Origin of the sequence: Plantibacter lichenum (assembly GCF_050587525.1) — a bacterium.
Lineage (GTDB): Bacteria > Actinomycetota > Actinomycetes > Actinomycetales > Microbacteriaceae > Plantibacter.
In genome coordinates, this window is the sequence record NZ_JBOBFT010000008.1 from 1 (window position 1) to 57,671 (window position 57,671).

Sequence of the window (57,671 nt, forward strand, 5' to 3'; positions counted from 1 at the left end):
CGAGTCCGAACAGACCACGCCGGGAGAGGCCCCGCGTCGGAGCCGGTGCGGCGGGCGTGGCGGGGGCTGCGCCCGCGTGGGCTGCGACGTCGGGCTGAGCCGCGATGCCGTCAGCGCTGGACGCGGATGCCGGGGTTGCGGCAGACGTGCCACCCGTGGACTGGGGCTGTTCGCCTGGCTGCTCGCTCATCGTGTCCATGCTCTCGCACTTTCGCTGAAGGACTGTTGTGGATCGACCGACCATGGCCCGGAAGGCGGGCCGCGCACGGAGGGAGGTCGGAGAAGGAAGGCCGGACAGTCCTCGCGAACGCGTCAGGACGGCCCAGGAGAAGGAGCGAACCGCGAACGGGCGGGGTGGACGATGCGTCCGACCCCGCCCGGTGCGCGGAACCGTTACTGCTTGGCGACGCCGAGGACGGTGTGCGTCAGCTTCGAGAGCGGCTCGGCCAGTGCGTTGACCTGGTCGGACAGCTCCTTGCGCTGCGCCTCCGTCACGGTGTCGTACGAGACGAACGAGGACTCGAGGCTGCCGTACTTGGCGAGCAGGGCCTGGAGGGAGGCGAACTCGGTGGAGATCTGCTTCACGAGCTTCTCACCCTCTGCGCCCTTGCCCGACGCGATGTCCTGCACGTTGCCGAAAGCGACCTCTGCGCCCTGCACGTTCGCGGCGAAGTCGTAGAGGTCGGTGTGCGACCACCAGTCCTCTTCACCCGTGATCTTGCCCTTCGCGACCTCGTCGAGGAGACCGATCGCGCCATTGCTGATGTCGCCGAGGCTCACGCTGAAGTCCTTCTTCGACACGAGGTCGAAGAGGGTCTGGGTGTCGGTGACGAGGCCGTCGGCGTAGGTCTTGCGCTCGTCAGGCGTGGAGGGAGCCCAGTCGAGGGTCGCGCTCGTGCCGTCCGAGTTGAGGGCCCCGGCAGCCGGCGGCCACAGATCCTTCTCGATGCGGTGGAAGCCGGTCCACGAGAGGCCCTCGGCGACGGCGTCGACCTCGCGGTAGTCGATCTTCGGGTCGAGGTCGCCGAACGCCTCGGCGGTGGGCTCGATGCGCTCGTAGGAGACGCGGGTCGTCGCGAAGAGCTGGCGTGCGGTCTCGTCGTCGCCGGCGGCGTAGGCGTCGGTGAAGGCCTTGACCTGCGGGATGAGCTCGGCGACCTGCGACTTCACGTAGGCGACGTAGTTCGTGACGGCCTGCTTCGTGAGCGCCTTGTCGTCGGCGGAAACCTCGGGGGCCTTGCCCGTGACGGTGAACTCGGCGAGGCCGATCGGTGCACCGACGAGCTGGAACTTGCACGCCGTGTAGTAGGTGCCCGGCTGGAGCTGTGCGACGTAGGAGACGGTCTGACCGGGGGTCACGTTCTCCTTCTCCCCGACGATGCGGAGCTTGTCCTCTGCGAGGATCTCGAACTCGTTGACGTCGGTGCCCGTGTTGGTGATCGTGAACGTCACGGCTCCGGCCGAGGTCGTCTTCGCCGACACGGCGCAGCTGTCGTCCGCGATGTCGACGGTGAGTGCTTCGCCGCCGGCGTTGTTGGGGACGCAGCCGGTCAGCGCGAGGGCGAGGACCCCGGCGCCGGCGAGGCCGGTCAGTAGACGTTTCTGCATGGATGCTCCTGTTGTGGGTGGGGTGGGTGTCTGAGGGGTCATCGGTCCGCTGCCGCTGGTTCCGTGCTGTTCGGAACCGATGCCGCTGCGGTGCTCGGGCGCTTCCTGCGGATGGTGCGGAGGAAGCATGCGAGCGTGATGACGAGGTACGCGACCCAGGCGATGAACTGCGCCCAGGTGGGTGCCGGTGTGAAGTTGAAGACGCCGCCCAGCACGGTGCCGTACCAGCTCGTGGGCGGGACGATGTGGCTGATGTCGAATGCGGCGTGGTTGTGGCCCGGAATGACGCCGGCCTCCTGGAGGTCGCCGACGCCGTAGGCGAGGACGCCTGCAGCGACGACGATGAGGAAGAGCCCGGTCCAGGTGAAGAAGGTGCCGAGGTTGATCCGTACGAAGCCCCGGTAGATCAGGTACGAGATCACGACGGAGGTCAGGATGCCGAGGAACGCGCCGATCGTGCCGAGGGTCGCGTTCGCACCGGAATTGACGCTCGCCCAGATGAAGAGGGCCGTCTCGATGCCTTCGCGCCCGACGCTGACGAAGCCGAGGAGGACGATGCCGATGGCGCTGCCGGCGACGGCCACGTCGAGTCGTGACTGGAGGTCGTGCTTCAGCTCGCGGGCGTTGCGGCCCATCCAGAAGATCATCCAGGTGACGAGGACGACGGCGAGGATGGAGAGCGAGCCTCCGAGGATCTCCTGCGCTTGGAAGCTCAGGCCGTAGGGGCCCCAAGTGAGGATCGCACCGGTGCCGAGGGACACGAGGACGGCGACCGCGATGCCGATCCAGAGCCGGGGCAGGACGTCGCGTCGGCCGAGCTTGTTGAGGTAGGCGATGAGGATGCCGACGATGAGGCCGGCTTCGAGTCCTTCGCGGAGGCCGATGAGGTAGTTAGCGAGCAAGTGGATGACCTTCGGGCGTGTTCGAGTGCCGGTCGCCATGGGGTGGCCGTCGCTGCGGGGAGGTGGCTGCTCGCTGCGGGATCGCATCGCGAGCGGAATACGGCTGAAGTTGGTAAGGCTTGCCTTATCGACTCGACACTACCCGGTGGTTCCAATGGTGTCCAGTTAGAATCGGCGCATGACCGACCCCGTACAGCCAGCCCAGCCGAGCGACCAGCCTGCGGCCCCGCCGGCGCCCCGGTACGGCGAGTACGCGGGGCTCGCTCCGGACGGTGTCGGTGCCCAGTCCGATCCGGACGCGTCGCCGGAGGGCACCTGGTCCTCGCAGCGCCGGGCCGATGACGAACCGCGCGAGACGACGGTCGGATCCCGCGTCACGGGCATCGTGCTGTCGCTCATCGTCGGCGTCGTCTACGGCTGCATCGGCACCGTCGCGCACGGCTGGACTCCTGTCGTCCTCGGTGTCTCCGTTCCCCTCGGCCTCATCCTCGGCGTCCTCGGCATCGCCGGACTCCTGACGGGGCTCCGCATCGTGCTCGGCGACCGCCTCGCCGTCGCGGCCGCCGCACTCGGCATGCTCATCGTCATCGGGCTCTTCACCCTCCCCAGCTCCGGCGGTTCCGTGCTCATCCCCCAGGGGATCACAGGGCTCATCTGGACGATCGCGCCGTCGCTCGTCGCCGTGCTCGTGCTCGCCTGGCCGAAGCTGCCGGTGCGCCCGGAAGCCCCGCGACCCACGACACCGGTGGGCGACGGAGCGGAGTTCGCGCCCTCCGACCGGGCGTAGACTTGATCGACCAGAGTTCGTGAAGGGACCTCGAGACCAGTGACCTATGTGATCGCCCTGCCGTGCGTGGACGTCAAGGACCGCGCGTGCATCGACGAATGTCCCGTCGACTGCATCTACGAGGGTGAACGCTCGCTCTACATCCACCCCGACGAATGCGTCGACTGCGGTGCGTGCGAGCCGGTCTGCCCCGTCGAAGCCATCTACTACGAGGACGACCTCCCCGAGGAATGGGCCGACTACTACAAGGCCAACGTGGAGTTCTTCGACGAGATCGGATCGCCCGGCGGCGCGGCCAAGGTCGGCGTGATCAAGTCCGATCACCCCGTCATCTCCGCGCTCCCGCCCCAGGTCAACGGCTGACGCGTGGCGCTGCAGTCGCTGCCCGACTACCCGTGGGACCTCATGGTCCCGTTCGCCGAGCAGGCTCGTCGCCACGAGGGCGGCATCGTCGACCTGTCGATCGGCTCGCCGGTCGACGAGACGCCCGCGATCATTCGTGAAGCACTCGCCGAGGCGACCGACGCGCACGCGTACCCGGCGACGATCGGCACCCCGGCGCTCCGCGCCGCCATCGTCGATTGGTTCGAGCGTCGTCGAGGAGTCAGCGGGCTGACCCCTGAGTCGGTGCTGCCGACGATCGGGTCGAAGGAACTCGTCGCGCTGCTCGCGTTCCTGTTGGGACTGGGGGAGGGCGACACCGTCGTGCACCCCGTCGCGGCGTATCCGACCTATGCCGTCGGCGCCGCGATCGCCGGCGCGACCGCGTTCCCGTCCGACGACCCCGCCGAATGGCCGGAGTCGACCAGGCTCGTCTGGCTCAACAGTCCGGGCAACCCCGACGGCCGCGTCCTCTCCGTGGAGGCGCTGCGCCGAGCGGTCGAACGCGCCCGTGAACTCGGTGCCGTGATCGTGGGCGACGAATGCTACGCGGAGCTCGGTTGGGACGCCGAATGGGTCCACACGGCTGTTCCGTCCGTCCTGGACCCGCGCGTGACCGACGGCGACCATACGGGCGTGCTGTCGATCTACTCCTTGAGTAAACAGTCGAACCTCGCGGGCTACCGTGCGGCGTTCGCGGCCGGCGACGCAGGTCTCGTGCAGCGACTCGTCACCGTGCGCAAGCACGCCGGGCTCATGCTGCCCGCGCCGCTGCAGGCCGCCATGGTCGTCGCCCTCGGCGATGACGCGCACGTCGTCGAACAGAAGGAGCGGTACCGCAGGCGCCGCGACGTCCTCGTGCCGGCCGTGGTCGAAGCGGGTTTCCGCATCGACCGCAGCGAAGCGGGACTCTACCTCTGGATCACCGAAGGACGACCCGCGTGGGAGACGATCGAACGGCTCGCGAGCATCGGCATCCTCGCCGGCCCCGGCCTGTTCTACGGCGACGCCTACCCCGAGCACGTCCGTCTCTCGCTCACAGCGACCGACGAACGGATCACCGCAGCGGCCGATCGGCTCCGCAGCCTCGCAGAGGTTCGAGGTTAGCTCCAACCGAGTTCCCCGATTGCTGTGGGAAACAGCAGTTGGTGCTGGAGCGGTTTAGGCTGTAAGCGGCAGCGCCGTCGCACACGATGGCACATACCGAGTTCCTATCGCACAAAGATATGAGGAGGCGCCGTGGGCGACGTCGAGAACCAGGCTTCCACCGAGACGCAGAAAGTCACCCTGAGTCATCCGGGGGGCACAGCCGATTTCCCGATCCAGAGCAGCACCCAGGGCGCATCCAGCATCGACATCTCCTCGTTGACGAGGCAGACCGGTCTCACGACCGTCGACTACGGATTCGTCAACACGGCGGCCACCAAGTCCGCCATCACCTACATCGACGGCGACCAGGGCATCCTGCGATACCGCGGGTACCCCATCGAACAGCTCGCGAAGGGCTCGACGTTCCTTGAGGTCGCCTGGCTGCTCATCTACGGTGAGCTGCCCACGGCCGATGAGCTCGGCGGGTTCGATGAGAAGATCCGTCGCCACACGCTGCTCCACGAGGACCTGAAGCGCTTCTTCTCCGCGCTGCCGCACACGGCCCACCCGATGGCGGTCCTGTCGAGCGCGCTGCAGGCCATGTCCACGTACTACGAGTCCGATGCGAACACGCACGACCCGGAGCACGTCGAGCTGACCACGGTGCGCCTCCTTGCGAAGCTCCCCGTCATCGCTGCGTACGCGCACAAGAAGTCGGTCGGGCAGGCGTTCCTCTACCCGGACAACTCGCTGAGCTTCGTCGACAACTTCCTGAAGCTGAACTTCGGCAACCTCGCGGAGCCGTACGAGATCGACCCCGTCCTCTCGAAGGCGCTCGACCTGCTGCTCATCCTGCACGCCGACCACGAGCAGAACGCTTCGACGTCCACGGTCCGCCTCGTGGGTTCCACGGGCGCCAACCTGTACGCGTCGGTCTCCGCGGGCATCAATGCCCTCTCCGGCCCGCTCCACGGCGGCGCCAACGAGGCCGTTCTGCAGATGCTCGGCCGCATCCAGGAGTCGGGTGAGGGCGTCCAGCGCTTCGTCGACCGCGTCAAGAATAAGGAAGACGGTGTGAAGCTCATGGGCTTCGGTCACCGCGTCTACAAGAACTACGACCCGCGCGCCAAGCTCGTCAAGGAGAGCGCCGGTGAGGTCCTCGCCGCACTCGGCGTGAAGGATCCGCTGCTCGATCTGGCGCAGGAGCTCGAGCAGATCGCGCTCGAAGACGACTACTTCAAGGAGCGCAGGCTCTACCCGAACGTCGACTTCTACACGGGCGTCATCTACAAGGCGATGGGCTTCCCCACCCGTATGTTCACGGTGCTGTTCGCGATCGGTCGCCTGCCCGGCTGGATCGCGCACTGGCGTGAGATGAACCTCGACCCGCAGACGAAGATCGGACGCCCGCAGCAGCTGTACACGGGCTCCGCTGAACGTCAGTTCCCCACGCGCTAGTCGTCCGGAACGACAGAACGGCCCGCAGTCCTCGGACTGCGGGCCGTTCTGTGTTCGTGCGCTTCGACAGGCTCAGCGACCGGACAGGCTCAGCGACCGGACGGGCTCAGCGACCGGACGGGCTCAGCGACCGGACGGGCTCAGCGACCGGACGGGCTCAGCGACCGGAGGCGCTCAGTGCCCGGAGCTCCCGGTCCCTGAGCTTGTCGAAGGGTGTCCTGGTCGGCGTATCGCTCAGGCGTGCAGCGCGGCGTTGAGCTCCACACCGCTGCCGGAGCGGGGGAGGACCTCGACCGCGCCCGTGAGCGAGTTGCGGCGGAACAGCAGGTTCGCGACCCCGGACAGGTCGACGGCCTTGACGGTCTGCGGTCCGCCCTCGGCGCGTGCCGCGGTGCCCGCGAGGACGACCTTCGTGCCAGCCGTGACATACAGCCCGGCCTCGACGACGGTGTCGTCGCCGATCGAGATGCCGATGCCGGAGTTCGCGCCGAGCAGCGCGCGCTTGCCGATCGAGACCCGCTGCGTGCCGCCACCGGACAGGGTGCCCATGATGGAGGCGCCGCCGCCGATGTCGCTGCCGTCGTCGACGACGACGCCCTGCGAGATCCGGCCCTCGACCATCGAGGCCCCGAGGGTGCCGGCGTTGAAGTTGACGAAGCCCTCGTGCATCACGGTGGTCCCGGGCGCGAGGTGCGCACCGAGGCGGACGCGCGACGCGTCGGCGATCCGCACCTTGTCCGGCGTCACGTAGTCGAGCAGGCGCGGGAACTTGTCGATGCCGGTCGCGTGGATGCCGTGACGAAGAAGCGACGGGCGCAGTCGGTCGAAGTCGGCGGGGAGCACGGGGCCGGCGTTCGTCCAGACGACATTCGGCAGGTGCGCGAAGATCCCGTCGAGGTTGATCGTGTTCGGCGCCACGAGGAGGTGGCTGAGGAGGTGGAGGCGCAGGTACGCGTCCGAGGTGGTGGCCGGGCCGGCTTCGAGGTCGATCTCGACGGTCACGATGTCGACGCGCACGCCACGGCGGGCATCGTCGGTCGCGAGCGCCTCGAGTTCGGCGGGGGCGATCCAGCGGTCGCGACCGGCGGGGATCGATCCCAGGCGGGGCTCGGGATACCAGGTGTCGAGCACGGTGCCGTCGCTTGCGACGGTGGCGAGCCCGTAGCCCCAGGCATGCGTCGGACGAGTGGTTTCGGAGGGCGCAGCGGTCATGCTCCCAGGGTAGCGGCCAATACACTTGAGCCATGCCAGACGAACGCCCCGTGCTCGACCTGACCGCATCGTCCGTGGAACTCACGAGAGCGCTGTGCGACATCGAATCGGTGTCCGGCAACGAGACGCCGCTCGCCGATGCGATCGAAGCGGCGCTCGCAGGGTTCGACCACCTCGAGATCGTCCGCGACGGCGACACGGTCGTGGCCTCGACCAAGCTGGGACGTGGGCAGCGCGTCATCATCGCCGGTCACATCGACACGGTCCCGGTGAACGACAACCTCCCGAGCCGTTACGAGGAGTTCGACGGCGCAGAGCACCTCTGGGGCCGCGGGACCGTCGACATGAAGTCCGGTGTGGCCGTGCAGCTGAAGCTCGCGGCGGAGCTCGTGGCACCCGTGATCGATGTGACCTGGATGTGGTACGACGGCGAAGAGGTCTCCTCCGACAAGAACGGCCTCGGTCGGCTCGCGCGGAACAGCCCCGAACTCTTCGACGGCGATTTCGCGATCCTCGGAGAACCGAGCAACTCGGCCGTCGAAGGCGGCTGCAACGGCACACTCCGCGTCGAGGTCCGTGCGCATGGCACCCGCGCCCACTCCGCTCGAGCGTGGGTCGGCGTCAACGCGATCCACGGCATCGCGCCGGCCCTCGCGACCCTCGCCGCGTACGAACCACGATCGGTCGAGGTCGACGGCCTCGTCTACCGTGAGGGCCTGAACGCCGTCGGGATCACGGGCGGCGTCGCCGGCAACGTCATCCCCGACGAGGTCATGGTGCACGTCAACTACCGCTTCGCGCCCAGCCGCACCGGCGAGGAGGCGATCGCCCATGTCCGCGAGCTGTTCGACGGTTTCGACGTCACCGTCGTCGACCTCGCCGAGGGCGCTCGCCCAGGCCTGGACGCCCCGATCGCGAGGGACTTCCTCGCAGCGGTCGGCGGCGAGGCGAAACCCAAGTACGGCTGGACCGACGTCGCCCGCTTCTCCGCACTCGGCGTTCCAGCGGTCAACTACGGCCCCGGCGATCCGATCAAGGCGCACGCCGACGATGAACGCGTCGCGACCGCGCAGATCGTCGAATGCGAGCGCGGACTGCGCGCCTGGTTGAGCGGCTCGGGGGAGTAGGGCGCGTGGGGGCCGACCGGCCGCGGACGACGCCAGGCGTCGAGGACGATCGAGTGATCGAACCGCCGCGCGCCTCCGTGGCTCGTCACTGGCTGCGGCTCCCGTGGTGGGGCCGCGTCGTCATCGTCTACGGGCTCGCCCGCCTCGTGACCACGGCGATGTTCCTCGCCGCCAGCTTCATGCAGGGCACCGGATCCCGGTTCGGCGCATTCCCCGACCTCGGCACGCTCGCGGTCGGGTGGGACGGCCAGTGGTACTGGTGGATCGCGAGCTACGGCTATCCGGCAACACTGCCGCTCGATGCCACGGGCCACGTTGCGGAGAGCGCGTGGGCGTTCATGCCCGTCTACTCGGCGGTCGCGAAAGCGTTGTCCGTTGTGACATTCCTCCCGTGGCCGGCAGCCGCAGTGCTCGTCTCCGTCCTCTGCGGACTCGGCACCGCACTCCTCTTCTACCGGCTGATGCGCATGCGCTTCCATGGCAGTACGGCGATGTTCGCGGTCCTCCTCCTCTGCATCGCACCGCTCAGCCCGCTGTTCCAGGTCGCGTACGCCGAGTCGATGTTCATGCTGCTGCTCACGCTCGCGCTGCTCCTGCTGCTGCGCCGCCGCTACGCGTGGCTCCTCCTCGTCGTCCCGGTCATGGCGTTCACACGTCCGGGCGTTCTCGCATTCGCCCTCCTCATGGGGTGCCACTTCATCCTCCGCATCGTGCGTCGCAAACAGGATCCGTTCCCGGCCTCCCAGATCCTGCTGGTGCTCGCCGTCGGGTTCGTCGCGACCGTCAGCGGCTTCGCATGGATGGTCATCGCGGGCGTCGCCACGGGCCAGCCCGACGCCTACCTGCAGACGGAACTCGCCTGGCGCGCCGCGTTCATCGGCTTCGGGCCGCTCGTCCCGTTCACGGCGTGGTTCCAGAGCGGTGCGTTCTGGTTCGGGAAGCCCGCGGGGTACATCATCGTCGCTCTGTTGCTCGTGGCAACGATTGCCGCGTTGTTCTCTCCGCCCGTCAAGCGACTCGGCAGCGACCTCCGCTTCTGGATCGCGAGCTACCTGCTCTACCTCTTCGCGGTGTTCTTTCCGCAGACGAGCGTGTTCCGGCTCCTCGTCCCGATCTTCCCGGCGCTCGGGGCGATCGCGGTGCCCCGGAATCGCGCCTATCGCGTGAGTGTCGTGGTCGTGAGCCTCGCTCTGCAATGGGTCTGGATCTACGTGATGTACGGGCTCGCGAACGCGTACTGGACCATCCCGTGATCTGCCGCGCCGCGTCATCGATTATTGTCCGGCACTCCGATGCAGGATAATGGGGAACAGTCACAATATGAGAGGGGACTCGCATGGCAGCAATGAAGCCACGCACCGGAGACGGGCCAATGGAGGCCGTGAAGGAGGGTCGGCTCATCATCGTGCGAGTGCCGCTTGAGGGCGGCGGACGTCTCGTGGTGTCGGTCAACGACGCCGAGGCGAAAGAGCTCCACGATGCACTCGCAGGTGTGGTGGCCGGAAGCTGATTCAGCTCCCGCCACATCACTGACCGGTGTGGCCTGCGCTTCGGCGCGGGCCACACACCGGCTGCACCACCCTCTCCTGGCACGTTTCGTTGTGCCCGAGCGCGCGGCTTCTCGAGTCGTGGGGCGCGCTCGCCAACGGAACGCGCTGAACAGCGGTCGTCACGGCCGCTGATTCGTCGTGCGCGCGTGGCCCTGTCATCGGCGTGCCGGCCCACTTGCGTGCCTGCCAGCCTGCGTGCCGAACCGCCCGCGTGTCGAATGACCCCAGGGCAGGGTTCGCCGCCGCGGAGCGACCCGTGGCTGGTTAGACGCCGAGCTTCGTGATCTGCAGCAGACCGTCGCCCACCGCTGAGACCGCGCTGACGACGGCATCGGATGCGGAGATCTCCTGCACGAGCGTGCGGAACAGGACGGTCGTGTCATCGCGCTGCGCAGGATCGGCGACGCGCCCCTTCCAGAGCGCGTGGGGGACGAGAACCGTTCCACCCGGGCGCGCGAGGCGCAGCCCGTGCTCGACGTACTCGATGACCGATGCGGCATCCGCGTCGACGAAGACGAGATCGTAGGAGTTCTCGTTCATCCGCGGCAGCACGTCGAGCGCGCGGCCTGTGATGAGGCGGATGCGGTTGGGCGCGATGCCGGCGTCCGAGAACGCGTTCTTCGCGTGCTGTTGATGGACGACCTCGGTGTCGATCGACGTGAGGATGGCGTTCGTCGCGCCGCGGAGCAGCCACAGGCCGGAGACGCCGGTACCCGTGCCGATCTCGACGATGTGCTCGGCGGCGGTCGCCGCAGCGACGACGGCCGACTGGGCGCCGACGGCCGCGGAAATCGGCTCGACGCCGAGTTCGTGGGCATGGGCGCGCGCGGATGCGATGACGTCGTTCTCCACGACGATGTCGCCCACGTACTTCCAGTTGAGATCTTGTTCAGACACGGTGCATTCCTCCGTCTCACAGCGTAGGTGCTGGAAGGTTCGTTCCTGGCGAGGCTCGCGCTGTAGTCTGATCTCGTGTTCGGTCTGACCTTCGACAAACTCCTCATCATCGGGGTCATTGCCGTGTTCCTGCTGGGCCCCGATCGGCTGCCGCACTATGCAGCGCAACTCGGGCGTCTCGTGCGGACCGTCCGTGACATGGCGACGGGCGCCAAGGACCGGATGCGCGAGGAGATGGGTCCCGAGTTCGACGACGTCGACTGGAAGAAACTCGACCCCCGCCAGTACGACCCGCGTCGCATCATCCGCGAAGCTCTGCTCGACGACTCGCCGTCCCAGGCGGTCGCGGCAGCCGCGGCGACCCCGACGGCCGCGATCGGCGAAGCGCCTGCAGACGATGCCGCTCTCGCCGTTCCCGCAGTCGTCGGCGCGCCGTCCGTCACGCAGTCGTCGGCGGACCGGCAGAAGCGCATCGCAGCTGGCGAGACCGTGGTGCCGCCGTTCGACGCAGAGGCGACCTAGCCCGTTCGTCCGCCCCGCTCGCCCACCGGGTTGCAGAATTCAGGACGATTTTCAGAATTCAGGACGATCGAGCGGTGTGTCGCCCCGGATCGTCCTGAATTGTGCGGAACTTCCTGAATTGTGAAAACAGCTCAGTGGGGGTCGGTCGTCATGTCTCCCACGGCGGGGGTTCCCTCCGCGAGGGCGTAGCGCTGCATGATCGTGCCCTTCCCGGAGACGACGACGGGCTCGAGGAGCGTGAGGTTCGTCGGGACCGCGCCGCCCGCGAAGACCTTCTTGCCGTCGCCGAGCAGGATCGGATGCACCCAGAGGTTGAGCCGATCGAACAACCGCTCGGACAGGAGCGTCTGCACGAAGTCGAGGCTGCCGATGACGTGCACGTGCTCATGCCGGTCGCGCAACGCGCGGACCTCGGACACGACGTCCGTGCCGAGCTGTGTCGACCCGGTCCAGTCGAGCGTGAGCTCCTGACGCGAGGCGACGTACTTCGGAATGCTGTTGAACAGGCGCGCGATGCCGCCGTCAGGGCCCTCCTCCTCGATGTTCGGCCAGTACGCGGCGAAGATGTCGTAGGTTCGGCGCCCGAGGAGGAGCGCGTCCATCCCCACCATCCCCTCGGCGACCTGCTCTCCGGCAACTGGATCGATGAGCGGCGCCTGCCAGCCGCCGTAGGTGAAGCCGCCGCTCGGATCCTCGTCCGGTCCGCCTGGCGCCTGGGCGACGCCGTCGAGCGTCGAGAAGAGGTCGATGTGGATCAGTCCCATGTCGTGCTCCGTCCGTTTCGCCCGTCGTCAGCCCGGCGGCGGGATCAGTCCGAGCCTGCCACCGCCTCCCGTGCGGGGCAACCGTCATCTCGGGCTCGCCCAGCTACACTGCGTTCATGGACGCGATGGAGCGGACGCCTGGGTCGATCCCGGCACGCACGAAGATCCCCGCCGGGACCATGGCGCGGTATGCCATCGGCTCGATCGGCACGGGAGGGTTCGCCACGCTGCCGGGGCTCGTGCTCGTCTACTACCTGACGGACACGCTCGGGGTTTCGGCACTGCTCGCGGGTCTCGTGGTCACGATCGCGAAGATCTGGGACGTCCTCATCGACCCGGTCATCGGGGCCAGGAGCGATCGCAGCCTCGCGCACACCGGTTCGCGGCGACGATTCATGCTCATGGGCGCCATCGCACTGCCCGTGTTCTTCGTGCTGACTTTCCTCGTCCCCGTCGGCACGCCGGCCATCGCTGCTGCGATCTGGGTGATGGTCGCATTCGTCCTGTGCGCGACGGCGTTCAGCCTGTTCCAGGTGCCATACATCGCGCTGCCTGCGGAACTCGTGCAGGACTACGATGCGCGGACGCGGCTCCTCACCTGGCGCGTCGTGGTCCTCACCTTCGCGATCCTGCTGTTCGGTGCAGGCGGACCGATCCTCCGCAGCGCGGGTTCGGACGCCCACCAGGGCTATGCGATCATGGCGGTCGTCGCGGGCGCCGTCATCGGCGGCGGCATGATCATCTCCGCGACCGTTGCGCCGAAGGGCGCGCCGACCTCGCCGTCTGACATGCAGCCCACGAAGGCAGGGATCGCCGATCACTACCGCACGGGCATCGCGGTCCTCCGCCGCAGCCAGCCGTTCCGTGCGCTCCTCCTCACCTTCCTGCTGCAGGGACTCGCGACGGGGGTCATGCTCGCGACCGCGAACTACGTCGCCACCTGGGTCCTGCACTCCGAGGACGCGGTCACCCTCCTGTTCCTCGCGCTCATCGCACCGGCGTTCGTGTTCGCGCCCGTGTGGGGCGCGGTCGCCCGTCGCATCGGCAAGGAGCGCGGGTTCTTCATCGCGAGCACCGTCTTCGCCGTCGCCGCGCTCTCGCTCACAGGCCTGCTGTGGGCGCCAGGTCCCTGGCTCTACGTCTCGGTCGCTGTCGCCGGCGCGTGCTACGCGGGAATGCAATCGCTCCCGATGGCGATGCTGCCGGACGTCATCACGCACGATGCCGCCACGCACGGAACGGGATCGGCAGGATCGTTCGGCGGCGTGTGGACGGCGGGGGAGACGACCGGCATGGCGCTCGGAGCGACCCTGCTCACGGTGGTGCTGGCGCTCACCGGATACCTCGTCCGGACCGCCGGGGTGGACGTCGTGCAGCCTCCCGAAGCGGTGTCGGGCATCGTCCTCTCCTTCAGCGTCCTGCCGGCCGCCCTCGTCCTCATCAGCCTCGTGAGCCTCTCGAGGTACCGTCTGCGAAAGGACGACATCGATGTTCGAACGCCTACCGTCTGAGGTCCTCGCCGAATTGGCGACCCTGCGAGAGCGCGACGCGCCGACCCACGGCGGGCACGTGCTGTCCTACGTGTACGACCCGGGTGTCGCGGAGCTCGACGAATTGGCGGCCTCGGCGATGCTCGCGGTGCAGTCGGTCAACGGTCTCGACCCGACGACGTTCCCCTCGGTCGCCGCGATGGAGCGGGACATCGTCTGGTTCGTGCGGGCGATGCTGCACGGGAGAGCGGTGGACGGGGACGACGTCCCGAGTGACGGCACGGGCCCGGACACCGAGGTCGTCGGGTCGGTGACGAGCGGCGGCACGGAGAGCTGCCTGCTCGCGGTGAAGACCGCACGCGACGTGTGGCGAGCGGCGGGCGGGACCGGGACCCCCGTGCTCCTCGCCCCCTCGACCGTGCACGCCGCCTTCCACAAGGCCGCATGGGCCTTCGGCCTCGAACTCGACCTCGTGCCGGTCGATGCGGCGACGGGAACCCTCACCGCAGACGCGCTCGTCTCGCGACTGTCTGACCGGGTCGCGCTCGTGGTGTGCTCCGCGCCCGGCTATCCGTTCGCGGCGCTCGATCCGATCGAGGAGGTCGCCGCCGCGTGCGCGGAACGCGGGATCGCCCTGCACGTCGACGCGTGCATCGGCGGCTTCGCGCTGCCCTGGTGGGATGTGTCTCGCGCGGACGGCGACGACCGAACCCTGCCCGCCTGGGACTTCCGCGTCCGTGGCGTGACGAGCATCTCGGCCGACGTCCACAAGTACGGGTACTCGCCGAAAGGCGCCTCCGTGCTCCTGCAGCGAGGCCGCGATCGGCAGCGGCACCAGTACTTCGCGCTCTCGAACTGGCCGGGGTACCCCGTGGTCAATCCGACGCTGCTCGGCTCAAAATCGGCGGGCGCGCTCGCCGCGGCGTGGGCGATCGTCCAGGCCCTCGGCGACACGGGCTACGCGACGCTCGTCGGTGCCGCGCACCGGGCCACGGACGCCCTCGAGGAGCTCGTCTCCGGCATCGACGGGCTCCGGGTGCTCGGGGATCCGACCGGGCCGCTGTTCGCCGTCTGCGCGGACGAGGACGTGCCGCCGGACCGCCGGGTCGATCCGCATCACTGGGCCGATCGCGTCAAACGGTCCGGCTGGCTCATCCAATCGCAGCCGGGTCTCATCCAGGGCGACGGCACACGATTGCCGCACACGACCCACCTCACGGTCACGCCCGTGACGGAGCAGGTGCTCGAGCCGCTCGGCGCCGCGCTCATCGCGGCGGCCGACGAGGTGCGCGGCGTTCCACGGATCGAACCGGAGGCGGTGCTCGCAGGCTTGAGCGCTTCGCTCGGCGGTGCACCACTGCCCGAAGCGCTCGATAGCGCGACGTCGTGGCTGCTGCTCGAACGGCTGGGGGTCGGCGCCGGTGGTGCGATGCCGTCCGAGATGGCGCCGCTGCTCGCCCTCATCGAAGCCGTGCCGTCGAACATCGCCGAACGGCTGCTCATCGAGCTCATCGCGAGGCTCGTCGAACCCTGAAGTCGAGCCGTGATGCGGCGGCGCGGCGGTGGCCCAGGACGCGACTCAGCGGGTGGTGACGCCGAGCTTCAGGCCGGCGAGGCCGCGTCTCCGGGTGGCGAGTCGGTCCGCGACGCGCTGGATCGCCATGGCCGCGGGGTCCTCCGGATGGCCGAGCACCACGGGGAGGCCGTCGTCGCCGCCCGTGCGGAGGCCGATGCTGAGCGGAACGCTCGCGAGGAGCGGGACGGGAAGCTCCTGGCCGACGGACAGCCGGTCGGCGACCTCCTGGCCGCCGCCCTCTCCGAACAGCGAGAGCACCGAGCCGTCGGGCTGGGCCATCCCCGCCATGTTCTCGATGACGCCGTAGACGCTCTGACCGGTCTGCCGAGCGACGATGCCGCTGCGCTCCGCGACCTCGGCGGCAGCGGGCTGCGGGGTCGTGACGACGATGACCTCCGCACCCGGGAGCAGCTGACCCACCGAGATCGCGACGTCGCCCGTCCCCGGGGGCAGATCGAGGAGGAGCACGTCGAGATCGCCGAAGTACACGTCCGTGAGGAACTGCTGGATCGTGCGATGCAGCATCGGCCCGCGCCAGGCGACGGCGCCGGACGCCCCGCCCTCGGACTGGTCGAGGAACATGCCGATCGAGATGACCTTCACGTCGTGGGCGACGGGCGGGAGGATCATGTCGTCGACCTGCGTCGGCTTGGTCGTGACGCCCTTCACGGTGAGGCCCAAGAGGCCGGGGATGGAGAAGCCGTGCACGTCGGCGTCGACGAGTCCGACGCGGAGGCCCTTCGCGGCGAGTGCGACCGCGAGGTTCGCGGTGATCGTCGATTTGCCGACGCCGCCCTTGCCGCTCGTGATCGCGTAGACGCGGGTGAGCGAGTCCCCACCGAACTGCACAGTCCTCGCCGCTCTGCCGCCGCGGAGCCGCTCCGTGAGCGCCTGGCGTTCGGCGACGGACATCACCTGGACGTCGATGTCCGCGCCGGTCACGCCGGATGTGGATAGCGTCGCTTCGCGGACATCACGTTCGATCGTCGTCGCGGCGGGACAACCGACGATCGTCAGTTTGATGACGACCGAGGCGATGCCGTCGGCGGAGACGGTGACATCGCCGACCATGTCGAGCTCGGTGATGGGTCGGCGGATCTCCGGATCCACGACGCGCCCGAGCGACACCCGGACCGCGTCGGCAGCCGCGGACGCAGTCGGTTCAGCCACGCCGATCCTCCGCCCCAGCCTCCTCGGCCTTGTCGCGTTCGAGTTCTTCGAGGAGGGAGCGCAGTTCCGCGCGGATGAAGTCCTTCGACGCCATGTCCTTGAGTGAGAGGCGCAGGGCGACGACCTCGCGGGCGAGGTACTCGGTGTCGGCCAGGTTGCGCTCGGCGCGCTGACGGTCCTGCTCGATCTGCACGCGGTCGCGGTCGTCCTGACGGTTCTGCGCGAGCAGGATCAGGGGAGCGGCGTAGGAGGCCTGCAAGGAGAGCACGAGGGTCAGGGCGATGAAGCCGAGGTCGACGGAGTCGAACCGCAGGGACTCGGGGCCGAGACTGTTCCACGCCATCCACGCGATGACGAACATCGTGAGGCCGAAGAGGAACCAGGGCGTGCCCATCGCACGGGCGATCCACTCGGTGAACCGACCGAAGCGGTCGTCGGAGCCGCGGGAACGACCGGAGCGCGCCCCGCCGCGGAGGCCCTTGGGGGCGTCGAGCCGGACTTCTGCGCGGTTACCTCGTGCCATGACCTGTCCTCCTCTGCGGTGAATGCGCTACCTGTTCGTCGTTCTCGTCGATACTTCGCCAGTCGTCGGGGAGCAGATAGTCGAGCACATCGTCAATCGTCACCACCCCGAGGAGTCGGTGCGCCTCGTCGACGACGGGCACCTGGACGAGGTTGTAGCTCGCGAGGATGCGGGAGACCTCGGCGGCCGAGGTGTCGACGCGCGCGGGGTCGAGACTCTGGTCGAGGAGCGTGCCGAGGCGTTCATGGGGCGGGTACCTGAGCATCCGCTGGAAGTGCACCATGCCGAGGAACCGGCCCGTGGGGGACTCGTAGGGCGGCAAGGTGATGCAGACGCCGGCCGCGAGGGCCGGGGCGAGCTCCGACCGGCGGATGGACGCGAGCGCCTCCGCGACGGTGGCATCGGCCGACAGGATGATGGGCTCGGTCGTCATGAGCCCACCGGCGGTCTCCGGGTCGAAGCGCAGCAGCATCCGGACGTCTTCCGCCTCCTCCGGCTCCATGAGCTCGAGGAGGTGCTCGCCACGGTCCTCGGGAAGCTGTGCGATGAGGTCTGCTGCGTCGTCCGGCTGCATCTGGTCGAGGACGTCCGCCGCCCGGTCGTCGTCGAGGCGCGCGAGGATGTTGACCTGATCGCTCTCCGGCATCTCCTCGAGGGCATCGGCGAGGCGGTCGTCGGAGAGTTCCTCGGCGACCTCGATCATCCGGTCCTGGGGGAGGTCGAGGAGGGTGCTGGCGAGGTCGGCCGGCTTCAGGTCCGCGTAGGTCGCGATGAGCTGTTCGGCGGACTGCGCCTCACCGGCCTCCTGCTCCTCTCTGATCTCGCTCCACGAGGCGAATGTCGTGCTGCCCTTGGCGAAGAGGGACGCGCTCGTCTTGGGGCGGCGGACGAACAGCTGCTCGACCTCCCACTCGCCCGGGCCCTTCTCCGCGATCGCGACGTCCTCGATCGAGGCCTCGCCGGAACCGTTGCGGAACACGACGCGACGACCGAAGAGCTCCGCGATCACACGGACCTCGCCGCCGCGTTGTTCGAAGCGGCGCACGTTGATGAGGCCGGTCGTGATGATCTGGCCGCTGCCGATGCTCGTGACCCGGCCGATCGAGACGAAGACCCTGCGTTTCCCGGGGATCTCGACGATGAGACCCACCACCCGAGGGGGTTTCGCAGTGCGATAGACGACCAACACGTCACGCACCTTGCCCACACGGTCGCCCGCGGGGTCGAAGACGGTGCACCCGGCGAGCCTGGCGACGAACACTCTGGTGGCACTCACGGTTCCAATCTACCCGCCGGGGGACCGGTCGGTTCACGGAACCGGGCTCCGCAGCAGCCGATCCCGCTCACAGCGCAGGACGGCGCCGGGATGAGAGGATTGACGCATGAGTGATCCACGGATGTTCAGGAAGCGGAACGCGCCGAGCTTCGCCGCGATCCCCCGCGGCGAGACGGTCGCGAGCTTCGGCACCTACGAGGAGGCGCAGCTCGCCGTCGCATCGCTCGCGCACGCGGACTTCCCGGTGAGGGAGGTGTCGATCATCGGATCCGACCTCAAGAGCGTCGAGCGCGTCACTGGGAAGCTGAGCTATGGCCGCGCGGCCGGTGCGGGAGCCGTCAGCGGAGCCTGGCTCGGGCTCTTCCTCGGTCTCGTCCTCATCATCTTCAACCCTGCGACGAGCCTCGTCCTGCTGGGTGCAGCCGTCCTCATGGGCGCCGCATTCGGCATGCTGTTCGGCATCGTGTCCTATTCGGTCACACGTCGTCGCCGGGACTACACCTCGGCGACCCTCGTCGTCGCGACGAGCTACGACGTCATCGTCGGTTCGGAGCTCGCGAACCGGGCGCGGAACCTCCTGGAGAACCCGCAGGCGGGCGCCCCGCAGCAATAGGGGCCAGCGCTCCGGCACGAACGACGAAACGGCGATGCACCGGGTGCATCGCCGTTTCGCGTCGTTCAGGGGTGGAGCTCGTCGGGCCGGTCGGCTCAGCGGGCCAGCCAGGCTTCGACCTCGTCGGCCGTGCGGGGGATGCCCGCGGAGAGGTTCTCCGCGCCGTCGGCGGTTACGAGGATGTCGTCCTCGATGCGGACGCCGATGCCGCGGTACTCGGCCGGGACCGTGAGGTCGTCCGGCTGGAAGTACAGGCCGGGCTCGATCGTGAAGACCATGCCGGGCTCCACGATGCCGTCGTAGTACATCTCGCGGCGTGCCTGCGCGCAGTCGTGCACGTCGATGCCGAGGTGGTGGCTCGTGCCGTGCACCATGTACCGGCGGTGCTGTTGGTTGTCGGCTTCGAGCGCTTCCTCCGCCGTGACGGGGAGGAGGCCCCACTCCGCTGTGCGCTTGGCGATGACGGCCATCGCGGTCGCGTGGACCTCGCGGAAGCGGATGCCGGGCTTCACGATCGCGAAGGCGGCGTCGGCCGCCTCACGGACCGCTTCGTAGACGCGGCGCTGCACGTCGGTGAAGGTACCGGAGACCGGGATCGTCCGCGTGATGTCCGCCGTGTAGTAGCTGTCGAGCTCCACGCCGGCGTCGATGAGGATGAGGTCGCCGGGGACGACGGGCCCGTCGTTGCGCGTCCAGTGCAGGATGCACGCGTGCGGGCCGGACGCGGCGATCGTCTCGTAGCCGACGCCGTTGCCGTCGGCACGGGCGCGACCGTAGAAGACGCCCTCGACGAGGCGCTCGCCGCGGGGGTGCGCCGCGATGCGCGGGAGATCGGCCACGACGTCGTCGAAGCCGCGAGCGGTGGCGTCGACGGCGAGGCGCATCTGTGCGATCTCGTAGTCGTCCTTCACGAGTCGCATCGCGGAGACGAAGCTCGTGAGTTCGTCGTCGCGGTCGAGGACGAGGTCGTCGCCTCCGGCGCTGAAGGCGTCGAGGTGGGCGGTGCCGACGCCGAGGTCGGCCGCGACCTGCGCGAGCGAGGGGCGTGCGCCGATCCAGAACTCGCCGATCGCGGCGTTCGTGTAGAACTCGTCCGTGTCGCGGCCCGCGCGCTCGCGGAAGTGGAGGACGACGTCGTGTCCGGTCTCGGTCGGCTCGAAGACGAGGACGCTGTCGGGCTCCGACTCGGAGCCCCAGCCGGTGAGGTAGGAGAACGCGGAGTGTGCACGGTAGAGGTAATCGGTGTCGTTCGAGCGCTGGCTCATGCCGCCGGCCGGCAGCACGAGGCGCTTGCCGGGGAACGCCGCCGAGAGCCTGTCGCGTCGTGCGGCCGTGAGCGGCGCGATGTCGCGCGCCGGTGGCAGCGGCTCATCACGATCGGCCCAGCCCGTGCCGATGAAGGCTTTGAAGCCTTCCGACCAGGCTGCTGCGCGGTTCGAGGTCGCTTCGGCCTGGACGGGGTTCGTCGCCTGAGCGGGAGTCTCGGCCGGGATGGTGGCCTGGTCCGGGTCTGCTGCGGTTGATGTCGCTGTGGAGTCTGCGTTGTTCGCCATGGCTCCATTGTCTCACCAGTGGCTGGGCGTGGATCAGGGGTGCGTCAGGGGTGCTTCAGGGCGCGGTGCGCGACTGCAGGGTGGCGACGATCGGTCGGTGGTCGCTGCCCGCCTGGTCGTAGTCGGTCAGGACCCGGAGTTTCGAGGTCGTCCACTCGTTCGTCGACATGACGTGGTCGATGGGCGAGCCGACCTGCGTGGGGACCGAGGTGGGCCAGGTGCCGAGTCCTGCGGTGCCGGTTGCCACGGCGGCGTCGTGGCACGTGCCGAAGTCGCCCGTGCCGGTGCGGAGCTTCCACATGTTGTCGACCGTGGCGTTGAAGTCGCCCGCGAGGATCGTGTTGCCTGCGCCCGTCTCGGCCGTGCCGTTCGTGTCGTCCGCGCACAGGCCGGAGAGCCACTGCAGATCGGACCGCCAAGCGTCCATCTCTGCCGGGAGCGGTGCGACGGCGTGCACGGCGACGATCGTCGGACCCTTGCCGTGCTCGGGCACCGCGACGACGCTCGGGAGCACGGAGGTGTTCGCGTTCTCGCCCGGCACGTCGGGGGAGGTGACCGAGTACGCGCCGAGCCCAGTGCTGATCAGCAGGCTCGTGGAGCGTGCTTTCAACTCCGTGCCGAAGGAGACGGTGTGGGAGATCATCGGCCGAGCCGCAGCGGCCATGGCGGTGGCGACCGCGTCGGCCGTCTCAGCGGTCGTCTCCGGCAGGGCGATGACGTTCGCGCCGTACTTCACGGCGACGGCCGCGATCGTGCTCGCGTCGACCGAGTCCCCGAGCGTGTTCCAGGAGAGGACCGTGATCTCGGACGAGGAGTCGTCCTGGCCCGTCGTCGGGGTGCCGTCAGGGGTGATGCCGCGCTGCACGACCACGATCGCCGATGCGACGGCGAAGAGGATGAGGAGACCGGCCATCGTGCCGGCGAACGCGCGCAGTGGCTTGGCGAGTGCGAAGAGGAGGAAGACGATGGCGAGCACGACCGCGACGACGATCGCGAGGCCCCGCAGCGAGACGACCTGAGCAACGCCGAGCGTCTGTTCCAGACCGAAGAATTGGGGCCAGGCTGCCACGGCGAGCACGATCGCGATGACGATCGTGACGAGGGCACCCAGTGTTTTCCACATCCTCGTCAGCGTAGGTCGGGGCCCTGGGAGTACGCCGCGCGGTTCACCGGAGACTAGTGTGGATGCGTGGTGAATGCTCGTGGAATCCAGGGTCCGGCGGATCTGCACACCCATTCGAGCGTGTCCGACGGGACCGAGACGCCCACGCAGCTCATGCGGGCTGCAGCGGCCGCCGGGCTCGGCACGATCGCCATCACCGACCACGACTCCACGGCGGGATGGGCGGAAGCCGGCGCGGAGGCGCAGCGACAGGGCCTCACCCTCCTCCCCGGCATGGAACTCAGCACCAAGTACGAGTGGCGGAGCGTGCACCTGCTCGCCTACCTCGTCGACCCACTGAACGGCGAGCTGGTCAAGGAGACCGCGAAGATTCGCGAATCACGCCTGCGCCGAGCCGAGGGCATCGTCGCCCGCATCGGCTCCGACTACCCGCTGTCCTGGGCCGACGTCCTCGCGCAGACCTCCGAGGGGACGACGGTCGGACGCCCGCACATCGCCGACGCACTCGTGGCCCTCGGCATCGTGAAGACGCGCGGCGAGGCGTTCGACGGCATCCTCCACCCGCGGAGCGGCTATTACGCGCCGCACTACGCTCCCGATCCGCTCACGGCCGTACGCATGGTCCGCGCGGCCGGAGGCGTCCCCGTCATCGCGCATCCCGTCCCTGCTGGACGCGACCGGATGCTGCCGGAGGCGTACTTCAAGACGCTCACCGACGCGGGACTCTTCGGTCTCGAGATCGACCACCGCGAGAACACCGAGGAGGGCAAGCTCGTCGTCCGCAGGATCGCTGCGGAGCTCGGCCTCGCCGTCACGGGGTCGAGCGACTACCACGGCACGGGCAAGCCCAACCGGCTGGGCGAGAACACGACTGCCATCGAGGTCGTCGAGCGCATCGTCGCCGAGGCGACGGGCTCCAGCCCCGTCGTGCCGAACGGCGCCGCGACGCTCTGAGCCGGTTGTCGTCCGCCCGAGCCGTTCGACACGGTTCGATCGTGATTTCCGTGATCGCGGCTGCTCTGGGAGCGGCCGCCCTGATCGCGACTGCTCTGAGATCGGTCGCCGCGCACACGCCATCCCGCCGACGACGAAGCGCGCCCCGGAGTACCGGAGGCGCGCTTCGTGCGGTTCGGCCCTGAGGGGCCGCTGGATCAGACGGTCGGGGTCGGGGGTGCCGAGCGACGCGTACGGTTGCGGCGGCGCGGTGCACTGTTGCCGTCGCGGTGCTGTGCGCCCTGGCCGTCGTGCGTGCCGGTCGCGGGCTCGGAGCGCTCGACGGCGTCCGTGGAGGCGGGCTGTCCCTGGCCGCGCGTGCGGGTGCGACCGCGGGCCGCGCCCGAGCGTGAGGACTGACGGTCGGAGCCGCCGGTCGAACCGGAGCCTCCGCCCGAACCGGACTCGCGGCGAGGGGCGGCCTCGACGGGCTTCGCCGACTTCAGGCGGCCCTTCGTCCCCTCTGGGATGTCGAGGTCGCTGAACAGGTGCGGGCTCGACGAGTACGTCTCGGTCGGTTCCGGCTGACCAAACTCGAGCGCCTTGTTGATGAGCGCCCACTTGTGCAGGTCGTCCCAGTCGACGAAGGTGACGGCGATACCGGTCTTGCCTGCGCGGCCCGTTCGACCGACGCGGTGCAGGTAGGTCTTCTCGTCCTCGGGGATCGTGTGGTTGATGACGTGGGTCACGTCGTCGACGTCGATGCCACGGGCCGCGACGTCGGTCGCGATGAGGACGTCCTTCTTGCCGGCCTTGAACGAGGCCATGGCGCGCTCGCGCTGCTCCTGGTTGAGGTCGCCGTGCACGGCCGCTGCGTTGAAGCCGCGGTCGGCCAGCTCTTCGACGAGCTTGGCGGCCGCGCGCTTCGTGCGCGTGAAGACGACGGTCTTGCCGCGGCCCTCGGCCTGGAGGATGCGGGCGATGACCTCGTCCTTGTCGAGCGAGTGCGCCCGGTAGATGAGGTGCTTGATGTTCGCCTGCGTGAGGCCCTCATCCGGATCCGACGCGCGGATGTGGATGGGCTTCGACATGAAGCGACGAGCGAGGGCGACGATCGGACCGGGCATCGTCGCCGAGAACAGCATCGTGTGTCGGCCGGCCGGCGTCTTCGAGAAGAGCTTCTCGATGTCGGCGAGGAAGCCGAGGTCGAGCATCTTGTCGGCCTCGTCGAGGACCATCTCCTCGATGCTCGACAGGTCCAGCAGACGCTGGTTGTTGAGGTCGATGAGGCGGCCAGGGGTGCCGACGACGATCTGTGCGCCGGCCTTGAGCTGTTCGATCTGGCCCTCGTACGCCTTGCCGCCGTAGATGGAGACGAGCGTGGTGGAGCGGTTCGAGATGAGGATCTCGATGTCTTCGGAGACCTGGACGGCGAGTTCGCGCGTGGGGACGACGACGAGCGTCTTCACTCCGGGAGCGGGGTCGAGGCCCAGTCGCTGCACGATCGGGATGCCGAAACCGAAGGTCTTGCCGGTGCCGGTCTTGGCCTGGCCGATGATGTCCTGGCCGGAGAGTCCGAGGGGGATGGTCTGTTCCTGAATGGGGAACGGTTCGAGAATGCCTTTGGCGGCGAGGGCGTCGACGATGTCCTGGTCGACCCCGAGATCACGGAAAGTCACGTATGTACCTGTCAGTGCGATTGTGGTTCTACACCTTCGATTGCACACAGGTGTAGGGTCCCGATCCAGCGCCGGGACGGGTCAAGTCTACCCGGGAGGCCCTGAACGACCGCCAGACACCCGCAGGGTGGCCGGACCGGCGGGTGCGAACGGGCGAGGGGAAGTGCAACTAGGCTGAGCGGGTGGTTGTTTTGTTTGGGCGCCGTCGGCGTCGTCCCGGCACGGATGTGCCCCGGTTGCGCTCACGCGGCGAGACCGTGTCGACGACGAAGGTCGACCTCCACGAGCTCGCCCCGAGCACCGACGAGTTCCTCGGCCAGGTCGCGCAGCTGCAGCTCGGCTTCTTCCTCACGCTCGGCCTCGCGGTCGAGCACGCGCCGACCGAGGCGGATCGCGAGATCCTCGCCGCGTCGGCAGCGCTCACGCTGACGAAGCACCGCGAGCTCATCGCGCAACTCCGCCGTCGCCACGACGACCCGGAACCGCTCCTCCAACCGTACGCGGCGCAGCGAGACGATTTCCAGCGCATCCTCCGCGGCGAGAGCTGGGACGAGCTCCTGCTCGGCGTCTACGTGACGCGCGGGTTCCTCGACGAGTTCTTCGTGGAGGTCGCGAGCGGCCTCGATGGCGCCGATGCCCGCGAGCTGGCCGCGATCGTCGCACCGGCTCCGGGGGAGGACCCCATCGCCGGCATCCTGCACCGCGTGATCGCGGCGGAACCGAAGCGCAGTTCCTCGCTCGCGATGTGGGGACGCCGTCTCCTCGGCGACACGATGCTCGTCGCGCGTTCGGCGCTCTCCACCGAGAGCAAGTCGCTTCCGGACGACTCGCGCGTCGAGCCCGTCTACACGGAGCTCATCGCCAACCACACGAGGCGGATGGACGCGCTCGGCCTCACCGCCTGAGCACTGGGGACTCGCCACCTGAGCCCTGCGGACTCACCGCCTGAGCACTGCGACAACGACGAACGGCCGATCAGTAATCTGATCGGCCGTTCGTGTCGTGCTGGGTGAGGCGACGTCAGACGACGACGGGCGCCTTCTGGAGCCGTTCGAGCAACTCGGCGTCCTTGGCCGTGCGGACTCGTCCGAGGACGAGGTCGGCCGCGACCGCGGTGAGCGCGGACGCCACGAAGGTGATGACCCAGATCCAGGCGCCGTCCCACGGCATGCCGGCCCACGTGAGGGCGACCCACACGATTGCGGCGGCCGCCGTGGCGATGGCGGGGATCAGCGCTGCACCGTGCTGGTCGCGCTGCGGGAGCAGGTATCTGGCGGCGAGACCGATGATGGCCGCGCCGAGCACCACGAACAGGAGTTCCATGGGGACTAGCCCACGAATCCGACGCGGCGCGACTCCTCGCTACCGATCTCCACGTAGCCGATGCCGGCGGTGGGGATGATGTACTTGTTCCCCTTGCTGTCCGTGAGGGACAGGACTTTCGCGTCAGACTCGAGCGCAGCAGCGACGGCCTTCTCGATCTCGGACGCCGGTTGGGACGTCTCGAATCCGATTTCGCGGGGGCTGTTCAGGATTCCGATGCGAATTTCCACCTTGAGTGCCTTTCGGTTGCGTAGCCCCAGACTACGGGAGTTCGCCGGGTGTCCGGAGCCGTTCGGCGGTAGCTGTGAGCGAACAGGCCGGCACCGCCGCGGCGGCCCGTCGATGTCTGCGGCCTCGGGTAACGTGCGATGCATGACGAACCAGGACGCCGAGCACCGGTCCGGCGCCACGAGGCTGGACGAATCACCTGCCGCTGCTGGAGCCGCTGCTGCCGGAAGCGGTGTCGTGCTCGACCCGAGTCAGCGGGCCGTCCTGGACCTCCCGGACGGCATGTCGGCGGCGGTCCTCGGCGTCCCAGGCTCCGGGAAGACCCAGACGCTCGTGGAAGCGGTCGCGGAACGCATCCACGGCCGCGGCTACGGCACGGACGAAGTGCTCGTCATCGCGGCGTCCCGCACCTCGTCGCAGGTCCTCCGCGACCGGTTGGAGCGCCGCGTGGCGCAGGCCACCCCCGGCGCGCTCGCCCGCACCGCCGTGTCCGTCGCCATGGAGGTCATCGCCGCGTCCGGCGCCTTCGTCGGTGGCGCGCGGCCACGCCTCCTCACGGGCGGTGAGCAGGACCAGACCATCGCCGACCGACTCCTCGGCGATGAGGAGGCCGGGGTCGACCTCTGGCCTGCCGAGCTCGGACCGGAGGTGCGCATCCTCCGCGGCTTCCGCACGGAACTCCGCAACCTCATGGAGCGGGGAGTCGAGCACGGCGTCGACCCGGACCGCCTCGAACGGCTCGGCCGCGAGCACGACCGCCAGGAGTGGATCGCCGCAGCCGGATTCATCCGCGGGTACCTCGCCGACGACTGGCGGGGGCACCTCACCCCGGCGTCCGCGCTCGCCGAAGCCGTGCGCATCCTCGAGGAGCCGCAACGACCGGACGACGCGTTCGCGGGTCTCCGCGTCGTGTTCGTCGACGACGCCCAGGAGGCGACGCACGGCGTGCTGCAGCTGCTCCGGGCGCTCGCGGCACGCGGGATCACGGTCATCGCGTTCGGCGACCCGGACATCACGACCGGCGCGTTCCACGGAGCCAGGGCCGACGCGCTCGGCCGTTTCGGACAGGCGCTCGGCGTTCCGGTGTCCACGCTCGCGCTCGAACACGCGCACCGCGGTGACGCCTCATTGCGCACGGTCGTCGACGACATCACCCGGCGCATCGGCACTGCTGGGGCCGGTCGCCACCGTCGGGTGGAGGCGGTCTCCGGATCGTCGGAAGCGGACGCGTCGTCGACCGGATCGACGGAGACGGACGCGGGCGGCTCGGCCGCGCTCGCCCGACCCGCCGGGCCGTCCGCCGCGACCGTCCTCGTCGGCTCGGCCGCCGAGCAGATCGCGGTGATCGCCAGGTTCCTCCGCGAACGGCACGTGCTGCACGGGGTCCCCTGGACGGAGATGGCCGTCGCCGTGCGCAACGGTGGGCTCGTCCCCGCACTCGAACGTGGTCTCGCCGCCCTCGAAGTCCCCACGAGCGCGTCGACGCGCGGTGAACCGCTCCGCGACCAGCGGGTGGTCCGCGCCGTGCTGCTCGCCTTGCAGGCCGCGCTCGGGCGTCTCGAATTCGACGCGGAGACCGTCATCGAACTCCTGCAGGGCGCGCTCGGCGGCATGGACGCCATCGGTGTCCGCCGACTCCGCGCGGCCCTCCGCCACGAGGAGCTCGCTCAGGGCCTCGACCGCAACGCCGACGAGCTCCTCGTCGAAGCGTTCGCGGTGCCGGCGTCGCTCGCGCTCCTCGAGACGCCGGCGGCCGCGAAGGCCCACGCCATCGCCGCGAGCGTCGCCACGGCCGCCGAGGAGGCGGCCGCCGGCGCCTCGGTCGAAGAACTCATCTGGGGCCTGTGGTCGCGGAGCAGGCTCGAACGCGTGTGGGTGCAGCAGTCGAAGGGCGTCGGGCAGACGGCGGAGGAGGCCAACCGCAATCTCGACGCGATCACGCAGCTCGCGGACTCGGCGCGGACGTTCGTCGAGACCGAGCCGGACACGCCGGCATCGGTGTTCCTCGACCGACTCCTCGAACAGGAGGTCGCCGACGACTCGCTCGCACCGCGCGGCCTGCGTCAGGCCGTCGTCATCGGCACCCCGGCGAGCATGATCGGGCTCGAAGCGGACACGATCGTGGTCGCCGGCCTCCAGGACGGCGTCTGGCCGAACCTCCGCGTCCGCGACACCCTGCTCGGGGCGACCGAGCTCGTCGACGTCCTCGAAGGCGTCTCCACTGCCACGACCGACGCGAGGCGGGCCGTCCTCCACGACGAGTTGCGGCTCTTCGCCCAGGCGGCCTCCCGGGCGTCGTCGGCGCTCCTCATGGTGGCGGTCGACGACGAGGACGAGCAGCCGAGCCCGTTCTTCAGCATCCTTCCTGCCCCGGACGCGCACCGCGCCGCGCTGCCGCCGCTCTCTCTGCGCGGCCTCGTCGGCACGCTCCGTCGCACGCTGACCGACGGCCGCCGGAGCATCACCGCCGAGGACCGCGAGATCGCCTCCGCCGCGCTCGCGATCCTCGCGGACGAGGGGGTGCCAGGGGCCGACTCGGCATCCTGGTACGGCATCGCGGCGCCGAGCACCGACGCGCCGCTCCGAGACCTCGCCGACGGCGACCTGCCGATCTCGCCGTCCCGGATGGAGGCCTTCGAGGAATGCCCGCTCAAGTGGGTCATCGATCAGCTCGGCGGCGGCTCGAACAACGCGGCCTCCGGACTCGGGACGATCATCCACAAGGCGTTGGAGGACGCCGAGTCCTCCGATGAAGCGTCCCTGTGGGCAGCGGTCGACGCCCGCTGGGGCGAGCTGCGCTTCGAAGCGGGGTGGGACGGCGTCGCCACGAAGGCGAAGGCGCGCGAGATGGTCGCGAGCCTCGCAGACTACCTCCAGGACGCCGAGCGCAACGGTGTCACGGCGATCGGCCGTGAGAGCCGGTTCTCGCTCCCTATCCCACTCGGTGGAGGACTCGAGGGCTCGGCCGTCCTGAGCGGTTCCGTGGACCGGGTCGAACGCCGACGCGGCGCGGACGGCGGCCCCGACCGCGTCGTCATCGCTGACCTCAAGACCGGTACGAGTGCTCCGACGGCAGACAAGGACGTCGCCGATCTCGCCCAGCTCGGCGCGTACCAGCTCGCGCTCGCGGAGGGAGTCATCCCCGGAACCGAGGACCTCATCCCGGCGGGGGCGAAGCTCATCGTCGTCGCGAAACGGACGAAGACGAAGCCGTTCCACGAACCGTCGCAGCCGCCGCTCGACGACGAGGAGCTCGAAGCGTTCCGGGATCGGGTCCGCCGCGATGCGATCGGCATGGCGAGCGCCGTGTTCGACGCCCACATCGGCACCCACTGCTACGGCGCCTACTCGTTCGGCGAGTGCGCCATCCACGTCGTGAAAGCGGTCAGTTCATGAGCACCTACTCCGCCGTCGCCCTCGCAGAAGCGCTCGAGCTCCCTCGCCCCACCGATCAGCAGATCGCGGTCATCGAAGCGCCGTTGGCGCCCGTGCTCGTCGTCGCTGGCGCCGGCAGCGGGAAGACCGAGACCATGGCATCGCGCGTCGTGTGGCTCCTCGCCAACCGCGAAGTGAGCGTGGGCGAGATCCTCGGCCTCACCTTCACGCGCAAGGCGGCGGGGGAGTTGGGGCAGCGGATCGGGAAACGCATCGACAAGCTGCGCTCCGTCGGCATCCTCGAGACCGAGGACGATGAACTGTTCGACCGCCCGAACGTCTCCACCTACAACTCCTTCGCGAACGCGCTCTTCCGCGACAACGCGCTGCTCGTCGGACGCGAACCGGAATCCGTCCTGCTCTCCGAGGCATCGGCCTGGCGCCTCGCGCGCCGCATCGTCGTCAGGCACGGCGACGTTCGTCTGGCGTCGCTCGGCAAACGCGTCGACACGGTCACGGAACTGGTCCTCGAGCTGAGCCACGAACTCGCAGAAATAGAAGGGACGACGGGAGAGGTCGTTGACTTCGCCGAGCGCTTCAGCCGCCTGGCGAACCTCCCGACCGGGACCACCAGGAAGGCCGCGAACTACCGAAGCGTGGACGACGCCGTGGCGGTCGTCGCCGCGTTGCCCGTGCTCATCGAGCTGGCAGAGCGGTACGCGGACGAGAAACGCCGACAGGGGCTCGTGGAGTTCTCCGACCAGGTCGCGCTCGCGCTCAAAGCGTGCGAGCGCTCGCCTCGCGTCGTCCAAGCGCAGCGCCAGCGGTACCGAGCCGTGCTCCTCGACGAGTACCAGGACACCTCCGTCGTGCAGACGAGGCTCCTGTCCACGCTCTTCGCGGACCACGCGGTGATGGCCGTCGGGGATCCGCACCAATCCATTTACGGCTGGCGCGGGGCGAGCGCGGCGAACCTCGCCCGGTTCTCCCTCGACTTCGGCCGCACCGTGGAGTCGACCCAGTTCAACCTGTCGACGAGTTGGCGGAACGACCGGGCCATCCTGGAAGCGGCGAACGTGCTCGTCCGGCCGCTGCAGGCCACCGGCGTCGAGGCGAGCGGCATCACCGTCCTCGACCTGGAGCCGAAACCGGGCGCCGGCCCGGGCCGAGTCTCCTCGGCGTACCTCGAGACGCGTGACGACGAAGCAGCAGCAGTCGCCGACTGGTTCGCCGATCGGCTCCTCGCGAAGCGCGGGGGCGACCCGATGAGCACCGCCGCGATCCTCTTCCGGGCCCGCCGCCCGATGGCCGCATTCGCGCAGGCCCTCGAAGCACGCGGCGTCCCGCACCACATCCTCGGCCTCGGCGGTCTGCTCTCCACCCCGGAGGTCGTCGATGTCGTCGCCGCGCTCCGCGTCATCCACGATCCCGGAGCGGGATCCTCGCTCATCCGTCTGCTCTCAGGTCCCCGATGGCGGATCGGCGTGCGAGACCTCGGCACCCTCACTGAGGTCGCCAGATACCTGCAGGCCGTCGACTGGCGGACCGGTCGGCACGATGCCGAGCTCGCGGCACGACTCCGGGAGTCGGTCGCAGACGACGACGGTCGCTCGATCATCGACGCGCTCGACTTCCTCGCGATGGAACGTGTCCCCGCGCGGCTCATCGAGCAGTTCAGCGAGGCAGCGGTCACGAGGCTCAAGGAGGCTGGGTCCGTGCTCGCGGGGCTCCGCAGGCGGGCGGGGAGCGGCCTGCCGGACCTCGTGCGAGCGATCGAACGAGAACTGCGCCTCGACATCGAGGTCATGGCGAACGAGTCCGGCGGCTCGACCGCGCGAGCCGAGGCCAATCTGCACGCCTTCCACGACCAGCTGACGGCGTTCCTGGCGAGCGATGAGGACGCGACGCTCGGCAGTTTCCTGTCCTGGATCGACCAAGCGCTGAAACGCGACAACATGGCGCCTGCCGTTGAACCGCCGGACCACGGCGCGGTGCAACTCCTCACGATCCACGGATCGAAGGGGCTCGAATGGGACCACGTTGCCGTTCCACGACTCGTGACAGGCGAGCTCCCCGCCGCCCCACGGGACGGCCTCGGCTGGGTGTCCCTCGGCAAACTGCCGTACGACTTCCGTGGTGACGCCGCCGAACTGCCGCGCCTGGCCTGGCAGGGCACCCGGACCCAGCAGGAGTTCGACCATCTGCTGCCTGATTTCAAGGCGGCGCTCCGTGACCGATCGCTCGACGAGGAACGTCGGCTGGCGTACGTCGCGGTCACCCGTGCACGCTTCGAACTCCTGCTCACCGGTTCGTTCTGGTCCACGGGGAAGACGCCGAGGAAGCCCAGCCAGTACCTCGTGGAGCTCGCAGAGGCCGGCCTCATCGACGCGCTCCCCGAGGCCTCGGAGGTCGAGGAGAATCCGCTCGACGAAGCGACGAGCGTGCTGCAGTGGCCGATGGATCCGCTCGGTCCGCGCCGCCCGCTCGTCGAACAGGCCGCCGCGGCGTTCGACCGAGCGAGGGTGGCGCTCCACCAGGGCACGGCCAGGACCGACCTCGGCCCGCTCGATCGCGATCTCGCCCTCCTGCTCGAGGAGCAGCGCCGCATCCAACAGGCGCAGCCGCTCACCGAGCTCCCCACACGTGTGCAGGCTTCCCGCTTCAAGGAGTTCGTGACGGATCCGGAGGGCATGCTCGAACGCCTGCGCCGCCCGGTTCCGCAGAAGCCGTTCCGCCAGACGAGGCTCGGCACGCGCTTCCACTCATGGGTCGAGGAGCACTACGGCCTGCACGGTCTGCAGGAGCTCACCGAGCCGCTGCCGGGGGAGGAGAGCATCGATCCAGCCGATCATGCGGAGGGGACGCCGTTCGAGGACGTCGCCGCCACCTTCCTCGCCTCGGAGTGGGCCGGCCTCCGCCCCGTGGAGGTCGAGACCGAGATCCACGTGCCGCTCGGCGATACCGGACAGGTCATCATCTGCAAGCTCGACGCCGTGTTCGAGCGCGATGGACGCTTCGAGATCGTCGACTGGAAGACGGGTGCCGTGCCGGACACGGATGAGGCACGCCGGAACGCGTACTACCAGCTGGCGCTCTACCGGTTGGCGTATTCGCACCACCGCGGGATCGACCCGGACCGCATCGACGCCGTGCTGTACTACGTGTCGCACGACGTCCGGCTGCGTCCCGAGCGGCTCTATTCGGAGGAGGAACTCCTCGCCGACTGGGTCGGGTCGATGGGCTTGGTGGCATCTGACGCGTCCTCGGAGGTGCCCCAGAGGTCGAACTGACCGGTTGCTTCGGCGTCGGAGCCGCGCGCACCGGTGCGGTTCTGCTCGTCCGAATCGTCGTCGTCGAACGGGCTGCGACCGGACCTCGAGTCGTCCTTGCCAAGCGCGCGTTCGAGTTCGGAGCGGTCGTAGGTGTCCGTCTGCATGGCGATGCCGGCGCTGGATGACGCGATGGGCGTCTGGTCGAGCATGGTCTCGACCTCGCCGACGCCGAGCACGGGGCCGGTCACGCCGGAGAGCGGGTCGCTGACGTCCCCGAGGACGTTGTCTACGAGGCCGTCGAGCATGGACACCGCGTCGTCGACGATCTCCGAGTCGTGGATGTCGTGGCCGTGGAGCAGCCATCTGGCGATTTCGAGTTCGGCGTAGAGGCGCGCGCGGACCGTGACGAGGCTGTCGGGGTTGCGGCTGCACGCGGACGCGTAGACGGCGAGCGTGCGCTCACCGATCTCGCCGAGGCTCGCGATCCAGTGCAGGTCGAGGGCCGGGTCGCCGACGCGCAGCGAACCCCACTCGATGACGCCGGACACGTGCGGGCGATCGCCGTCGCGTGCGATCAGGATGCGATCGGCTGCGAGTGCGCCGTGAATGACCGTCGGCTGGAACTGCCAGAGCGCGTGGTCGTCGATGGCCGCCTGCCAGCGTTCGCGGACGGCTGTCGGCAGGAGACGAGTCTCCGATGCGCGGGAGACGATGCGCTTCGCGTCGGCCCGGAGCTCGTCTGCGCCGAGGACGGGAAGGCCCGCCTCGGAGACGAAGGACGTGGGGAGCGAATGGATGGCGGCGATGGCCCGGCCGACCGAATCGTCGAGCGCTTCGTCGTGGCCGAGGGCCGCGGCATCGAGCGGGTGACCGGAGACGAAGGCGAACACCACGGCGCGGGTGCCGTCGAGCGGGGTCTGGCCGATGTAGGCGGGTGCGTCGAACGGGAGCCGGCTGCGGATGCCGTGCGAGAGCGAGCGGAGCGCGATGAGGTCGGCGCCCTGCTCCGTCTCGGCCTGCTGCGAGGTGGGCACGCGGATGATGAGCTCGCGTCCGTCCGCGGCGCGGAGGCGCGCTGAATCGAAGCTCCCGTCCCCTCCGGCGGTGTGCAGCGCCGAGTGCGAGAGGTCGAGGCCCGCCACAGCCGAGGTGGCCAACGCGGCTAGAGTGAGATGGGATCTGGCCATGACATCCAGGGTACGTGGCCGTCCCGGTGAGTCTCTGCTCGCCACGCCCTCGGAGAGGTTGTCCATGACGATTCAGGTTCGCGCGCTCGCCAGTCTTCCTCTGGCGAGGGGCGGGCTCGACCGGCACGGCGAGGTCCGTTCCGAGCCGGACCTGCTCGACCGTCTCCGGCACGACCCGAACGTCCGGGTGATGGTGCTGAGCGATCGACGCGCCCTCGTCGCCGGTGGCCGACTCGACCTCGTGACGAGCGCCGGGCTTCCGGAGCCGGAGCTCCTCGTCTACCTCGGCCGCACGATCGACGACGAGCCCGGCCTCGCCGCGGGGACGGGCATCCTCCTGTGGGTGCTCGACTCCGCATCCGCTGAGCAGGTCGCCGTCGGCGACGACCGCTGGCTCGATCTCCGTCGCAGCGGACATCTGCTGCCGGACCGCGACGTCGGCATGTTCGCGACGGCGCTCGCGATCTCCGGTTGGCACCGCTCCGACCGCTTCTGCCCCAAATGCGGTTCCGAGACCACGATCCGGAATGCCGGGTGGGGACGCCACTGCCCCGTCGACAACAGCGAGCTGTTCCCACGCATGGACCCGGCGGTCATCGTCGCGGTCGTCGACCGCGACGGCAGGCTCCTGCTCGGCTCGAACGCCATGTGGGAGCACAACCGTTTCTCGCTGCTCGCCGGGTACGTCGATGCCGGTGAGTCGCTCGAACAGGCCGTCGTCCGCGAGGTCTTCGAGGAGTCCGGGATGCTCGTCGAATCGCCCGTCTACCTCGGCTCGCAGCCGTGGCCGTTCCCTCGATCGCTCATGCTCGGGTTCGTCGCCCAGCTCGCCGAGACGCAGGACGCCGAGCTGCTCGTGCCCGACGGCGAGGAGATCCTCGACCTGCGCTGGTTCACGAAGGACGAGTTGGAGAACCCCGACAGCGGTGTGATCCTGCCCGGTCCGTCCTCGATCGCGCGTGCGGTCATCGACGACTGGTTGTCCGGGACCTGGGACCGATGAGCTCTCCCGCAGAACTCCTCGCCGGACTCGATCCGGACCAGGCGGTCGCCGCTGAGGCCCTCCGGGGCCCCGTGTGCATGCTGGCCGGCGCAGGAACGGGCAAGACCCGGGCGATCACGCATCGCATCGCCTACGGTGTCGCCACCGGGACCTATACGGCGTCGCGCGTCATGGCGCTCACCTTCACGAGCCGTGCCGCGGCGGAACTCCGTGGCCGCTTGCGCGGGCTGGGCGCGGAAGGCGTGTCCGCGCGGACCTTCCATGCTTCGGCGCTCTCGCAGCTGAACTTCTTCTGGCCGCAGGTCGTCGGAGGCCAGGTCCCCGGCCTCGTCGAGAGCAAGGGTCGAGTGCTCGGCCACGCGGCCGAACGACTGAAGCTCCGCGTCGACACGGCTACGCTTCGCGACGTCGCGGCGGAGATCGAGTGGCGCAAGGTCTCCGGCCTCACCCTCGACCAGTACGCGGCCGCCGGCCGCCCGGCGGTCCAACAGCTCGACATGTCCCAGCTCGTGGACCTCCAGCGCACCTACGAACAGCTGAAGGACGAACGTCGACGCATCGACTTCGAGGACGTCCTGCTCGCGTGCGCAGGCATGATCGAGGCCGAGCCGTCGGTGGCGATGCAGGTCCACGAGCAGTACCGCTTCTTCGTCGTCGACGAGTACCAGGACGTCTCGCCGCTCCAGCACCGCCTCCTCGAATTGTGGCTGGGCGGCAGGCGCGACGTGTGCGTCGTCGGCGACGCGAGCCAGACGATCTACTCCTTCGCGGGCGCCAAAGCGGACTACCTGCTCGACTTCCCCAACCGGTACAGCGATGCCACGGTCGTGCGCCTCGAACGCAACTACCGGTCCTCTGCGCCCGTCGTCGGCGCGGCGAACGCGCTCATGCGGGGTCGCCCCGGCGCACTGCAGCTGTCCGCCGTCAGATCCGAAGTCGGCGCCCCGGGCTCCATTGCAGCCGCGACCGATGAACCGGCCGTAGAGCTCCGCTCCTACCCGAACGAGCTCTCGGAGGCGCGCGGCGTCGCATCGCTCATCCTCGATCAGATCGCCGCCGGTGTGCAGCCGTCAGAGATCGCCATCCTGTACCGCATCAACGTGCAGGCCGCAGCGCTCGAGACGGCGCTCACGGAAGCGGGTGTGAGCTACGTCATGCACGGTTCCAAGCGGTTCTTCGAACTCCCGGAGGTGCGTCAAGCGCTTCTGCAGCTGCGTGCCGCATCGGTGTCGATCAGCGGGGAGCCGCTCTTCAAATCGGTGAGCGACGTCCTGCGGTCCCTCGGGTGGAGCCAGGACCCGCCGGAAGCCGGCGGCGCCGTGCGCGACCGGTGGGAGTCCCTCAACGCGATCATGGGGCTCGTCGACCAGGCGGCGCCCGATACGACGTTCCGCGCGTTCACTGACGAGCTGCTCATCCGCCAGGCCGCTCAGCACGAGCCGACCGTCGAGGCGGTCACCCTCGCGACCCTGCACTCGGCGAAGGGCCTCGAATGGGACGCCGTGCACCTCATCGGCCTGTCCGAGGGGTATCTCCCGATCTCCTACGCGAAGACCTTCGATCAGGCTGACGAGGAGCGGCGACTGCTCTACGTCGGCATCACACGGTCGCGGTCCCGGCTGAGCCTGTCGTGGTCGGAGTCGCAGTCGCGGGGTGGTCGTCGAGATCCGTCTCGGTTCCTGGCAGAGATCGGCATGCGCACCGCGAGTGCGGCCGGACGCCGTTCAGCGTGACGACGCCCGTTCCCGCATCGATCACCACCTGACTCGATCTGAGGGCGTGCGCCGATGCGCCTGATGCGTCGAGGAGGATGCGGGCCACGCGGGTGGCGCACTCCGCGCTGACGAGCGCCGTCTCGATGGGGGAGGTGCGGGCCAGGAGTTGTGAAGCGATCGCCGGCCAGGCGGGGTCGGCATCGACGTGCGCGCGATCGAGGCAGTAGAGGCACGGCGACGAGCCGGGCACGACGAACGGGCCGATGCGGGCCACCCGGTCGCCGAAGACGATGGGCAGGTGGGGCACGTCGTCGCGCAGCCAGCGCGCGTACCGGCCGGGCCGGATGACGTACTGCGCCGACAGGACGGCGACGTCGACGACTTCGTCTCGGCGGTCGACGAGGTCGACGTGCGGTCCGAGCAGGGTGCGGAGCCGCCCTGCTGTCGGCCCGTCGCCGTCGACGACGACGCGGGCTCGCCGGGGGAGTGCGCACGCGTTCGGCGCAGCATCGGATCGTTCCGGCGCGGATTCGATGACGGGACCGAGCGCCGCGATGACCGAAGCGGCCTGAGCGGCCGTCGTGCCGACCATCCCGGCCAAACGATCGGACAGGCGGGAGTCGACGCCGCTCTGCAGTGCGGCGACGATCCGCTCCGTCGCGGTGTCGACCCCCTCGAGGACGACGAGCGCTTCGTCAACGCCGAACTGGAGGGTCCTGGGCGTGCGCCAGACGAGCGGGACGCTTGAGGGGATCCGTTTGATCATCACCCGATCTTCGCGTGATCGGCCGATGCGGCGTGCGGACTCTCCACAGGCGGCTCCGCCGGACGACCATCGTCAGCGCGGACGGGCCCGCATACACGAGTGCGCCGCCCTGCCGAAGCCGGGCGGCGCACCGAATCGTGTGGTGCCGTGCTCAGACGGGCGGGCCGTCCGTGCCGGTCCGGCCGTCATCCCGCTTCGGATCGTCGGTGGGATCCGATGCGGAACTCGACTCGGAGCCCGAACCGGAATCCGCGTCGGACGCAGCACCTGTGGCGGAGTCGACCTCTGCGGCGCCGTCCGCGGCATCGGCTTCCCCGCGGAGGAGATCCTCCAGCGCGAGGTCCATCTCGTCCTGGGCGGGCTGTTCGCCGCGCGAGACGGCTTCCATGCGTGCGACGAGGGCGTCCGGTGCGTCGACGTCGTCGCCTGTGGGGACGAGGTCGGGGTGCGACCAGAGGGTGTCGCGTTGCTCGGCGCCCACCGCGTCGGTCACGCGCTGCCACATGGCCGCAGCCTCACGGAGCCGGCGGGGGCGGAGTTCGAGACCGACGAGCGCGCCGAGGGCCTGCTCGGCGGGCCCACCAGCGGCACGACGACGACGGACCGTCTCCGCGATCGACGCGGACTTCGGCAGACGGACCGTCGCGGCAGCGGTGACGACATCGACCCAGCCCTCGATGAGGGCGAGCGTCGTCTCGAGCCTCGCGAGGCTCGCCTCCTGCTGTTCCGTACGGGCCGGGATGAGCGAACCGCTCACCATGGCGTCGCGCAGTTCCTCCGGGTTCGACGGGTCGAAGCTCTCGGCGAGCTCCTCCAGTCGGTCGGTGTCGATGCGGATGCCGCGCGCGAACTCCGTGATGGAGGAGATGAGGTGCAGCCGCAGCCACTTCGCGTGGCGGAACAGGCGAGCGTGCGCCAATTCACGGACCGCGAGGTAGATCTGGATCTGGTCGTCCGAGATGTCGAGTCCGTCACCGAACTCCGCGACGTTCTGCGGGACGAGAGCGGCCTCGTTCTCATCGAGCAGGGGGAGCCCGACGTCACCGCCGGAGACGACCTCGCGGGCCAGCTGCCCGACGACCTGGCCGAGCTGCAGAGCGAACAGCGTGCCGCCGACGCCGCGGACGAGTTGTCCGGCGTTGGCGATCACGCCGCGCAGTTCCTCCGGAGCACGCTCACTGAGGACGTCCGTGAGGGCGTTGGCGATGCTCGTGGCGACCGGCTCGGCCAGCTGGGTCCAGACGGGCATGGTCTTCGTGGCCCATCTGGCGCGCGTGAACAGCTGTGGTTCGCTCGAGAGCTCGGCCACGTACGTGACGTCGGCGAGCCACAGCGATGCGATGTGGAATGCCTGCTCGAGCTGCTCGCGACGGGCCGGCGAGGTGTCCTCGGATCCCTCCGATGCGATGGTCTTCGCCTGCTGCAGGGCGAGATCCCAATTGATGCCGCCACCACCGTTCTGGATGGCGCCCTGAAGCTGCGCCATGAGCGCTGCGAGGCTTGCGGGATCATTGGGCAGGCCGGCGGCGCCGGCCAGTTGGCTCGCGTCGAACGAGCCGTTTCCGGACATCAGTTCGCGCAGCATGTCGCGGAACTCGTCCTCCGGACTCTTGTCGGGTTCCTCTGGCACGTCAGCCGCCTCTCAGATAGCTCCTAGCTGCTCTGTCTACGCTAGTCGCACCTCGCTGGACATTGGCCGGGGTATGGTTGGTCGGGTTTCAGCCCACCGCGAACAGTCCCGAAAGGAACGCATGTCGCTCTTTGCCGACGATGCCCAGAACACCTCGTTGTCGGCACCAGCGAACATCCGTCCCCGTCGTCGACGGGGACGATTCGGTTGGGGCGCACTCATCGGATCCCTCGTGATCCTCGGCGTCCTGTCCGCGGTTCCCGCCCCGTACGTCATCGAACAGCCGGGCCCCGTGTTCAACGTGCTCGGCACGGTCGAGAACGACGGCGACAAGGTGCCGCTCATCGAAGTGCACGACACGGAGACCTACAAGACCACCGGCGCACTCGACATGCTGACCGTGCAGGTCGTCGGCAACCCGCAGCGCAGCCCCGGCTGGCTCGACGTCGTCTCCGCCTGGTTCGACTCGAGCCGCGCGGTCGTCCCGATGTCCGTCTACTACCCGCCGGGGGTCACGAGCAAGCAGCGTGACCAGCAGAACGCCGCGCTCATGGTCGACTCGCAGCAGGACGCGGTCGCCGCGGCCCTTCGCCACCTCGACTACACGGTCCCGGAGCACGTCGCCGTCGCGGCCGTCTCGGAGAAGTCCCCGGCCGACGGCAAGCTCAAGCTCAAGGACGAGATCGTCTCCGTGAACGGCACGCCGGTCACGGGCCTCGACAACCTGCGCTCCATCATCCAGGACAACGGCACGGACAAGGCGGCGACGTTCGACATCGTCCGCGACGGCGTCGCGAGCACGGTCGAGATCGTGCCGACCACGGCGACCGCGGCGGACGGCACGACGAGCGCCGTCGTCGGCATCGGCACGGCCGTCAACTACGACTTCCCGGTCGACATCTCGATCCAGCTCGACAACGTCGGCGGCCCGAGCGCCGGCATGATGTTCGCACTCGGCATGATCGACAAGCTCACGCCGGGCGAGCTCACCGGGGGAGAGCACATCGCCGGGACCGGCACGATCGACGCCTCCGGCACGGTCGGCGGCATCGGCGGCATCCGGCAGAAGATGTTCGGCGCCAAGGACGCGGGCGCGGACTGGTTCCTCGCACCTGCCTCGAACTGCAACGAGGTCGTCGGGCACATCCCGGACGGCCTGAAGGTCTTCGCGGTGAACACGCTCGACGATTCGATCGCCGCACTCACGGCGATCGCCGATCACGGCGACACGAGCAAGCTCCCCACGTGTTCAGCTAGCTGATCCTGTTCGGCGCTCTCTCAGCCCGGGCGATCTAGGATGGACGGACGACCGCTACCTGAAGAGGCCATACGTGACATCCGCAGCAGAGAAGCCCCTGTCCGCACCGCGCAGACGCGCCCCGATAGCGATCACCGTCGCGATCATCGCAGCGCTCCTCGTGGCGTTCTTCGTCTTCGCCGGGTTCTACTCCGACTACCTCTGGTTCGACCAGCTCGGGTACACGGGTGTCCTGACGACGCAGTGGATCGCCGCGATCGCCATGTTCCTCATCGGGTTCGCCGGCATGGCCGTCCCCGTCTGGGCCGCGATCGAGATCTCGTACCGGCTCCGCCCCGTCTACGCGAAGCTCAGTTCGCAGGTCGACCGCTACCAGCAGGTCGTCGAGCCGCTCCGTCGTCTCGCCACCTACGGCATCCCCGCGCTCTTCGGTCTCTTCGGCGGCGTCGCCGCGGCGTCCCGTTGGCAGCTCGCGCTGCTCTGGCTGAACGGCGTGCCCTCCGGCACGACCGACCCCCAGTTCCACCTCGACATGTCGTTCTACCTGTTCGACCTGCCGTTCTACCGCGCCGTGGTCGCCTTCGCGTCGGCCGTGATCCTCATCGGCCTCATCGCCACGGTCGTCGTCGCCTACCTCTACGGAGGCATCCGCGTCGTCAGCCGTGAAGTGTGGATCTCGATGGCCGCGCGCGTCCAGATCTCGATCATGGCCGGCCTCTACCTGCTCCTGCAGGCGGTCAGCCTCTGGCTCGACCAGTACACGACGCTCAACGACACCGGCACGCTCATCACGGGCGCCGCCTACACCGACGTCTTCGCGACGATCCCCGGGCGCATCATCCTCGCCGGCATCGCCGCGCTCGTCGCCGTCCTCTTCATCGTGACCGCGTTCACGGGACGCTGGCGCCTGCCGCTCGTCGGCACCGCGCTCCTCATCGTGTCCTCGCTCATCATCGGCAGCCTCTACCCGTGGATCGTCCAGCGCTTCCAGGTGGAGCCGAACGCCAAGCAGCTCGAGACGCCGTACATCCAGCGCAACATCGACCTCACACGCGACGCCTATGACGTGTCGAACGTGGAGGAAGAGGAGTACGACGCCACCACGACGGCGAACCCCGGCGCTCTGCGTCAGGACGCCGAGACGACCGCCAACATCCGCATCATCGACCCGTCGCTCGTGAGCGACTCGGTGGCGCAGCTCGAGCAGTTCAAGCAGTTCTACTCGTTCGGCAAGAAGCTCGACGTCGACCGTTACACGATCGACGGCAAGACCCAGGACGCCGTCGTCGCCGTCCGTGAACTGGACCTTGGCGGTCTCGATAACGCCCAATCGTGGGTCAACAACACGGTCGTCTACACGCACGGGTACGGCATGGTCGCCGCGTACGGCAACCAGCGCTCCGCCTCCGGTGAGCCCGTGTTCTTCGAGTCCGGCATCCCCACCTCCGGCGCCCTCGGCAAGTTCGAGCCGCGCGTGTACTTCGGTGAGCAGTCGCCCAAGTACTCGATCGTCGGAGCCCCCAAGGGCGCCTCGCCCGTCGAACTCGACTACCCGTCGGGCACGCAGGGTGAATCGCAGACCTACACGACCTTCGACGGCGACGGCGGGCCCAAGCTCGACAACGTCTTCAAGAAGCTCATCTACGCGCTCAAGTTCCAGTCGGAGCAGATCTTCCTCTCCGACTCGGTCAACAACCAGTCGCAGATCCTCTACGACCGCGACCCGCTCACCCGTGTGGAGAAGGTCGCGCCGTACCTGACGCTCGACTCCGACCCGTACCCCTCGGTCGTGGACGGCAAGATCGTCTGGATCGTCGACGGCTACACCACGAGCGCGAACTACCCGTACTCGAAGACCGTGAGCCTCTCGGACACGATCTCCGACTCGGTGACGCCCGTGCAGAACTACGCCCTCGACGACATCAACTACATCCGCAACTCGGTGAAGGCCACGGTCGACGCCTACGACGGCAAGGTCACGCTCTACAGCTGGGACGACAAGGACCCGGTCCTCAAGACCTGGCAGAAGATCTTCCCCTCGACGGTGAAGCCGATGTCCGACATGTCTGGCGACCTGATGAGCCACGTCCGGTACCCGGCCGACCTCTTCAAGGTGCAGCGCGCAATCCTCGGCCAGTACCACGTCACGAACGCCGGTTCGTTCTACTCGAGCGAGGACGCGTGGGTCACACCCAACGACCCGCAGTCGACCGAGACGAGCAAGACGTTCCAGCCGCCGTACTACCTGACCATGCAGTTGCCCGGTCAGAAGGAACCGTCGTTCTCGCTGTACTCGACGTACATCCCCCGTCAGGGCGGTGAGAAGTCGAGGAACGTGTTGACCGGCTACCTGGCCGTCGATGCCGATGCCGGCGACACGGCCGGCAAACGAGGCGACGGCTACGGCAAGATCAAGCTCCTGACGCTGCCGAAGGACGACACCGTTCCCGGTCCCGGGCAAGTGCAGAACAGTTTCAACTCGGACCCGAGCGTCTCGAGTCAGATCAACATCCTGAAACAGGGTCAGACGGACGTCTTGAACGGCAACCTGCTGACACTGCCCGTCGGTGGCGGTCTGCTCTACGTCCAGCCGGTGTACGTCCAGTCGACCGGTGACACGCGCTTCCCGCTGCTGCAGAAGGTGCTCGTCGCCTTCGGCGACAAGATCGCGTTCGAGAACACCCTCGACGAGGCGCTCGACGTACTCTTCGGCGGTGACTCGGGTGCGGCCGCCGGTGACACCGGTGTGCCGGGAGACTCCGGCGCCGGAGCGGGCACCGGGGACACCGGGACCGGTTCCGACACTGGCTCCGACGGATCCACGACTCCGACGACCGGTGACCCGGCGAAGGATGCGCAGCTCCGTTCGTTCCTGAACGACGCCAAGCAGGCCATGCTCGACAAGGACGCCGCCCTCAAGGCCGGCGACTGGACCGCGTACGGCGCCGCCGACGCCAAGCTGAACTCCGCACTGGCCTCGGCCCTGGCGCTGATCAACGGCTGATGCACGACGTATGACCGACGACGGCCGCACCTGGATCAGGTGCGGCCGTCGTCGTCTCCGGCCGGACATCGAGCGCCGAGCCGCACACACACCGAGCGACGAGACGACCTCGCCGAACGAACGATCCGAAGGACAGAACAACGATGACCGGTGAACAGACCGTCGATCGGCACGAGGGAGAGTGGTTGGACCGCAACCTCGCCAATTGGGATGAGCGCGTCGCCGTCCACCTGGGGAGCGGCGGCTACGACCTGACCCGTCTCCGTGCAGGACGGGGCGGGCTCAACCGTCTCGAGGAACACGAGCTCGCCGAGCTGTTCCCGGTGGCCGACGGTGCCGACGCGAGCGAGCAGTTTGCCGACCAACGGATCCTGCACCTCCAATGCCACTTCGGGGCGGACACGCTGTCGCTCGCACAGCGGGGAGCGACCGTCGTCGGGATCGACTTCTCCCATGAGGCCGTCCTGGCCGCTCGGAACCTCGCGCGCGAGCTGGGGCTGTCGGACCATGCGCGCTTCATCGAGGCCAACGTCTACGACGCGCGGCACATCCTGCCGGAGCCGGAATCGTTCGACGTCGTCTACATCACGTGGGGAACGACCGGCTGGCTGCCCGACATCGCCGAGTGGGCGCGGATCATCGAGTGGTATCTGAAGCCGGGCGGCGTCCTCTACTACGCCGACGGGCACCCGACGGCGTACGTCTTCGAGGGCGGCGCCGTGGAAGCAGGCGACGACGGCGCCGAGCGCGTGCGGATGCTGGACTTCGCATTCCCCTACGGGAAGACGACTCCGGACGTGATCGACGACCCCTCCGACTACGCGGACGGTGATGCGAGACTCGCGAACAGCACGACGTGGGAGTGGATGCATCCGGTCTCGGAGCTCTTCGGATCGTTGCGCGCGACCGGTCTCACGATCGACCGCCTCGCTGAGCACTACGAAGTGCCGTGGAAGATGTTCGACGCGCTCGTCCCGCTGGGCGAGGGCATGTGGGGGTGGCGAGAGGACGCGCGGTGGTTGCCGTTGGCGTTGTCGATCGTCGCCCGGAAACCGAGTGGAGGAACCATCCGATGAAGGCGATCCAGTTCAACGCGCCCGGGGACGTCACGCTCGTCGACCGCCCGGACCCCGTTCTCGTCCACGACACCGATGTGATCGTGCGGGTCGCGGCGACGTGCGTGTGCGGGAGCGACCTGTGGCCGTACCGCGGAGAGACGCCGCGCCACGCGGGCAGCCCGATCGGCCACGAGTTCATCGGGACGGTCGAGCAGTCGGGGTCCGCGGTCGCCTCGCTCGCCGTCGGGGACTTCGTCATCGCGCCGTTCACCTACAACGACGGAACGTGTCCGGACTGCCTGGTCGGCATGACGAGCGTGTGCAAGCACGGCGGGATCTGGGGCGCGGGCGGGAACGACGGCGGGCAGGGCGAGTTCGTCCGAGTCCCGTTCGCCGATGCGACGCTCGTGACGGTGCCGGGCGGTCGCCCGGACGACAGCAGGCTGCCGTCGCTGCTCGCACTGTCCGATGTGTTCGGGACCGGGCATCACGCGGCGGTCTCCGCGGGTGTCGTCCAGGGGTCGACCGTCGCGGTCGTCGGTGACGGAGCAGTGGGACTCTCCGGCGTGCTCGCTGCGAAGCGCTTGGGTGCAGGGCGCATCATCGCGCTCAGCCGCCACCCGGAACGGCAGGCGATCGCACGCGAGTTCGGCGCCACCGAGATCGTCTCGGTGCGTGGGGACGAAGCCGTCGCCGCGGTTCTCGACCTGACCGATGGCGTGGGCGTGGACGCATCGCTCGAATGCGTGGGAACGGGGCAGGCGATGTCGACGGCGTTCGCCATCGCGCGTCCCGGCTCGACGGTCGGGTTCGTCGGCGTCCCGCACGGCGTGGAGCTGCCGATCCGTGACATGTTCGACCGCAACATCGGCCTCAGCGGGGGAGTGGCGCCGGTTCGGGCCTACCTGCCGGAACTCCTCGCGGACGTCCTTGCAGGTCTGATCGATCCCGGACGCGTCTTTGACTTCACGACGGCCCTCGACGGGATCCCGGACGGGTACCGGGCCATGGACGAACGTCGTGCGGTCAAGGCAATGGCGATCCTCTAGTTCATCGCGCGTAACTCCTTCATATCGGCAGAGGCAAACCTGGTCGTCCGCGGAATTCCGGGGGCGACCAGGTTTGCCGTGCTCGAATCGAAGGAGTTGCGCTTGACGCCGACACGCCCGAGGTGAACGGTTGGGGGCGCTCGATTCGCGTGCTCCGAAGCTGCGTGATAGTCTTTCTCTTGTGACGCAGGGTGGAGCAGTTCGGTAGCTCGCTGGGCTCATAACCCAGAGGTCGTAGGTTCAAATCCTGCCCCTGCAACAGAAGAAAACATCCCGTCCCTTTCGAGGGGCGGGATGTTTTCGTTGTGCCCGGTGAATGCGCTCGCCGATGTGCCGATGTAGCTGGCGCTGGCGCTGGCGATCGCGGATGCGTACGCGGAGCAAGCTGAGAAATTGCTGCACTCCTGCAAAAATGCATTTGTGCAAAAATGCGAACACTGCAATAATTGACGCATGTCAACCAATCGTCATGACGCGAACTGCGCAGGACCCGGGGCCCTCGGCCTCCGGGACCGCAAACGCATCGAGACGCGACGCAACCTCGAAGAAGCCGCCGTCCGGCTCGCCCTGGACGACGGCATCGAGAACGCCACCATCGATGCGATCAGCGAACGGGCCGGCGTCTCCTCCCGCACCTTCTTCAACTACTTCGACAGTAAGGAAGACGCGATCCTCGGCACCCAGCCGATCGAGATCGACGACGAACTGCTGCGCGAACACGCGGCCAGATACGATGGCGCCGACTCGGTCGAAGCCGTCGTCGGACTCCTCTTCACCGTCTTCGGGCCGGCCATCAGTGACACGGCGGCCCACCGGAACCGTGTGGAGATCCTCCAGCGCTATCCGCAACTCATCAGCCGCCAGCTCGCTCAGATGAACCGGGTGAATGAACAACTGATCACCGCGGCGTACGAGCTCCTCGCGCACCGCGATCCCATCCCCGGCGTACCGGAGATCGATCGATCCACAGCCGAAGTGATCCTCGGGTACTGCTTCAGCGCCATGCGTGTCGTGGCGAGGGAGTGGCTCGTCCACGACGGCCCGGACGACCCCCACCTCTTCGAGCGGCGAACCATCGCCCTCGTCCGAACCACCAGCGAAAGACTTCGATGACCAACACCTCCACGGGCGCCGTATCCACGGTGTCCGCATCAAGCGAGCCCTCCGGATCGGCGAACGCCGGTGCCGCGAACGGCTCAAAACGCCACATCCTGCTGATCTTCGCAGGACTCATGGTCACGATGCTGCTCGCATCGCTCGACCAGACGATCTTCTCGACCGCCCTCCCGACCATCGTCGGCGAGCTCAACGGCGTCGACCACATGCTGTGGGTCACCACGGCGTACATCCTCGCGTCCACGATCATGCTGCCGGTCTACGGCAAGCTCGGCGACCTCATCGGTCGCAAGGGCCTGTTCATCGGTGCGATCGCCCTCTTCATCGCCGGTTCCATCGTCGGTGGCATGGCGACCGACATGACGTGGCTCATCACGGGTCGCGCGATCCAGGGCCTCGGCGGCGGTGGGCTGATGATCCTCTCGCAGGCGATCATCGCCGACGTCGTCCCCGCCCGTGAGCGCGGTCGCTACATGGGCATCATGGGTGGCGTCTTCGCCCTCTCGTCCGTCGCCGGTCCGCTCCTCGGCGGCTGGTTCACGGAAGGCATCGGCTGGCGCTGGGCGTTCTGGATGAACATCCCCCTCGGCATCCTCGCGATCGCCTCCGCCGCGTTCTTCCTGCGCCTGCCGAAGGTGGAGCACGACCGTCCGAAGCTCGACTTCGCGGGCATGGGCCTCCTCGCGCTCGCCTCGACCGGTCTCGTCCTCGTGACGACCTGGGGCGGCAGCACGTACGACTGGGACTCCGTCACGATCATCTCGCTCATCGCGGGAACGATCGTCGCAGCCATCGCCTTCGTGCTCGTCGAGCGCAAGGCCGCCGAGCCGATCATGCCGCTCACGCTCTTCCGCGACCGCAACTTCAACCTGACCACGATCGCAGGACTCATCACGGGCATCGCGATGTTCGGCGCCCTCGCCTACCTCCCCACCTACCTCCAGATGGTGACCGGGGTGAACGCGACCGAGGCCGGCTTCCTCATGATCCCGATGATGGCGGCTCTGCTCATCAGCTCGATCGTCACGGGCCAGCTCGTCTCCAAGACCGGTCGGTACAAGTGGATGCCGATCGTCGGCACCACGATCGTGGCCGTGGCACTCGTGCTGCTCTCCACGATGACGCCGGAGCTGCCGATCTGGATCCTCTGCACCTTCCTCGCGGTCATGGGCCTCGGGCTCGGCATGAGCATGCAGATCCTCATCCTCATCGTGCAGAACTCCTTCCCCGTCTCACAGGTGGGGACGGCGACCGCCTCGAACAACTACTTCCGCCAGATCGGCGCCTCGCTCGGCTCCGCGATCGTCGGCAGCCTGTTCGTCGCGAAGCTCACGGATCTCCTTGGGACGCGTCTCGGCGGAGGAGCAGGCGGCGGAGCGGACAGCAACTCGTTCACGCCGGCGGCCGTCCGTGCGCTGCCGAAGCCGGTTCGCGACATCGTGATCTCGAGCTACAACGACGCTCTGACGCCCGTGTTCCTCTACATGGTCCCGCTCGTGGTCGTCGCCGTGATCCTGCTGCTGTTCGTGCAGGAGAAGCCGCTCGCCACCACGATCGAGCGTGACGCGCTCCCCGAGTCCCTCGACATCGAAGGCGTCTCGACCGCTGCGCTCGCTCCGGCAGGTGCAGGCCAGGCCGCTGCCGCGGAGGGCGCTGCGGCAGCCGATGCTGACGCGGTCTCGACTGTGGCCGACAACGACCCCGTCGACGACGGGCTCGAACGGTCGGGCACCGGCCGCTAGTCGGTCACTGCACCATCCGCGAACGGCGGGGTCCACGATGCGTGGGCCCCGCCGTTTCGTCACTGGTCCGTGAGCTCGTCTCTTCCGGTCCCTGTGCTTGCCTGTTCCGGTCCCTGAGCTTGCCTGTTCCGGTCCCTGAGCTTGTCGAAGGGCGGGGCGATGTCGTGGGGCACTTCGACAGGCTCAGTGACCGGGTGTGGCTCAGTGACCGGGTGTGGCTCCGTGATCGGGTGCGGCTCAGTGACCGGGGCCGGGTCAGACGAGGGCGGCCTCTGCCGCAGCGAGCGGCGAGAGCGACGGCAGGTCGAACGCGGCAGCGACGCCCTCGTTCGTGATGATGCCTCCGTGCGCGTTCACGCCGGCCGCCAGCGCGGAGTCGTCAGTGATCGCCTGGCGCCACCCCTTGTCCGCGAGTGCGATGACGTAGGGGAGCGTCGCGTTCGTGAGGGCGCGCGTCGAGGTCTCCGGCACGGCCCCCGGCATGTTCGCGACGCAGTAGTAGAGGCTGTTGTGCACGGTGAACGTCGGGTCGTCGTGGGTGGTGGGGTGCGAACCCTCGAAGCAGCCGCCCTGGTCGATCGCGATGTCGACGAGTACCGATCCCGGCTTCATCGCGGCGACCATCTCATCCGTCACGAGCTTGGGCGCCTGCCGGCCGGGGATGAGCACGGAGCCGATGACGAGGTCCGCGTCCGTGAGCAGGTTCGCGATCTCGTAAGCGGAGGACGCGCGCGTCTGGACGGCTCCGCCGAACTGCACCTCGAGCTGGCGGAGGCGGGGGAGCGACACGTCGACGATCGTGACGTCGGCCTGCATACCGAGGGCGTTCGCGGCCGCGTGCTCACCGGCCACACCGCCGCCGATGACCACGACCTTCGCCTTGGGGGTGCCCGGGACGCCGCCGAGGAGGATGCCGCGGCCGCCCGCAGCCCGCATGAGGTGGTACGCGCCGACCTGCGTGGCGAGGCGTCCGGCGACCTCGCTCATGGGCTGCAGGAGCGGCAGTGAGCGGTTCGGCAGCTGGACGGTCTCGTAGGCGATCGCGGTCGTGCCGGAGGTGAGGATCGCATCGGTGCAGGCCCGCGACGCGGCGAGGTGGAGGTAGGTGAAGAGGATCTGGTCCGAACGCAGCATCGGGTACTCGGAGGCGATGGGCTCCTTGACCTTGAGGAGCAGTTCGGCCTCGGCCCAGACCTCGTCCGCGGTCTCCACGAGTCGTGCGCCCGCGGTCAGGTAGGCGTCGTCGCCGTTGCCCGATCCGATGCCCGCGCCGCGCTGGACGAGGACCTCGTGACCTCTGCGGACGAGCTCGTGCACGCCGGCGGGAGTCGCGGCGACTCGGTTCTCGTTGTTCTTGATCTCGGTGGGGATGCCGACACGCATCTGGAGTCCTCTCGTAGCGCGTCGACGACGCGGCTCTGCGTTCCGATTACTCTCCAATTCTGCATATTGTTCGTTTCGAAGAGATTTCCGCCGTGGAATCTGCGGAATCATATGTCAAGATTGCAGGAAAGATCAGTTTTCAGTCGATCGGAGACCCTCGTGGCGAACAATCTGCGCTTCCCGGCGGACCTCGACGACATCGATCGCGCCCTGCTCCGCATCCTCCAGGCGAACGCGAGGGCCACGAACGCGAGCATGGCGGAGGCCGTCGGCATCGCCCCGTCGACGTGCGTCGCCCGGGTGCGTTCGCTCGTCGATCGGGGTGTGATCACAGGGTTCACCGCGAGCATCGAGCCGGCGGCGATCGGGCTCGGGCTGCAGGCGCTCATCGCCGTGAACATCCGCGCCGGCGCCAGGCAGCGGATCGCCGAGTTCAGCGACTCGATCAGGGCGCTCCCCGATGTCGTCCAACTCTTCTTCCTGGGCGGTTCCGAGGACTTCATCATCCACGTTGCGGCCAGGGATAGTGCGCACGTCCGCGACTTCGTCGTCGAGCACCTCTCCGCCGATCCCGCCGTCGCGTCGACGAGGACGAGCGTGGTCTTCGATCACCATCATCACGGTCCTCCAGTGGCGGACACGCTCTGATACTCCAGTCATTCAGACAAATTTGATAACGAACAGGTAACGAAGCCCTGCCTGGTGCGCCCCTGATCACAGCGCAAAACCGTCGACCGCCCCGGTGCCCTGTCCTCCGTTCGGGGGATTCTCGATTCGCCACGGGCACCCATCCTCGTTAGCGTTGACGACGGCCTGAAAAGGCCGAAGCATCGAGTCCGCGCTCATCTCCCTGTTGCCCGACGACGGCGGGATGGACGTACGGTCGAACGCACGCGGTGGGCGTTTCCGCCCCGCGTGATCTGAGCCTGCCAGCTGGTGACCAGCGTGCGTGCGGGGCAGATCTGAGCCCGTTCGACCCGGCCTGACTACGAACAGGAAGACCCGTGAGCAGCTTGCTCATGCGTCGCCGGGAGTGAAATGACCGAAACTATTGCTGTTGCCGCACGTGGACTCTACAAAGTCTTCGGGCGCAAACCGAAGGAAGCGGTCAAACGCCTCCAAGGAGGGGCTGCGCGAGACGCGCTCGGATCCACCGGAACGGCTGCCGTCATCGACGCGTCGTTCGAGGTGCGGGCCGGCGAGATCTTCGTCGTCATGGGCCTCTCCGGATCGGGGAAATCGACCCTGATCAGAATGCTGAACGGCCTGCTGGAACCCACCGCCGGCAGTGTCAGCATCAATGGGATCCCGATCACCGGGGTCTCCGCCAAGCAGCTCCGCCAGGTGCGCCAGCAGAACATCTCGATGGTGTTCCAGCACTTCGCGCTCCTGCCGCACCGCACCGTTCTCGAGAACGCCGCATACGGCCTCGAAGTGACCGGGGTCCCCGCCGAGGAGCGCAAGACGCGCGCCATGGCGGTCATCGAGCGCGTCGGGCTGTCCGGCTGGGAGGACAAGCTCCCCGGTGAGCTCTCCGGCGGCATGCAGCAGCGTGTCGGCCTCGCCCGCGCCCTCGTCGCCGACACCGACATCCTGCTGATGGACGAAGCGTTCTCCGCGCTCGACCCGCTCATCCGCCGCGAGATGCAGGAGCAGCTCGTCGAACTGCAGGCGGAGCTCGGCAAGACCATCATCTTCATCACGCACGACCTCAACGAGGCCATGTTCCTCGGCGACCGGATCGCGGTCATGCGCGACGGCCGCATCGTGCAGGTCGGCACCCCGAACGACATCCTCACCGACCCGGCGAACGACTACGTCGCCCAGTTCGTGCAGGACGTCGACCGTGCACGGGTGCTCACCGCGGCCGGCGTGATGGAGCCGGCTCGAGCGGTCGTCTCGGCTTCGGCCGGACCGCGCGCCGCCCTCCGCATCATGCGCGACCTGCAGACATCCGCCGCATTCGTCGTCGGTCCGGGACGCACGCTCCTCGGCGTCGTCCGCGACAAGGACGTGCTGCGCCAGGTGCGGGCAGGCGAACGCGAACTCGCGAGCGTCATCATCGCCGACCCGGCTACCGTCACGGGCGACACCCAGCTCGTCGACCTCTTCGAGTCCGCGGTCGAGAGCTCGCTGCCCGTCGCCGTCGTCGATGAGCGCAACCGCCTCCTCGGCGTCGTGCCTCGCGTCACCCTCCTCGCCGCGGTCGGCAACGTCACGACGAACACCGACGAGATCCGTCTCGTCGAACCGCCGTCGACCGTTCCCATCGAGCTCATCACCGCGACCCTGCGGTCCACCGTCGAAGAGCCGGGCAAACCCGTGCAGGACGAGGGCGCACCCGCCGCGGAGCCCGCCGTCGAACCGGCCACTGCAACCGAAGGGAGCCTCCGATGAACCTCGGCACCGCGCTCATCAGCCAGAGCTCCAACTGGTACGACCCCATCCTCCGTCCGCCGATCGGCACCTGGGTCGAAGGCTTCGTGGACTTCATCACGGAGTTCTTCCGTCCGGTCTTCGACGTCATCCGCGCCGTCTTCCAGGGCCTGTACACGGGGATCGACACGGTGCTGACCTCGCCGCCGTTCTGGGCGATCATCATCATCGCCGTGGCCATCGGCTGGTTCGTCAGGGGCTGGATCTTCGGCGTCGGAACCGCTGTCGGACTCCTCGTGATCGTGGGCGTCCAGCAGTGGGAGAACGCGATGGACACGCTCGCCCTCGTGATCGTGGCGAGCCTCATCGCGATCGTGCTCAGCGTGCCGCTCGGCATCCTCGCCGCCAAATCGAAGGCGGCCTCCGCGATCATGCGGCCGATCCTCGACTTCATGCAGACCATGCCGGCGTTCGTCTACCTGATCCCCGCGATCATCCTCTTCCGCGTCGGCGTCGTCCCCGGAATCGTGGCGACGATCGTCTTCGCGCTCGCACCGGGAGTCCGCCTCACCGAACTCGGAATCCGCAACGTCGACCGTGAGGTCGTCGAGGCAGGCAACGCCTTCGGAGCATCCTCGTGGCGCATCCTGCGACAGATCCAGATCCCGCTCGCGCTGCCGAACATCATGGCCGGCGTGAACCAGGTCATCATGCTGTCGCTCTCGATGGTCGTCATCTCCGGCATGGTCGGCGCCGGCGGACTCGGTGGGGAAGTGGTCAAGAGCCTCTCCCGCATCGACATCAAGCTCGGTTCCGAAGCGGGCCTGTCGGTCGTGATTCTCGCGATCTTCCTCGACCGGCTCACCGCATCGCTCGGCACGGGACGCAAACGAACGAAGCGTGCGAAGCCCGCGGCGCCCAGCCAGCAGCCGAAGGGCGTCGACGAGCCCGCTCCGGCCGAACCGCAGGCGGTCCCGCAACCCGCCTGACCAGAACTCTCACCTGACGCACCCCCAATGCCCGTGCACAGCGCGGGCCGAAAGGAAACACAGATGAAGCACCGCAGTCGATTCGCAGCCATCGCCGGAGGGGTCGCAGCTCTGCTCGCGATCTCCGGTTGTTCAGCAGGCGCAGCCGAGACACTCGAGAACGGTGACAAGAAGGACGTCACGATCGCCGTGTTCAGCGGTTGGGACGAAGGCATCGCAGCATCCGAGCTCTGGAAGGCCGTGCTCGAGAAGCAGGGCTACAACGTCACGCTCGAGGAGGCGGAGCCCGCACCGGTCTTCTCCGGCCTGAGCACGGGCGACTACGACCTGACGCTCGACGTCTGGCTGCCCACCACGCACAAGAGCTACATCGAGAAGTTCGGCAAGGACGTCGTCGACCTCGGCGCCTGGAACAACGACGCCAAGCTCACCGTCGCGGTGAACGAGGACGCCCCCATCACCTCGCTCGACGAGCTCGCCGACAAGGCGGACCTGTTCGACAACCGCATCGTCGGCATCGACCCGGGCGCCGGTCTCACCGAGGCCATGCAGGACGAGGTCATCCCGGGCTACGGCCTCGAGAAGATGGACTTCCTGACCTCGGGAACGCCCGCCATGCTCGCCGAGCTCAAGGCCGCCACCGACAACGGCGAGAACATCGCCGTCACGCTGTGGCGTCCGCACTGGGCGTACGACGCCTTCCCGGTCCGCGACCTCGAGGACCCCAAGGGCACGCTCGGCAAGGCGGAGGGCATCCACAGCTTCAGCCGCACGGACTTCGACAAGGACTACCCGAAGCTCGCCGGTTGGATGAAGGACTTCTCGTTCGACTCCGAGCTGCTGTTCTCCCTGGAGAACGCGATGTTCAACTCCGGTGACACGAAGGACTTCGGTCCCGTCGTCGAGAAGTGGATGAGCGAGAACCAGGACTACGTCGACACCTTGACGAAGTAGGCGCTCCAGCACGATCGCAGCGCTGCTGCGCCACGAGGCGTCCGGTCCATGACCGGGCGCCTCGCGTCGTTCCGCCCGTAGGCTGGGTCCATGTCGCACACCGCAGCAGTGGGGATCGCCGTCGCCCAGTTCCGTCCGGGGACGGACCCCGAGGAGAACCTGTCCTCGATGCGCGCGCTCGCTGATCGCGCCGTGGAGCTCGGCGCGGCCGTCGTGGTCTTCCCCGAGTACTCCTCCTACTTTCGCCCGGACATGGACGCCTCCTTCGCGGAGCACGCCCAGCCCGTCGACGGGCCGTTCGTCGAATCACTCGGACGCCTGGCGCGGACGCTCGGCATCCACGTCGTGGCCGGGCTCGTCGAACGCACCGGCATCCCGGACCACTTCGCGAACGCCCTCGTCGCGCTCGGACCCGACGGCGCGCTCGAAGCGGTCTATCGGAAGATCCACCTCTACGACGCGTTCGGGCAGCGGGAGTCGGACTGGGTCGTGCCCGGTGTCATCGCGACGCCGGAGACGTTCGCCGCTGGAGGCCTGCGGTTCGGACTGCAGACGTGTTACGACCTGCGGTTCCCTGAATCGACGAGACGCCTCGTCGATGCGGGAGCGGATGTTGTGCTCATCCCCTCGGAGTGGGTGCGCGGACCGCTCAAGGAGCACCACTGGCGCACGCTGTTGACGGCGCGCGCCATCGAGAACACGGTCTACGTCGCTGCCGCCGATCACAGTCCGCCGATCGGGGTGGGGGCGAGCATGATCGTCGACCCGATGGGCGTGCAGCTTGCCGGCCTCGGCGAGGAGGACGGGGTGATCGTCGCTCACGCGTCCACCGATCGGATCGCGGCCGTCCGTGCCGTGAACCCCGCGCTCGAGCTTCGACGGTTCGTCGTCGCGCCGCGCTGATCGCGCTGACTGCGCTGCGCCGCGCTGACCACGGCGCCGCGCGTCAGCGCCCGAGCACCGCCAGCTGCTCGGCGGCTCGTTCGAGCACCTCGGTGCGTTTGCAGAAGGCGAAGCGCACGAGCGAGGCGTATGCGGGATTCCCTGCGTCGTGGCAGAAGGCCGTGAGCGGCACGGCGACGACGCCCGCGAGCTCGGGAAGTTCTCGGCAGAATGCGGCGGCGTCCCGGTGGCCGATGGCTGCAGCGTCGGCGACGATGAAGTAGGTGCCGTCCGGACGGAACGTCGCGAAGCCGGCCCGGTCGAGACCGGCCTGAAGGAGGTCGCGTTTCGCAGCGAGCCCATCCGCGACGCCCCGGAAGTACGCGTCGGGGAGCCGAAGGCCAACCGCCATGGCCGGCTGGAACGGCGCCGCGTTCACATAGGTGAGGAACTGCTTGACGGTCGTGATCGCCGTCACCAGCTCCGGCGGCGCGGTGAGCCAGCCCACCTTCCACCCCGTCGTGTTGAACGTCTTCCCGCCGGAGGAGATCGTCACGGTGCGCGCTGCGGCCCCGGGAATCGTGGCGACGGGGATGTGCTGCACGCCGAAGACGAGGTGTTCGTAGACCTCATCGGTCACGATGACGGCGTCGTGGCGTTCCGCGAGCTCGACGACGAGTTCGAGGGTCGCGCGATCGAACACGGCGCCCGTCGGGTTGTGCGGGTTGTTGATCAGGATGACCCGGGTGCGGTCCGAAACGGCCGCGCGGAGCTCATCGTGGTCCGGCTGGAAGTCGGGCGCCCGGAGCCCGACCGTGCGGTGCCGCCCACCCGTCAGCCCGATCAATCCTCCGTACGCGTCGTAGAAGGGCTCGAAGGTGAGGACTTCGTCGCCGGGTTCGACGAGTGCGAGCAGTGTCGCAGCGAGTGCCTCGGTCGCGCCGGCCGTGATGAGCACCTCGCGGTCGGGATCGGGGGAGAGGCCGTAGAACCTCGCCTGGTGTTCAGCGACGGCGAGTCGGAGATCGGGGGTTCCGAGTCCAGGCGGGTACTGGTTGTCACCCCGTCGGATCGCGGCGACAGCCTCGTCGAGCACCGCTCCTGGACCGTCCTCGTCCGGAAAGCCCTGACCGAGGTTGATGGCGCCCGTGCGCTGCGCGAGCGCGCTCATCTCCGCGAAGATCGTCGCCGCGATGGCGCCTGACGCGTTCACGAGTCCTGCGCCGGCGGCGGTGCGCCGCCACGGTCCCGTCACTGCCACCACATGCCTCGTCTCATCGTGCCGTCGGCACGTGGAGCCGTGCCCGCCGTGCCACCACGCTAGGGCATGAGAACGGGATCCCGCCGCTCGGCGACGTCGCGGGACCGATCCCGCGAGACGCGGTTCCCGCGGACCGGTGAAACGGCGGCGAAGCCGAAGGCGGTATACAGCCAGCCCAAATGAAACACACAGCTTGGCACGGGAAGCTGACTCTGCTTGGAAGGAGCAGAACCACCATGACCGACACCCCCAACGGACAGCAGCCAGCCGAACAGCCCGAGACCTCCCCAGCTGACGGCGCTGCGCCGAACGACGGTCACACCGCCGGCACGGCACGCGACGACGCGAACACGCCCGCTGCGGAAGAGACCTCAGCATCCGCCACGCCTGCGCAGTCGCAGGAGAGCACCCCCGGCCAGCAGGCCGCAGCAGACCACACCACAGAGATCATCGGCCACGTCCCGGCCGCGGGCCAGGGAACGACCGCCTACCCGGAGGCCACGCCGCAGAACCAGCAGGGCCAGCCCCAGCAGCCCGCTCAGCCGCAGCCCCCGTACGGCGGCTACCAGGCACCGTCCCAGCCGGAGCCCCCGCGCTACTACCCGCCGTCCACCGTGCTACCGCCCTCGACCGTCCTCCCCGGCGGCCAGCAGGGACAGCAGCAGGGCGCGCCGAACTACGCAGGCTCGCACCAGCAAGGCGCTGCCTTCGGGCAGCCCCAGCACGGTCAGCAGGGCCCTGGTCAGGGCCAGCACAACCCGTACGCCTCGCACCAGCAGCCCGGACAGCCCGTGCACCCCGGTCAGCCGAACCCGTACGCGTCGGCGTCGCACGGCGGAACCCCGCCGTCCGCTCCCGCCAAGTCGAAGTCGAACCGCGGCATCGCCGGCATGGTCGCGATGCTCGCCGTCGGCGCTCTCATCGGCGGCGCCTCCGGAGCCGGAGCGACGTTGTGGGTCACGAACGCGACGAAGTCGAACGTCTCCGAGACCGGAGCCGGCTCCAAAGCCTTCACGATCAACGACACAGGCAACGTCAACCTGACGACCGCGATCGCCGCGACGGCCGGGCCGAGCGTCGTGACGCTCTCCGTCCAGTCGGGCAAGAGCGCGGGCACCGGCTCCGGCATCGTCCTGAGCGACGACGGCTACGTGCTCACCAACACGCACGTCGTGACCCTCGACGGCCAGATCGCGGACCCCACCATCCAGGTGACCGACGCCAACGGCAAGATCTACCAGGCCAAGGTCGTCGGAACGGACCCGATCTACGACCTCGCCGTCGTCAAGCTCCAGGACGCATCCGGACTTACGCCCATGGAGTTCGCGAACTCCGACAAGCTCAACGTGGGTGACACCGCGGTCGCCATCGGCGCGCCGCTCGGTCTCTCCGGCACCGTGACCGACGGCATCGTGAGCGCGCTCAACCGCAGCATCACGGTCGCATCGTCCGCGGTTCCGGACACCGGCTCCTCGGACGGCAAGTCCGACGGCAACGACGGACAGAACCCGTTCGACCTGTGGAACTTCGACGTGCCCGGCCAGGACAAGTCGCAGACCCAGACGCAGAACAACGGGTCGATCTCGATCGCGGTCATCCAGACCGACGCCGCCATCAACCCGGGCAACTCGGGTGGAGCGCTGCTCGACGACAAGGGCAAGCTCATCGGCGTCAACGTCGCCATCGCGAGCGCGGGCAGCAGCAGCGAGTCCGGTGCTCAGGGCGGCAGCATCGGCGTCGGCTTCGCCATCCCGTCGAACATCGCCAAGCGCGTCGCCGATGAGATCATCAAGGACGGCAAAGCGACCCACGGCCTCCTCGGTGCGACCGTCAAGGACGCCGCGAGCGACCCGAACAGCAAGGTCGC

At 68.6% G+C, this 57,671-nt stretch carries 47 protein-coding genes and 1 tRNA gene (1 of these 48 running past the window's edge); 30 read left to right on the plus strand and 18 right to left on the minus strand.

Annotated features, from left to right (window positions below):
- From ACQ3HB_RS11935 to efeU, 3 genes are all read right to left on the minus strand, one after another.
- Positions 1-190, minus strand: a 190-nt coding sequence (locus tag ACQ3HB_RS11935; RefSeq protein ID WP_430920281.1) for a hypothetical protein, incomplete at its 3' end; no start/stop codon positions are given.
- A gap of 203 nt (positions 191-393) precedes the next feature.
- On the minus strand, positions 394-1,608 hold the full coding sequence (gene efeO / locus ACQ3HB_RS11940) for an iron uptake system protein EfeO (protein ID WP_430920282.1): 1,215 nt from the start codon (positions 1,606-1,608) through the stop codon (positions 394-396).
- Between the two features lie 38 nt (positions 1,609-1,646).
- A complete protein-coding gene (efeU, locus tag ACQ3HB_RS11945; RefSeq protein ID WP_430920283.1) occupies positions 1,647-2,510 on the minus strand; it encodes an iron uptake transporter permease EfeU in 864 nt (287 codons plus the stop codon).
- A 178-nt stretch (positions 2,511-2,688) separates the two neighbouring features.
- Between efeU and ACQ3HB_RS11950 the strand changes: the two genes are divergently transcribed.
- The 4 genes from ACQ3HB_RS11950 (at position 2,689) to ACQ3HB_RS11965 (ending at position 6,225) form a co-directional block, all read left to right on the plus strand.
- Entirely contained in the window at positions 2,689-3,297 is a 609-nt protein-coding gene (locus ACQ3HB_RS11950; RefSeq protein ID WP_430920284.1) for a DUF6113 family protein, read from the plus strand.
- Positions 3,298-3,336: 39 nt separating this feature from the next.
- Entirely contained in the window at positions 3,337-3,660 is a 324-nt protein-coding gene (gene fdxA, locus ACQ3HB_RS11955; protein ID WP_430920285.1) for a ferredoxin, read from the plus strand.
- A 3-nt stretch (positions 3,661-3,663) separates the two neighbouring features.
- A complete protein-coding gene (gene dapC / locus ACQ3HB_RS11960) occupies positions 3,664-4,785 on the plus strand; it encodes a succinyldiaminopimelate transaminase (protein ID WP_430920286.1) in 1,122 nt (373 codons plus the stop codon).
- 132 nt (positions 4,786-4,917) lie between these two features.
- Entirely contained in the window at positions 4,918-6,225 is a 1,308-nt protein-coding gene (locus ACQ3HB_RS11965; RefSeq protein ID WP_430920287.1) for a citrate synthase, read from the plus strand.
- Between the two features lie 234 nt (positions 6,226-6,459).
- Here ACQ3HB_RS11965 and dapD read toward each other — a convergent pair whose 3' ends face one another.
- Positions 6,460-7,437, minus strand: coding sequence for a 2,3,4,5-tetrahydropyridine-2,6-dicarboxylate N-succinyltransferase (gene dapD / locus ACQ3HB_RS11970; RefSeq protein WP_430920288.1), 978 nt, complete (start codon positions 7,435-7,437; stop codon positions 6,460-6,462).
- 32 nt (positions 7,438-7,469) lie between these two features.
- Here dapD and dapE point away from each other — a divergent pair, with 32 nt between their 5' ends.
- From dapE to ACQ3HB_RS11985, 3 genes are all read left to right on the plus strand, one after another.
- Positions 7,470-8,564, plus strand: a complete 1,095-nt coding sequence (gene dapE, locus ACQ3HB_RS11975) for a succinyl-diaminopimelate desuccinylase (protein WP_430920289.1) — start codon at positions 7,470-7,472, stop codon at positions 8,562-8,564.
- Between the two features lie 53 nt (positions 8,565-8,617).
- Entirely contained in the window at positions 8,618-9,817 is a 1,200-nt protein-coding gene (locus ACQ3HB_RS11980; RefSeq protein ID WP_430920290.1) for a hypothetical protein, read from the plus strand.
- Between the two features lie 83 nt (positions 9,818-9,900).
- Entirely contained in the window at positions 9,901-10,074 is a 174-nt protein-coding gene (locus ACQ3HB_RS11985) for a DUF3117 domain-containing protein (RefSeq protein ID WP_422779431.1), read from the plus strand.
- Positions 10,075-10,378: 304 nt separating this feature from the next.
- Here ACQ3HB_RS11985 and ACQ3HB_RS11990 read toward each other — a convergent pair whose 3' ends face one another.
- Positions 10,379-11,011 carry an O-methyltransferase gene (locus tag ACQ3HB_RS11990; RefSeq protein WP_430920291.1) on the minus strand — a complete coding sequence of 211 codons (633 nt, stop codon included), beginning with the start codon at positions 11,009-11,011 and terminating at the stop codon, positions 10,379-10,381.
- A 75-nt stretch (positions 11,012-11,086) separates the two neighbouring features.
- On the opposite strand from ACQ3HB_RS11990, the gene ACQ3HB_RS11995 reads away from it, so the two are divergent.
- Complete coding sequence (locus ACQ3HB_RS11995; protein ID WP_430920292.1) at positions 11,087-11,533, plus strand: twin-arginine translocase TatA/TatE family subunit; 447 nt, start codon at positions 11,087-11,089, stop codon at positions 11,531-11,533.
- A 131-nt stretch (positions 11,534-11,664) separates the two neighbouring features.
- Here ACQ3HB_RS11995 and ACQ3HB_RS12000 read toward each other — a convergent pair whose 3' ends face one another.
- Positions 11,665-12,297: a dihydrofolate reductase family protein gene (locus ACQ3HB_RS12000; protein WP_430920293.1), complete on the minus strand. Its 633-nt coding sequence runs from the start codon at positions 12,295-12,297 to the stop codon at positions 11,665-11,667.
- Positions 12,298-12,422: 125 nt separating this feature from the next.
- On the opposite strand from ACQ3HB_RS12000, the gene ACQ3HB_RS12005 reads away from it, so the two are divergent.
- The gene (locus tag ACQ3HB_RS12005) at positions 12,423-13,808 is read left to right on the plus strand and encodes an MFS transporter (RefSeq protein WP_430920507.1); all 1,386 of its coding nucleotides are present in this window, start codon (positions 12,423-12,425) and stop codon (positions 13,806-13,808) included.
- Positions 13,786-15,321, plus strand: coding sequence for a pyridoxal phosphate-dependent decarboxylase family protein (locus ACQ3HB_RS12010; protein WP_430920294.1), 1,536 nt, complete (start codon positions 13,786-13,788; stop codon positions 15,319-15,321). Before ACQ3HB_RS12005 ends, ACQ3HB_RS12010 begins: the two co-directional genes overlap by 23 nt.
- 45 nt (positions 15,322-15,366) lie before the next feature.
- Here ACQ3HB_RS12010 and ACQ3HB_RS12015 read toward each other — a convergent pair whose 3' ends face one another.
- The 3 genes from ACQ3HB_RS12015 to ACQ3HB_RS12025 are packed head-to-tail and all read right to left on the minus strand — an operon-like array spanning position 15,367 to position 18,332.
- Positions 15,367-16,533, minus strand: coding sequence for an Mrp/NBP35 family ATP-binding protein (locus ACQ3HB_RS12015; RefSeq protein ID WP_430920295.1), 1,167 nt, complete (start codon positions 16,531-16,533; stop codon positions 15,367-15,369).
- On the minus strand, positions 16,526-17,056 hold the full coding sequence (locus ACQ3HB_RS12020; RefSeq protein WP_430920296.1) for a DUF1003 domain-containing protein: 531 nt from the start codon (positions 17,054-17,056) through the stop codon (positions 16,526-16,528). The genes ACQ3HB_RS12015 and ACQ3HB_RS12020 overlap by 8 nt, the downstream gene beginning before the upstream one ends.
- Positions 17,043-18,332: a magnesium transporter MgtE N-terminal domain-containing protein gene (locus ACQ3HB_RS12025; protein ID WP_430920297.1), complete on the minus strand. Its 1,290-nt coding sequence runs from the start codon at positions 18,330-18,332 to the stop codon at positions 17,043-17,045. Before ACQ3HB_RS12025 ends, ACQ3HB_RS12020 begins: the two co-directional genes overlap by 14 nt.
- Positions 18,333-18,438: 106 nt before the next feature.
- Between ACQ3HB_RS12025 and ACQ3HB_RS12030 the strand changes: the two genes are divergently transcribed.
- Positions 18,439-18,945 carry a YflT domain-containing protein gene (locus ACQ3HB_RS12030; RefSeq protein ID WP_430920298.1) on the plus strand — a complete coding sequence of 169 codons (507 nt, stop codon included), beginning with the start codon at positions 18,439-18,441 and terminating at the stop codon, positions 18,943-18,945.
- Positions 18,946-19,040: 95 nt separating this feature from the next.
- Here the strand turns inward: ACQ3HB_RS12030 and ACQ3HB_RS12035 are convergent, their stop codons facing one another.
- Positions 19,041-20,498 carry an aminopeptidase P family protein gene (locus ACQ3HB_RS12035; RefSeq protein WP_430920299.1) on the minus strand — a complete coding sequence of 486 codons (1,458 nt, stop codon included), beginning with the start codon at positions 20,496-20,498 and terminating at the stop codon, positions 19,041-19,043.
- Positions 20,499-20,553: 55 nt separating this feature from the next.
- Positions 20,554-21,621: an endonuclease/exonuclease/phosphatase family protein gene (locus tag ACQ3HB_RS12040; RefSeq protein ID WP_430920300.1), complete on the minus strand. Its 1,068-nt coding sequence runs from the start codon at positions 21,619-21,621 to the stop codon at positions 20,554-20,556.
- Positions 21,622-21,690: 69 nt separating this feature from the next.
- Here ACQ3HB_RS12040 and ACQ3HB_RS12045 point away from each other — a divergent pair, with 69 nt between their 5' ends.
- Positions 21,691-22,575 carry a PHP domain-containing protein gene (locus ACQ3HB_RS12045; protein ID WP_430920508.1) on the plus strand — a complete coding sequence of 295 codons (885 nt, stop codon included), beginning with the start codon at positions 21,691-21,693 and terminating at the stop codon, positions 22,573-22,575.
- Positions 22,576-22,772: 197 nt separating this feature from the next.
- Here ACQ3HB_RS12045 and ACQ3HB_RS12050 read toward each other — a convergent pair whose 3' ends face one another.
- Positions 22,773-24,233: a DEAD/DEAH box helicase gene (locus tag ACQ3HB_RS12050; protein WP_430920301.1), complete on the minus strand. Its 1,461-nt coding sequence runs from the start codon at positions 24,231-24,233 to the stop codon at positions 22,773-22,775.
- Between the two features lie 182 nt (positions 24,234-24,415).
- Between ACQ3HB_RS12050 and ACQ3HB_RS12055 the strand changes: the two genes are divergently transcribed.
- On the plus strand, positions 24,416-25,138 hold the full coding sequence (locus ACQ3HB_RS12055) for a ferritin-like fold-containing protein (RefSeq protein ID WP_430920302.1): 723 nt from the start codon (positions 24,416-24,418) through the stop codon (positions 25,136-25,138).
- A gap of 115 nt (positions 25,139-25,253) precedes the next feature.
- Here ACQ3HB_RS12055 and ACQ3HB_RS12060 read toward each other — a convergent pair whose 3' ends face one another.
- Positions 25,254-25,556, minus strand: coding sequence for a hypothetical protein (locus ACQ3HB_RS12060; RefSeq protein WP_430920303.1), 303 nt, complete (start codon positions 25,554-25,556; stop codon positions 25,254-25,256).
- Positions 25,557-25,561: 5 nt separating this feature from the next.
- Complete coding sequence (locus tag ACQ3HB_RS12065) at positions 25,562-25,786, minus strand: DUF3107 domain-containing protein (protein WP_430920304.1); 225 nt, start codon at positions 25,784-25,786, stop codon at positions 25,562-25,564.
- A 142-nt stretch (positions 25,787-25,928) separates the two neighbouring features.
- Here ACQ3HB_RS12065 and ACQ3HB_RS12070 point away from each other — a divergent pair, with 142 nt between their 5' ends.
- Both ACQ3HB_RS12070 and ACQ3HB_RS12075 read left to right on the plus strand, forming a co-directional pair.
- Complete coding sequence (locus ACQ3HB_RS12070; RefSeq protein ID WP_430920305.1) at positions 25,929-29,180, plus strand: PD-(D/E)XK nuclease family protein; 3,252 nt, start codon at positions 25,929-25,931, stop codon at positions 29,178-29,180.
- On the plus strand, positions 29,177-32,449 hold the full coding sequence (locus ACQ3HB_RS12075; protein ID WP_430920306.1) for a UvrD-helicase domain-containing protein: 3,273 nt from the start codon (positions 29,177-29,179) through the stop codon (positions 32,447-32,449). Before ACQ3HB_RS12070 ends, ACQ3HB_RS12075 begins: the two co-directional genes overlap by 4 nt.
- On the opposite strand, the gene ACQ3HB_RS12080 is transcribed toward ACQ3HB_RS12075, so the two are convergent.
- Positions 32,356-33,618: a phosphotransferase gene (locus ACQ3HB_RS12080; RefSeq protein WP_430920307.1), complete on the minus strand. Its 1,263-nt coding sequence runs from the start codon at positions 33,616-33,618 to the stop codon at positions 32,356-32,358. The two genes, ACQ3HB_RS12075 and ACQ3HB_RS12080, sit on opposite strands and share 94 nt — an antisense overlap.
- Positions 33,619-33,682: 64 nt before the next feature.
- Between ACQ3HB_RS12080 and nudC the strand changes: the two genes are divergently transcribed.
- Positions 33,683-34,621 carry an NAD(+) diphosphatase gene (nudC, locus tag ACQ3HB_RS12085; protein WP_430920308.1) on the plus strand — a complete coding sequence of 313 codons (939 nt, stop codon included), beginning with the start codon at positions 33,683-33,685 and terminating at the stop codon, positions 34,619-34,621.
- On the plus strand, positions 34,618-36,354 hold the full coding sequence (locus tag ACQ3HB_RS12090; protein WP_430920309.1) for an ATP-dependent helicase: 1,737 nt from the start codon (positions 34,618-34,620) through the stop codon (positions 36,352-36,354). Before nudC ends, ACQ3HB_RS12090 begins: the two co-directional genes overlap by 4 nt.
- An 899-nt stretch (positions 36,355-37,253) precedes the next feature.
- Here the strand turns inward: ACQ3HB_RS12090 and ACQ3HB_RS12095 are convergent.
- Positions 37,254-38,732: a zinc-dependent metalloprotease gene (locus ACQ3HB_RS12095; RefSeq protein ID WP_430920310.1), complete on the minus strand. Its 1,479-nt coding sequence runs from the start codon at positions 38,730-38,732 to the stop codon at positions 37,254-37,256.
- Between the two features lie 121 nt (positions 38,733-38,853).
- Here ACQ3HB_RS12095 and ACQ3HB_RS12100 point away from each other — a divergent pair, with 121 nt between their 5' ends.
- From ACQ3HB_RS12100 to ACQ3HB_RS12130, 7 genes are all read left to right on the plus strand, one after another.
- On the plus strand, positions 38,854-39,993 hold the full coding sequence (locus tag ACQ3HB_RS12100; RefSeq protein WP_430920311.1) for a YlbL family protein: 1,140 nt from the start codon (positions 38,854-38,856) through the stop codon (positions 39,991-39,993).
- Positions 39,994-40,063: 70 nt separating this feature from the next.
- Positions 40,064-42,994: a UPF0182 family membrane protein gene (locus ACQ3HB_RS12105; protein WP_430920312.1), complete on the plus strand. Its 2,931-nt coding sequence runs from the start codon at positions 40,064-40,066 to the stop codon at positions 42,992-42,994.
- A gap of 143 nt (positions 42,995-43,137) precedes the next feature.
- On the plus strand, positions 43,138-44,070 hold the full coding sequence (locus tag ACQ3HB_RS12110; protein WP_430920313.1) for a class I SAM-dependent methyltransferase: 933 nt from the start codon (positions 43,138-43,140) through the stop codon (positions 44,068-44,070).
- Positions 44,067-45,101 carry a zinc-dependent alcohol dehydrogenase family protein gene (locus tag ACQ3HB_RS12115; protein WP_430920314.1) on the plus strand — a complete coding sequence of 345 codons (1,035 nt, stop codon included), beginning with the start codon at positions 44,067-44,069 and terminating at the stop codon, positions 45,099-45,101. Before ACQ3HB_RS12110 ends, ACQ3HB_RS12115 begins: the two co-directional genes overlap by 4 nt.
- A 185-nt stretch (positions 45,102-45,286) precedes the next feature.
- A tRNA-Met gene (locus ACQ3HB_RS12120) sits at positions 45,287-45,360 on the plus strand.
- Positions 45,361-45,554: 194 nt separating this feature from the next.
- The gene (locus tag ACQ3HB_RS12125) at positions 45,555-46,214 is read left to right on the plus strand and encodes a TetR/AcrR family transcriptional regulator (RefSeq protein WP_430920315.1); all 660 of its coding nucleotides are present in this window, start codon (positions 45,555-45,557) and stop codon (positions 46,212-46,214) included.
- Positions 46,211-47,959, plus strand: a complete 1,749-nt coding sequence (locus ACQ3HB_RS12130) for an MDR family MFS transporter (protein WP_430920316.1) — start codon at positions 46,211-46,213, stop codon at positions 47,957-47,959. Before ACQ3HB_RS12125 ends, ACQ3HB_RS12130 begins: the two co-directional genes overlap by 4 nt.
- Before the next feature lie 255 nt (positions 47,960-48,214).
- Here ACQ3HB_RS12130 and ald read toward each other — a convergent pair whose 3' ends face one another.
- The gene (ald, locus tag ACQ3HB_RS12135; RefSeq protein WP_430920317.1) at positions 48,215-49,342 is read right to left on the minus strand and encodes an alanine dehydrogenase; all 1,128 of its coding nucleotides are present in this window, start codon (positions 49,340-49,342) and stop codon (positions 48,215-48,217) included.
- Positions 49,343-49,453: 111 nt separating this feature from the next.
- Here ald and ACQ3HB_RS12140 point away from each other — a divergent pair, with 111 nt between their 5' ends.
- The 5 genes from ACQ3HB_RS12140 (at position 49,454) to ACQ3HB_RS12160 (ending at position 54,564) form a co-directional block, all read left to right on the plus strand.
- Positions 49,454-49,990: an Lrp/AsnC family transcriptional regulator gene (locus ACQ3HB_RS12140; protein ID WP_430920318.1), complete on the plus strand. Its 537-nt coding sequence runs from the start codon at positions 49,454-49,456 to the stop codon at positions 49,988-49,990.
- Between the two features lie 390 nt (positions 49,991-50,380).
- Positions 50,381-51,739 carry a quaternary amine ABC transporter ATP-binding protein gene (locus ACQ3HB_RS12145; protein WP_430920319.1) on the plus strand — a complete coding sequence of 453 codons (1,359 nt, stop codon included), beginning with the start codon at positions 50,381-50,383 and terminating at the stop codon, positions 51,737-51,739.
- Positions 51,736-52,707 carry an ABC transporter permease gene (locus tag ACQ3HB_RS12150; protein WP_430920320.1) on the plus strand — a complete coding sequence of 324 codons (972 nt, stop codon included), beginning with the start codon at positions 51,736-51,738 and terminating at the stop codon, positions 52,705-52,707. The genes ACQ3HB_RS12145 and ACQ3HB_RS12150 overlap by 4 nt, the downstream gene beginning before the upstream one ends.
- 63 nt (positions 52,708-52,770) lie before the next feature.
- The gene (locus ACQ3HB_RS12155; RefSeq protein ID WP_430920321.1) at positions 52,771-53,661 is read left to right on the plus strand and encodes a glycine betaine ABC transporter substrate-binding protein; all 891 of its coding nucleotides are present in this window, start codon (positions 52,771-52,773) and stop codon (positions 53,659-53,661) included.
- 90 nt (positions 53,662-53,751) lie between these two features.
- A complete protein-coding gene (locus ACQ3HB_RS12160) occupies positions 53,752-54,564 on the plus strand; it encodes a carbon-nitrogen hydrolase family protein (RefSeq protein ID WP_430920322.1) in 813 nt (270 codons plus the stop codon).
- A gap of 43 nt (positions 54,565-54,607) precedes the next feature.
- On the opposite strand, the gene ACQ3HB_RS12165 is transcribed toward ACQ3HB_RS12160, so the two are convergent.
- Entirely contained in the window at positions 54,608-55,804 is a 1,197-nt protein-coding gene (locus ACQ3HB_RS12165) for an aminotransferase class I/II-fold pyridoxal phosphate-dependent enzyme (RefSeq protein ID WP_430920323.1), read from the minus strand.
- A gap of 236 nt (positions 55,805-56,040) precedes the next feature.
- Between ACQ3HB_RS12165 and ACQ3HB_RS12170 the strand changes: the two genes are divergently transcribed.
- Positions 56,041-57,671: the 5' portion of a S1C family serine protease gene (locus ACQ3HB_RS12170; protein WP_430920324.1), read on the plus strand. Its footprint extends 223 nt past the window's final position; 1,631 of the gene's 1,854 nt are visible here — the first part of the coding sequence; it begins with the start codon at positions 56,041-56,043; its stop codon lies beyond the right edge, outside the window.

Bases quoted from the DNA above. Each gene is read 5' to 3' on its own strand.
- ACQ3HB_RS11985 (WP_422779431.1), top strand. From the start codon at position 9,901: ATGGCAGCAATGAAGCCACGCACCGGAGACGGGCCAATGGAGGCCGTG.
- ACQ3HB_RS12160 (WP_430920322.1), top strand. From the start codon at position 53,752: ATGTCGCACACCGCAGCAGTGGGGATCGCCGTCGCCCAGTTCCGTCCG.
- ACQ3HB_RS12020 (WP_430920296.1), bottom strand. From the start codon at position 17,056: ATGGCACGAGGTAACCGCGCAGAAGTCCGGCTCGACGCCCCCAAGGGC.
- ACQ3HB_RS12070 (WP_430920305.1), top strand. From the start codon at position 25,929: ATGACGAACCAGGACGCCGAGCACCGGTCCGGCGCCACGAGGCTGGAC.
- nudC (WP_430920308.1), top strand. From the start codon at position 33,683: ATGACGATTCAGGTTCGCGCGCTCGCCAGTCTTCCTCTGGCGAGGGGC.
- ACQ3HB_RS12030 (WP_430920298.1), top strand. From the start codon at position 18,439: ATGAGTGATCCACGGATGTTCAGGAAGCGGAACGCGCCGAGCTTCGCC.
- ACQ3HB_RS12040 (WP_430920300.1), bottom strand. From the start codon at position 21,621: ATGTGGAAAACACTGGGTGCCCTCGTCACGATCGTCATCGCGATCGTG.
- ACQ3HB_RS12115 (WP_430920314.1), top strand. From the start codon at position 44,067: ATGAAGGCGATCCAGTTCAACGCGCCCGGGGACGTCACGCTCGTCGAC.
- ACQ3HB_RS12075 (WP_430920306.1), top strand. From the start codon at position 29,177: ATGAGCACCTACTCCGCCGTCGCCCTCGCAGAAGCGCTCGAGCTCCCT.
- ACQ3HB_RS12140 (WP_430920318.1), top strand. From the start codon at position 49,454: ATGTCAAGATTGCAGGAAAGATCAGTTTTCAGTCGATCGGAGACCCTC.
- ACQ3HB_RS12125 (WP_430920315.1), top strand. From the start codon at position 45,555: ATGTCAACCAATCGTCATGACGCGAACTGCGCAGGACCCGGGGCCCTC.
- ACQ3HB_RS12155 (WP_430920321.1), top strand. From the start codon at position 52,771: ATGAAGCACCGCAGTCGATTCGCAGCCATCGCCGGAGGGGTCGCAGCT.
- ACQ3HB_RS12145 (WP_430920319.1), top strand. From the start codon at position 50,381: ATGACCGAAACTATTGCTGTTGCCGCACGTGGACTCTACAAAGTCTTC.
- ACQ3HB_RS12035 (WP_430920299.1), bottom strand. From the start codon at position 20,498: ATGGCGAACAACGCAGACTCCACAGCGACATCAACCGCAGCAGACCCG.
- ACQ3HB_RS11950 (WP_430920284.1), top strand. From the start codon at position 2,689: ATGACCGACCCCGTACAGCCAGCCCAGCCGAGCGACCAGCCTGCGGCC.
- efeO (WP_430920282.1), bottom strand. From the start codon at position 1,608: ATGCAGAAACGTCTACTGACCGGCCTCGCCGGCGCCGGGGTCCTCGCC.
- dapE (WP_430920289.1), top strand. From the start codon at position 7,470: ATGCCAGACGAACGCCCCGTGCTCGACCTGACCGCATCGTCCGTGGAA.
- ACQ3HB_RS12090 (WP_430920309.1), top strand. From the start codon at position 34,618: ATGAGCTCTCCCGCAGAACTCCTCGCCGGACTCGATCCGGACCAGGCG.
- ACQ3HB_RS12110 (WP_430920313.1), top strand. From the start codon at position 43,138: ATGACCGGTGAACAGACCGTCGATCGGCACGAGGGAGAGTGGTTGGAC.
- ACQ3HB_RS12100 (WP_430920311.1), top strand. From the start codon at position 38,854: ATGTCGCTCTTTGCCGACGATGCCCAGAACACCTCGTTGTCGGCACCA.
- ACQ3HB_RS12005 (WP_430920507.1), top strand. From the start codon at position 12,423: ATGGAGCGGACGCCTGGGTCGATCCCGGCACGCACGAAGATCCCCGCC.
- dapD (WP_430920288.1), bottom strand. From the start codon at position 7,437: ATGACCGCTGCGCCCTCCGAAACCACTCGTCCGACGCATGCCTGGGGC.
- ACQ3HB_RS12010 (WP_430920294.1), top strand. From the start codon at position 13,786: ATGTTCGAACGCCTACCGTCTGAGGTCCTCGCCGAATTGGCGACCCTG.
- ACQ3HB_RS12080 (WP_430920307.1), bottom strand. From the start codon at position 33,618: ATGGCCAGATCCCATCTCACTCTAGCCGCGTTGGCCACCTCGGCTGTG.
- ACQ3HB_RS12060 (WP_430920303.1), bottom strand. From the start codon at position 25,556: ATGGAACTCCTGTTCGTGGTGCTCGGCGCGGCCATCATCGGTCTCGCC.
- ACQ3HB_RS12130 (WP_430920316.1), top strand. From the start codon at position 46,211: ATGACCAACACCTCCACGGGCGCCGTATCCACGGTGTCCGCATCAAGC.
- ald (WP_430920317.1), bottom strand. From the start codon at position 49,342: ATGCGTGTCGGCATCCCCACCGAGATCAAGAACAACGAGAACCGAGTC.
- ACQ3HB_RS12000 (WP_430920293.1), bottom strand. From the start codon at position 12,297: ATGGGACTGATCCACATCGACCTCTTCTCGACGCTCGACGGCGTCGCC.
- ACQ3HB_RS12150 (WP_430920320.1), top strand. From the start codon at position 51,736: ATGAACCTCGGCACCGCGCTCATCAGCCAGAGCTCCAACTGGTACGAC.